Below are 42,070 nucleotides of genomic sequence, written 5' to 3' on the forward strand. Positions count from 1 at the left end.
TCCAGAAACAACTGGTTGCAGCTTAGCTTTACTGAGCTTCGTAGCCTATCAAGTATAAATAACCTGACGAAGGAGATAGAAAAACCGGATCAACTCATCACGGAGGCCTGCGAGGATCATCAGGAATATATCCGCTTATTGATGACGATCCCTGGAATCAGCAAAATAAGTGCCCGGAAACTAGTAGCTGAGTTTGGAACAGAGATGGATCAGTTCGGGAAGGCTTCGCGTGCTGCGAAATGGGCGGGTTTGGCACCTGGAAGTGATGAGTCAGCCGGAAAGATCCATTCACGTCATATCACAAAGGGTGGCAAATATCTGAAGCCTGTTCTGATAGAGGCTGCGTGGGCGGCTGTGAGATCAAAGAATCCATATTACCGCTGTAAATTTGAGGTCCTGAGTCTGCGTCTGGGAAAGAAGAGAGCCATTGTTGCGATCGGCAGAAAAATGATCGTGTCCATTTTCCACATGTTTTTGAACATGAAGGAATGGCACCCAAAAGACTGTGATGACTGTTTTGTACCGTGGGGACTTTCGGTTCAAAAGGAAACCAGAATTCTGAATAAGACAGTCAATACGCTGAAGGCGATGGGCATGACAGATCATCAGATTCTCAAAACAATAGCCCAGGGGTTTGAGGATTCAGAAATCAGTGATGAAGAAGGAAATACTTATGATCTGATCACAGGAGAATATATCGCAGCCTGAATTTTCTGTGTGATTTTGGTGGAAAGGGGGCACTATGCCTTTTAATGAAGTAAATTTCTGGAGGCTCTGGCAGTGGTGTGCTTCGACATCTAGGTTGTTTTCAAATTAAAACGCCTGGAACGGCTGACTTGCAAACGGAGTCAGGTTCCAGGCGTTTTTGCCTGTGCCTACCAGTATAAGCCTGTATGTGCCGGTTTTCTCAAGCCGGATTCTCTTCCAGCTGCTTCAGAATCGCCCGGGCCACATGCACACCGGAGGCGGAGGCATGGGACAGCGAGTGGGTGACACCGGAGCAGTCTCCAATGACATACAGTCCCGCACAGCAGGTTTCCAGAGCGCTGTTCACTTCCACTTCCATGTTGTAGAACTTCACTTCCACGCCATACAGCAGGGTGTCGTCGCTGGCGATGGAAGGGCAGACTTTGTCCAGAGCGTAAATCATCTCAATGATGTCATCCAGCTGCCGCTTGGGAATCACCAGGGACAGGTCCCCGGGCGTGGCCTGCAGCGTGGGCCTGACAAATCCGCTGTCAATGCGGTCCTTTGTGGACCGCTGCCCCCGGATCAGATCCCCGAACCGCTGGACGATTACACCGCCGCCCAGCATGTTGGACAGCCGGGCGATGGATTCACCGTACTGATTGGATTCATGGAACGGCTCGGTAAAGTGATTGGACACCAGCAGCGCGAAATTCGTGTTGTCTGTGTACAGCGCCGGATCCTCGTAGGAGTGGCCGTTCACTGTCACGATCCCGTTGGTGTTTTCGTTCACCACCACCCCATGGGGATTCATGCAGAACGTCCGGATCCGATCCTGGTATTTGGCGGAGCGGTAGACGATCTTGGATTCATACAGCGCATCCGTCATTTCACTGAAGGTTTCATAGGGAACCTCCACCCGCACCCCGATGTCGATCCGGCTGCTCTGAGTGGGGATGTTGAGACTGCCGCAGACAGACTCCATCCACTTGCTGCCGCTTCGTCCCGTGGACAGAATGCACCGGCGTCCCCGGAACACCTCACCGCTTTCCGTGGTCACCACATAGAGTCCATCCTCCCGGCGGACACTGGCTGCGGCGGTGTTGAAGAAGAAATCCACCCGGTCCTTCAGCAGCGCATAGAGGTTTTCCAGCACCACGTAATTCAGATCCGTACCCAGATGCCGTACACTGGCTTTCAGCAGATGCAGCCCGTTCTGCAGGCACTTCCGGTAAATCACCGGATCGTCATTGGCATAGAGTCTGGCGGAAGCGCCACCCATCCGGCAGTTGATTTCATCCACATATTCCATCAGTTCGATGGCTTCCTTCTCTCCCACATATTCATAGAGCGTGCCACCGAATTCATTGGTGATGTTGTATTTTCCATCGGAAAATGCCCCGGCTCCGCCAAAGCCGTTCATGATCGAACAGGATCGGCACCCGATGCAGGACTTGATGGTTTTGCCATCAATGGGACAATGCCGCCGGGTCAGGGAATTGCCTTTTTCCAGAACCGCGATGCGGAGGTCATTCCGGTTTTCCGTGAGTTCCAGTGCAGAGAAAATACCGCCTGGACCGGCGCCGATGATCAGTACGTCGTAAATCATTTCCTTTTCCATTTTCTGTTCTCCCTGCAGGCTCCCTGCGCCCGACTTGTTTTTTCCCACCGTTTCTGCGCCCCGGTTCTGTCTGCATTTCGCCTGCTGACAGACGCCGGAACCGCAAACCTTCATGATTTTACGGGAGCGGTCATACCCAGTCAACCATCTTTTCGCCGCTGTGGCAAAATCCGCCTCCATGAAACACCCTGACCAGCCCGGCACGCAGCGGTTGAACTGCCTGTCGGGCACGTCAGGTTTACCCGACATACTGTCAGAGACATCTGCCGGCGAAAGCAGCCGGTCATCCTGTGGCAACAGACAGTTGCTTGAGACTGTGCAGTGTTTCGCGGATACTGATGGAGAACAGAAACAAAAGGAGACAATTACTTATGAGCACAGGAAACATACTCAAATCGCTTCGGGAATCTGCCTGCATGACCCAGGCTCATCTGGCGGAAAAAGTCCACGTGACAAGACAGGCGGTATCCCGCTGGGAAAACGGAGAAACCACGCCCGGGCCGGATATTCTGGTGTCTTTGTCCATGATCTTCGGCGTTTCCGTGGATGCACTGCTGGAATCACCGGAGATCCGGTACTGCGAATGCTGCGGCATGCCCCTGGAAACCGGCATCATGGGCCACGACAAAGGTGGCAACCTGGATCCCCGATACTGCAAGTGGTGCATGGATCAGGGAGAATTCGCCTACACAGACCTGGACCAGATGCTGGATTTCCTGGTGACCCACATGCCGCAGGAAGGGCTCAGTGCCGATGAATGCCGCAGCTTTTACCGGAACCATCTGCTCCAGCTGCCCTACTGGAAGGAAAAAGAGGAAATGGCATCCAGTCAGGCAGAATAACTGCGTTCCACAGAACCTGCCAGTTCTGCCTTCCTGCGTCCCTGCGCCAGTCAGAATGTGGATTATTCAACTTGTCTGAATCGAATGACTGGAACAATTAACCTGAGTTATGGAATAATTCCATAGCCTGCCAGACTGCCCGTATTTTGCAGCATCCGGCACCTTAGGAGGTATCCATGAAACGATCACTGCCCGCTCTGTTGTCTGTCCTGCTCCTTGCAGGCTGTTCGTCATCCGCTCCGACTGCCGATGCCGGCGAAGGTGAATTCGAGTCTGTATACGGCACCAATTCCCCTGAGCAGGGAAGCAGACAGCCGGAACAGGAAACCGATAAACCCCTGCACGCCTGCACATGGAATGGCGATGAGGATTCCAGAGAAGACATCCGCATATTTGGTCCTTCCGAAGAGGAGCCCTTCACAAAAGTGGAGTTCATTCAGTACGTACCTTCAAAAATTGACTTTGCACATGAAAATGAGGAAGATGTACAGGCGTACCTGGAAAGACGTCAAGGAAGCGCTTGTTGAACAGGATGATACAGATCCTTCCATTCTTGATGTGACCTGGGAGAAAGGCTATGTCAAGCTGGTGTATACCTGCAGCAATCTGGAAGAGCTGCAGTCTGTTCACTCACAATATATGGATGATACGGTTTCCCATATCTATGAGACCTTCTCCGGCATGCAAGGTACTGCCACCTGTGATGGATAGCCTGTAAAGCGGCCGGAAGCGGACATCAGTGACTTCGACAAAGACATGAACACCATCCACGAATGGATTTCAGCCCATGCCGCCGACATGAGATCCTACATGGACGGCACCATGGATCCCGAGGCAGCTCTGAATCTCATGGACAGCACGCAGGAAATCGATGATCTGATTGAGAAATGGAAATACAACACCGATCTGCTCGATGACGGGCAGAAGCAGACATTCGAGGAGGCCAGAACCGCGTATGGGAACGCGCTGCTGGGCGTATGATGGGAAAAACCCGTTCCGGTGCCTGAGCGCATCCGCCAATTGCCCCCGGGGAATGTTTCCGGTGCAGCTTATCCGGGGCAGCATGGAATAATGGATGCAGAGGCCGGCAGCTGTGCATGTGCATGCCGCCGGCATCACGTTCAGGAGGTGTCCATGAACCGTTATTTCTCCTTGCTGCTGTGCGTGCTGCTTCTTGCAGGATGTGCTTCCACATCTGGCTCTGTGTCCGAAAACGGCCAGTCCAGTTCTGCACAGGACAGCAGCCAGTCAGCTGACCATACAACCGCATCCGGTAAAACCGCATCCGGTAAAACCGCATCCGGCAGTGGGAATTCACAGAGCACCGACAAACTCCTCCATGCCTGCAGCCTGACGGGAACAGATGCCACCAGGGAAGACATCCGCATATATGGTTCCTCTGAAGAGGCTCCGTTCACCAAAGTGGAACTGATTGAGTACTTGCCCTGTGACTTTGATTTCCAGAATGCAGACGAGGAAGATGCAAAGCACTATCTGGAGACAGTCAAGGACAACCAGGCGAGGGCTGACGGCATTGATCCGTCCATGCTGAAAGTGGGATGGGAAGACAATGACATCACGCTGACCTATATCTGCCGGGATCTGAAAGAGCTTCAGCACTTCCATCCGGAGTTTTCACAAGACACCGTGTTCTCAGTTTTCAAAACCGCTGCCGCCATGCAGGGGGTCACCGCCTGCGACCAAGAGCCGGTGGAGAACTGAATTTCCGCAACACTGCGCCTGCCCGGCGCTTTTCTTTTCCCACGCTGACCACAGATGACCAGACTTCTTCCGGTACAGCCGGAAGACCTGCCCTGGTGCGTTCCAGTTGGGCAAGAGTCCTGCGCCCCGTCCAAAACAGACCTGTCTTCAAAAAGGAGGATCCCCGTTTCCGGCAGATCCTCCTTCTTTTCTCTGTTTTCGTTCCCGGTTTATTCTTTCGGTCCGTACTGGCTGTAATAGGCATCGATCTGTGCCAGCTGCTCCGGCGACAGCTCGCCTTTGCCTGACAGATACTCCACGACTTCCGGCATGGAAACAATCGCATGAGCCGGAAAACCGTAGAGTTCGCTGATTTCCTTCAGCGCTGTCTGCGTTCCTTTGCCCCGTTCATGCCGGTCCAGGGACACCATCAGTCCCACGATTTTCGTATCCGCAGCCTGCCGCACCTTGGGTACGGTTTCCTCCATGGATTTTCCCGAAGTGGTCACATCTTCAATCATCACCACCCGGTCACCATCCTGCAGTTTTGTTCCCAGGAACCCGCCTTTGTCCGCACCATGGTCCTTGTCTTCCTTCCGGTCAGAGCAGTAGCGCACCTGCTTGCCGTAAAGTTCCTCAAAGGCAATCGCCGTGGCCACCGCAATGGGGATCCCCTTGTAAGCCGGCCCGAACAGGACATCAAACTCCAGTCCATAGACATCATGGATCGCCTTCGCATAGGCTTCCCCCAGCCGTTTGAGCTGCGCACCGGTCACATACCCGCCGGCGTTCATGAAAAACGGTGACTTCCGACCGGATTTCAGCGTGAAATCCCCGAATTTCAGCACGTCGCTGTCCTTCATGAAGTCGATGAATTCCTGCTTATACTGTTCCATTCAGTGTCTCCTCAATCTGTGTGAATACCGCCTTCGGCTCATCCGCCCTGGTAATGGAGCGGCCCACCACGATGTAATCGCAGCCTTCTTCCCGAGCCAGCGCCGGTGTTGCCACCCGCTTCTGATCATCTTTGCTGTCATCAGCCAGCCGGATGCCCGGAGTCACTGTCAGAAACCCGGGACCGCAGGCTTCATGAATCGCCCGGGCTTCATGCACACTGCATACCACACCGTCCAGTCCGGCGTCCTTCGCATTTTTCGCATACCGGATCACGCTGTCCATCACCTCGCCGGGAATGCCCTGTTCTTCATTCATGGCTTCCTTTGAGGTACTGGTCAGCTGCGTCACTGCAATGCACAGCGGGCGCTGCTTTCCATGCGGCGTGCCCTCTTCCAGACCGTCAATCGCCGCCGCCATCATGGCTTTGCCCCCGGCTGCATGAACATTCACGATATCCGCACCGCGCCGGGCCAGATTCTTCATGCCGCCTTTCACCGTGTTGGGAATGTCGTGGAGTTTCAGATCCAGAAATACATCATGTCCCATGGCCTTGATCTCATCCACGATGTCCAGACCCGCTGCATAGGTCAACTCCATGCCCACCTTCACCGTCACCGGCGAATCAAACTGTTTCAGAAAATCCAGCGCTTCGTCTCTTGAAGAAAAGTCCAGCGCCACAATGGTTCTGCTCATATCTGTCGGCTCCTTTCCCGCACAGCCTCCAGGCTGTCATATCCGTATTTTTGCAGCACGCCGGGCAGCTCTTCGATGATCTTCGGACACACCCAGGGATCTGTGAAATTGGCGCAGCCCACTTCCACCGCCGCCGCACCCGCCAGCAGGTACTCCAGTACATCTTCGGCACAGGTGATTCCCCCGCAGCCGATGATGGGAATGTTCACAGCCCTGGCGCACTGATACACACACCGGATGCCCACCGGCTTCACAGCCGGACCGGACAGGCCGCCGGTTTTGTTGGCCAGCAGCGGCTTTCCGCTTTTCAGATCCATCTGCATGCCTAGCAGGGTGTTGATCATCACCAGACCATCCGCTCCGGCAGCTTCCACCGCTCTGGCAATCGCGACGATATCCGTCACATTGGGGGACAGCTTCACATACACCGGTTTCCGGCTGACGGCTTTGCACATCTGCGTGATGTGCGCTGCCAGTTCCGGATCCGTTCCCAGTCCCATGCCACCATGTTTCACATTCGGACAGGAGATGTTCAGTTCGAACGCGTGCACCCGGGGATCATCGTTCAGCGCCTCAATGACCTTCACGTAGTCTTCTTCCGTGCTGCCTGCCACATTGCACAAAACCTTCGTGTCGTACTGAGCCAGAAACGGCAGTTCGTGCTCCATCACATAGTCCACGCCTTTGTTCTGCAAGCCGATGGCATTGAGCATCCCCATGGGGGTGTCTGCCACCCGGGGCGTGGGATTGCCCGCCCGGGGCGCTGCGGAGACCGACTTGATGGCAATGCCACCCAGCAGCGACAGATCATACAGCTGTGCATATTCCCGGCCATAGCCGAAGCAGCCGGATGCAGGAATCACCGGATTCTTCAGATCCAGACCCGGCAGCTTCACCGAAAGATCCATTGCGTTCATCACAGCACCACCTCACCGATCCGGAACACCGGACCATCCTTGCACACCCGCAGCTGCGAGCCATCCGGCGTTTTCACCACACAGCCCATGCAGGCACCCAGGCCGCAGGCCATGCGGCTTTCCAGAGATACATAGCCGTTTTCATACCGGGTACACACAGCCCGCAGCATTGGCAGCGGACCGCAGCTCATCACCACATCTGCATCCAGGCCGGCTGCATCAATGGCATCCAGCACCGTTCCCTTCGTGCCGACGGTTCCATCCATGGTGGCAATCACCGGTTCAATTCCCAGCCCGGCGAACAGATCCAGACCAAAGACATCCACTGCCGAGTTGAACCCCAGCACCGCCTGCACCCGGATTCCCTGCTCCTGGAGTTTCCGGGCAGTCATGACCAGCGGGGGCACACCCACACCGCCGCCAATCAGCAGCACCGATTCAGGCTGCTGTTCTTCATTTCCGACGGGCTGGGCAGAAATTCCCCGGGAACTGTCTGCCCGGCTGGTCGGAAACCCCGTTCCCAAAGGTCCGAACACATCCACCTTCTGTCCCTGTTCAAGACCGGACATCCAGTCCGTTCCCCTGCCCACGACTTTGTATATCAGTGTCAGCACACCATTCCGGGCTTCGCACACCGAAATCGGCCGCCGCAGAAACAGTCCGCCGCACTTCACTTCCACAAACTGCCCCGGCTCACAGGCCATATCTGTTTCCAGATCCAGCTTCCACACATCCCGGGCAATCGGGACATTGGACAGGACCCTCGCTTTCTCATCCTTCATATTCAACCATACTTGTCTTTCATTATTCCCCGTCTGCTCCTCGTCCGGAGAAGCGCCGGAATAACCCGGACTTCTCCGGACCAGGGCAGAACGAAGCTGTCATATTGCAGACTGGCACAACCAGCCCACTCACATCAGCGCGGCGTTCGGGACGGAACAATCACTCCCCCGTCTACAGGTTTATCAACTGCGCCGACAAACCCGCAGACCGGGTCCGTATTCGTCTGGCATCACAATACCAGCGCTGCCACCATCACCCGGCAAAGTCCTGGTCCCGGCGGAGAAATCACTTCTCCCAGCTGCATCATCAACCGCAACCGGCGTTCGGGACGGAACAATCACTCCCCGCTTTCCGACTCCATTCCGGCAATGACAGCATCACCCGGCAAAGCCCTGGTCCCGGCGGAGAAACTGCCTTGCAGTTTCCCGCCCGGACGAGGGCTTACCTGCCCATTTCGTTCATCGAAATCATCGAGAAGGACAGACTCTCCAGCACACCCGCCAGGGCATTGGCCGTATCCAGACTCGTCATGCAGGAAATGTTGTTCTCGGCAGATACACGCCGGATCAGGAAGCCGTCATTGCTGGCCTGGTTGTTGGCAGACAGCGTGTTGATCACGAAGTTGACCTGGCCCGTGCGGATGATATCCAGCACATTGTTCGTGTCGCCTTCCTCCACCTTGTCCGCCTCATGCACAAACAGCCCCGCTTCCCGCAGCAGCTTCGCCGTGCCCTTCGTGGCATACAGACCATATCCGATATCGGAGAACCGTCTGGCCAGCTTCAGCGCCTCTTCCTTGTCGCCATCCGCCACAGTGATCAGCACAGCCCCGTGCGTTGGAATCCGCACGCCGCTGGCCACCAGCGCCTTGTACAGCGCCTTTTCCAGACTCGTATCCGATCCCAGCGCCTCGCCCGTGGACTTCATCTCCGGACCCAGCACCGTATCCACACTGCGCAGTTTCGCGAAAGAGAACACCGGCGCCTTCACAAACACACGCTCTTTGTCTTCCGGATGATACCCGGGCACATATCCCTGCTCCGGAATGCTCTGGCCCAGAATCGCCCGGGTCGCCATGGCCGACATCGGCACGCCAGTGACCTTGGAAATGAACGGTACTGTCCGGCTGCTCCGGGGATTGACCTCCAGCACATACACCTTGTTCTGGCGGTCCACAATGAACTGAATGTTGTACAGTCCCTTGAAACGGAACCCCTTGCCGATCCGGATCGCATAGTCGATGATCGTGTCCTTGACCTCCTGGGAGATCGTCTGAGCGGGGTACACCGAGATGGAGTCACCGGAGTGCACACCGGCGCGTTCGATGTGCTCCATGACACCGGGGATGTAGACATTTTCCCCGTCGGCCACCGCATCGATCTCCAGCTCTTTGCCCACAACGTATTTGTCCACCAGGATCGGGGCATCGTGGCTGATTTCCTTCACCGCCGTGGCCATGTACTTGCGCAGGTCGTCGTCATTGTGGACGATTTCCATCGCGCGGCCGCCCAGCACATAACTGGGGCGCACGAGGACCGGATAGCCGATCCGTCCGGCGATCTCCAGGGCTTCTTCCACCGTCACCGCGGTTTCCCCCTGGGGCTGGGGAATGTCCAGCTTGTGCAGCATGGCTTCAAACTCATGCCGGTCTTCCGCCCGGTCGATGTCCTCCAGACTCGTGCCCAGGATCTTCACCCCGCGGCGCACCAGAGAATCCGCCAGGTTGATCGCGGTCTGCCCGCCGAACTGCACGATCACACCCTCCGGCTGTTCCAGATCCACCACCGTCATCACATCCTCGGTGGTCAGCGGCTCGAAGTACAGCTTGTCGGAGATCGAGAAATCCGTGGAGACTGTCTCCGGGTTGTTGTTGATGATGATTGCCTCATAGCCTTCCTGCCGCAGGGTTTCCACGCAGTGCACCGTGGCATAGTCGAATTCCACACCCTGGCCGATCCGGATGGGGCCGGAGCCCAGCACCACGATCTTGCGGCGGTCCGAGACTTCGCTTTCGTTTTCCTGTTCGTAGCTGGAATAGAAGTACGGCGTTTCCGAGGTGAATTCCCCGGCGCAGGTGTCCACCATCTTGAACACCGGCACGATTCCCAGCTCCCTGCGCCGGGCGCTGAGTTCCTCTTCGCTCATGCCCCAGCACCGGGCGATCCAGGCATCGGAGAAACCGTTGCGCTTCAGTCTGCGCAGCAGTTCGGCGTCGTCCTTCGCACCGGGAACCTGCGCCTGTTTCTCCAGGTCCAGGATCACCAGCAGGTGGTCGATGAAGAACGGATCCATGTGGGTCTCGGCTTCAATCCGCCGGGGATCCCCGCCGTTTCGGAGATACTGGGCAATGGCGAAGATCCGCTCGTCATCCCGCTCGTGGATCCGGGACAGCAGCTCGCCCTGGGACATATCCATCATGTCCTTCTGCTCCAGATGATCGGTTTTGGTCTCCAGAGACCGGACCGCTTTCAGGAAGGACTCCTCGAAGCTCCGGCCAATGGACATCACCTCGCCGGTGGCTTTCATCTGGGTGCCCAGCTGCCGGTCCGCCCCAGGGAACTTGTCGAAGGGGAACCGGGGGAATTTCGTCACTACGTAATCCAGCGCCGGTTCAAAGCAGGCATAGCTTGTGCCGGTCACCGGGTTCAGGATCTCATCCAGCGTCAGGCCCACGGCCAGCTTCGCGGAGATCTTCGCAATGGGATAGCCCGTGGCTTTGGAGGCCAGGGCAGAGGACCGGGATACCCGGGGATTGACCTCGATGACGTAGTATTTGAAACTTGCCGGGTCCAGCGCCAGCTGCACGTTGCAGCCGCCGCAGATCTTCAGCGCCCGGATGATTTTCAGACTGGCGCTGCGCAGCATCTGGTTTTCCTGATCCGTCAGTGTCTGCACCGGCGCCACCACAATCGAGTCACCGGTGTGAATGCCCACCGGATCCACGTTTTCCATGTTGCAGACCACGATCGCATTGTCGTTGGCATCACGCATCACTTCGTACTCGATCTCCTTGTACCCCGCAATGGAGCGCTCGATCAGACACTGGTGCACCGGAGAAATCTTCAGACCTGCCTCGGTGATCCGCCGCAGCTCCTCTTCATTGTGGGCAAACCCGCCCCCGGTGCCGCCCAGCGTGTACGCCGGACGGACCACCACCGGATAGCCCAGACCCGCGCAGAAATCCACCGCTTCCTGCACCGTGTGCACGATCATGCTCTCCGGCACCGGCTCTCCTATTTCCTGCATCAGATCCCGGAACAGCTCCCGGTCCTCCGCCCGGTTGATTGCCTGCAGGTCCGTGCCCAGGATCTCCACCCCGTAGTCCTCCAGGATGCCGTCCTGTGCCAGCTCCACCACCAGATTCAGACCGGTCTGGCCGCCCAGGGACCCCAGGATCGCATCCGGGCGTTCCTTGCAGATCACCCGCTTGGCAAACTCCAGGGACAGCGGCTCGATGTAGACCCGGTCCGCAATGGAGGAATCTGTCATGATTGTCGCGGGATTCGAGTTGATGAGCACCACCTCGTACCCTTCTTCCCGCAGCGAAGTGCAGGCCTGGGAACCCGCATAGTCGAATTCCGCCGCCTGACCAATCACGATCGGTCCGGAACCGATCACCAGGATCTTCCTGATATCCTTGCGTTTAGGCATGCCGTCCCTCCTTGTCCATCATGGCCACAAACTTGTCAAACAGATACGCCGTATCCTCCGGACCGGCACTTGCCTCCGGGTGAAACTGCACCGAGAACACCGGCAGGTTTTTGTGCCGGACCCCTTCGCAGGACCCGTCGTTCAGCGCCCGGTGCGTCAGCTCCAGATCCGTATCCGCCAGAGAGTCGATATCCACCGCGAACCCGTGGTTCTGGGACGTGATATCCACCCTGCCGGTCTCCAGATCCACCACCGGATGATTGCCCCCCCGGTGACCGAACTTCAGCTTGTAGGTCTTCGCTCCCGACGCCAGGGAAATCAGCTGGTGGCCCAGACAGATCCCGAAAATCACCGTTTTGCCCATCAGCTGCCGTATCGTCTCAATGGCCTGTGGCACATCTTCCGGATCCCCCGGGCCATTGGACAGCATCACCCCATCGGGGTGGTAGCTCAGAATCGTCTGGGCATCCGTGTCCCAGGGCACCACGATCAGATCGCAGCCCCGGCGGGAGAGCTCCCGGACGATTCCCAGCTTCGCCCCGAAATCCATCAGCACCACTTTGTGCCCCCGGTTGGGAATCGGAAAGATCTTCCCCGACGACACCCGCGCCACCTGATCATGCAGCCAGGGCGTGTTCTGAAGCTGCGCCACCGCCTGTTCGATATCCGTATCCGGCTTTGCCAGCATCGCACGCATCGTGCCGCTGTTGCGCAGTTTCCGGGTGATCGCCCGGGTATCCACGCCGTAAATCCCCGGAATGCTGTGGGATTTCAGGAAAGAATCCAGTGTTTCCTGACTCCGCCAGTTACTCGGCGCCTCGCACAGATCCCGCACCACGAACCCGAACACCGCCGGTTCAATGGACTCATAGTCATCCCGGTTGATGCCGTAGTTTCCAATCAAAGGGTATGTCATCATGACAATCTGTCCGCAGTAGGAGTTGTCCGTGAGGATCTCCTGGTATCCCGTCATTGAGGTGTTGAACACCAGTTCCCCCGTCCGGAGTTCATCCGAACCGAAAGCCTGGCCGCGGTATACGCTTCCGTCCTCCAGAATCAGCAGTCGTTCCATGATTCAGCTTCCTTTCTTCTCTGTCCCTGTATCCTTCCACACCGTGCGTCCCCGGGAAACCGTTTCCAGGATCGTGCAGGCTGTGGGCCATGTATCAAAAGGGGTGTTGCTTCCCCTGGATAGAAATGTCCGTTTGTCGATGACGCCCGGGCGCGCTTCGTCAATGAGCACCAGATCCGCCCGGTATCCCGGCCGGATGTCCCCGGTGCCTTCCAGGCCGAAGCGTCCGGCAGGGGCGGTGCTCATCCAGTTCACCAGCTGCTCCAGACTCCAGCGGCCGCTGGCGACAAACTCTGTGTACAGAAGCGGAAAGGCCGTTTCCAGAGACACGATGCCAAAGGGCGCCTTGTCCATGGGCTGGCATTTCTCTTCTTCCGTGTGCGGCGCATGGTCGCTGGCAATGAAGTCCAGCGCGCCGGATTCCAGACCTTCGATCAGCGCCATGCGGTCTTCGTGAGCGCGCAGCGGCGGGTTCATTTTCCACATCGGGCCCCGGACATCCCGGTCCTCCAGCAGCAGATGATGCGCTGTGACCTCTCCGGTGGCATCCAGTCCGGCAGCTTTGGCCTGCCGCAGCGCTTCCACGCTTTCTTTCGCGCTGACATGACAGGTGTGATAGTGCCCGCCGGTTTCCTTCAGCAGGTCCAGATCCCGGATCAGCTGGGCGCTTTCGCAGGCGGAAGGGATGCCCAGCCAGCCCCTGGATGTGACAGCCGGGGAATCGTGAACCGAGGCGCCGGGCCGGCGGTAGGCCATGTCTTCCGTGTGGCAGGCAAAGAGAACATCCGCTTTCCGGGCCTGTTCCAGTGCCCGGCGCATGACCTCTTTGCTGGCGACCCCCACGCCGTCATCCGAGAACCACCGGATGCCCAGTTCCTTCATGGCTTTGTAATCTGTGGGTGTTTTTCCGGCTTCATCGAGAGTGATCGTGCCGTAGGGCAGCACCCGCACCAGACCCTTTTCTTCCAGCAGCTCCTGGTATGGGCCGGCGGTTTCCGGCTTGCTGGGAAAAGGCAGCACATTGGGCATGGCGAAAATGGTGGTGAAGCCGCCATGAGCCGCGGCTGCGGTGCCGGTGGCTATGGTTTCCTTGGCTTCGCGTCCCGGTTCCCGCAGATGAACGTGCACATCCACCAGACCGGGGATCAGAGTCAGCCCCTGTGCATCTGTGACGATGGTGTCTTTGTCCGCGGGCAGATCCTGCCCCACAGCCAGGATAGTGTCGTCAAAGAGGACATCGGTCTGGATGCGTCTGCCTTCCGATATCACCGACGCGTTTTTTATCAGTCGCTTTCGTGTCATTCTTTCCCCTTCTTTCCTGTCATTTCTTCTGCTCCCGGGCAGCCTTGTGCCCGTCGCAGCCGGTTTCGCTCTCCTTGAACGGCGGATAGCCGAAGGCCCGTTTCAGGACCGCTTTCCGGATCAGGACACCGTTGGACATCTGCCGGAAAATGCGGCTCTGGGGCGCTTCCACCAGGCGGGAGTCAATTTCCACATCCCGGTTCACCGGTGCCGGATGCATGATGATGGCACCGGGTTTCATCCGGGCAGCCCGTTCCATGGTCAGACCGTACCGGGTGAGATATTCCCGGTTGGGCATGTCGGCCATGGCACCGCGTTCCTTCTGGATCCGCAGCATCATGACCACATCCGCCCATTCCACTGCCTGGTCGAAATCCATCACCGGATACCCGGGGCGGCGCCACTGCTCCGGTCCGGCGAAACGGACATCCGCCCCCAGCCGGTCCAGAGCTTCTTTGTTGCTGGCAGCGACCCGGGAGTGCTGAATGTCTCCGCAGATCACCACTTTGAGGCCCTCAAAAGAGCCGAATTCCTCCCACATGGTGTACAGATCCAGCAAACACTGGGTGGGGTGATCCCCGGCTCCGTCTCCGGCGTTGAGAATGGGAATGGAGATATCCCGGAGCCGTTCGTAGTACCGGTCGTCCGGATGGCGGATCACCAGCACTTTGTAGCCGATGGCTTCGAAGGTCCGGGCTGTGTCATACAGGGATTCTCCCTTGGTGACGCTGGAGCTGGAGGCGGAAAAGTCCGAGACTTTGCACCCCAGCTGAAATTCGGCGCTTTCGAAGGAGAAGTGGGTCCGGGTGGAAGGCTCAAAAAAAAGATTAGCCACCAGCGCGTTGACGGCTGGCAAATGCCAATCTTTTTGGGAACTATTAAAAATTCTTGCCTCCTGGAGGATTTGCAGGATTTCGTGTACGGACAGGTCCCGCACAGACAACAGTGAAAGTTTGTTCATCTTGTACCTCTCTGCTTCTCTGGATTACAGGCGTGAATCTGTATGCTTCTTTATCCGGATTATTGTATAGAGAAAGATTTCCGGTTGCAAGACTTGATTTTTGTACGGGATGCAGTTCAGGTGATTTCAGCCAGTTGCCTGAGCAGCCGCAGACTGTTCAGGGAACACGCTGAGTCTTTTCGTTTGTGCCGATATCCTATATTTTTCCAGAAATTGTATTTTTTCATGAAACTCATTCATTACAATAAGATGAATTGCACATATTTGGATAATTCGCAGAACTTGTCTGTTATGGTCTATCTGATTTTGTTATAATTTAACCGCAGTCATCAATACGCTGATGTGCCTGTTTCTTCCTGATTCGAGGAATCCTTTCCGATCGGTCCGTGAATGCAGACTGGGAAGGAGGATGCATGGATTTTTATACGATTGTTCAGCTGCTGGCCAATCTCTGTGTCATCGCAGATTTTCTCTGGCAGCATAACCGGATCCTTGGAGCCGGTCGAACCGCTATAACGATTCAGATCTCGATCATCCGGGAAACGAAAAAGCACGATCAGTGTAGCCGCACCGACCGTGCTTCGGATGATCGTTAGATCATCATAACTTCTTAAGCAGCACATCGGTTGATGACCGCTGTCTGTATCTTCATTATATCGGTTTACTGATATCTTGCAAGAGACAGACCAGGCCGCAGGATTCTTCGAATCAGAGGCCTAGCCTGGGACCTGCCAGTCATGGCAGGTCCTTTTTACTGCTGTTCGTGGAATACTCTCTTTCAACTCTTGTAGACGCACTGTTTGCTTTTGCAGCGTGCAGGATGAACAGCTTTGTCTGTCCATCCTGCTGGCTGTAAAAAAGCACGATCAGTGTAGCAGCACCGACCGTGCTTCGGATGATCGTTAGATCTCAGCCAGTTACCCGAACAACCGCAGGTTGTTCAGGCAACACGCTGAGATGTTTCGCTTACAGCCTGCAAACCAGAGATCTCACCGGAATCTGTCAGCTATGGCGGATTCCATTTTTCAGTTTTGTCAGACCCGGATTTGTCCGTCACGCTGCAGCATGCCCCGGTCAGCGGGCAGAATGTCCAGCCGCCGGCTGTTCATTCCGCTGGGTGACCGGCTGAGTCAGATATTCTTCCACATTCTGATACAGGATTCCGTCTTCTTCACAAGTCTCACCCCGGTAGAGGACCGTTCTTCGGGTGATGGGACCGAATCTGAATTCCGTTTTTCGGCAGTTCTCCGGGTCTGTCAGATGTCTGGCCTGATTTCTGACATGGATTTTGCTGTGCTTGATTTCAAACACTTCACACTGGAGTTTTTCCGGATCGAAAATGACCATGTCAAATTCTCCCAGTGCAAACTGAAGCACGAACACTTCTTTCTCCGGCCAGCGGGCCATCGTATCCAGAAGAACAATGTCTTCCAGCATCCGTCCCTGAATCTCGCTGAGGATGCGCTCTTTCAGAGATTCCCGGTCATGGAGGTCAAGAGCGTCTATGATGGGATCTTCAGACAAAGCCTGTATCAAAGCCGAAGCCTGCGCATATCTGAGTCCTGGCTGCGTAATGAGCGTTCGATACCGTTTCCGGGAAGACTGCGGGATGGAGCGGACTTCCACTTCCCGGATCAGATCCAGCACCTCCAGGTATTCATGAATTTCCTGAACATGCACCTGTTCGATTCCCACAGTCATCTCCTCTTCTTCTGCAATTTTCAGCCACTCCTTCAGCCGGTCTGTCACAGCTCTTTCATCAATGTGGTCCAGAATATCGTCCGGATGTGTGCGGTCCTGCCTCAGATTGCGGGCAGATACCGCCAGATCATGAGAGCGGAATGTCCTGGTCAGGACTTCTATCGTGAATCGGTGATTGACGTCTTCTATGATCCGGTTCACGGCCCCGGTCAGTTCCCCCTGTTCGTGGAGATCCTGGAGATTCCGGAAATGAGTCCCATCCTGCCAGCAGGAAAGAGAATGCTGAATGTTGTCTGCAATGGCGGTATTGACATATTCATCCACTGTGCGAAGAGAGCGGAAAGCAGAATTCTGCGGATTATAATGGGTGCCTGACATCGTCATGGTTCCCCCATACCGTATATACGTGTCCACGTCCCTGATTCCCAGTACCCTGGCAAACTCGCCGAATGGAATCCAGGTGGTATGGATCATCCGGCAGCGGTCATACAGCTGACCGGATTTTGCGAGCATGAAGGACAGGGAGTTTGTACCTGACAGCACAATATGCATGCCACTGGCTGCAAATATATCCGGAAGCAGAGCAGAACCATCTATAAAATCCGAAAGCAGTGTCACTTCATCAATCAGAACTGTGTCTATTCCCAGCCGCTGCATGCGCTTCAGATCCTGATTCAGATCTGCCAGCGTCTGCCGGACAGACAGCTGCACATAGGCGGTCCTGTCTCTTTCTTTTTCATTCATGGCGGCAATCAGCTGACGCAGCAAAGTGGTTTTTCCCGTCCTTCGCAGTCCACACAGTATCAGCACTTTGTCCTGCGGCGCCCCCGAAACGAATTCCTGCAGAGCAGTGAAACACGTCCGTTTCTTCCAGCCTGCCACCGGAGCCGCAAAAGGAATCAGTGCGGACCCGGAAAGAACTGTACAGCGCCATTCATCCGGACTCTGTTTCCCGCTTTCCCGGACCGTCAGCCCGCGTAGCTGCTTCTCCAGTCTTCTTCGCTCCCGGATTCCTTCTTCCAAAGCAGGAACTTCAGTTTCCGGTACGTACTGCTCCCGCCGTTTGCCATTCTCGCTGATCCGGTGATAGTGATAGATCCTGCCGCACACTTTCTTGGTGGACAGGCTCCCCCGGGGAAGCTGGCTGATCCTGGCTTTCAGTTCTTCTGCTTCAGTCATGCGATGGCCTCCTGCTGCAATGCAGTCTCTCTTTTTGTATTATACCCTCTTATACCCTTTGAATAAAAAAGGGTATAAGAGAAGGTCTGAACAGCAGCGATACTCCACTGAATCAGCCAGTTCCATGACCAACCTCAGGTTGGTCATGGAACTGGCTGACTATGAACAATACTGGAAATTTCGTTTAACCAGCATCCGGATCAGTTTTTTGCAGCGGGTTCGACGCCTGGCATTTGCCCAGACATCGAGCTGGCCGAAGGCTGTCCAGGCAACACGCTGAGAGTCTTCACATACAGCCTGCAGATCAGAGCAATCCGGCACATGGCAAATGAATCTCTTCATCCCGGGACTTCTGCACTGCAGCATCACCCCAGTCAGCGGGCAGAATGATCAGCCTCTGCTGTCATTCTGCTGGCTGACTGGCTGTACGTGATCATCGTCGGCCGTCCCGTCCAGGGATCCGGCTCGATCAGCGCATCCAGAGAGAACACCTCTTTCAGCATCTTTGGCGTCATCACATCCCGGGCACTGCCCTCCTGCAGAATGTGCCCGTCCCGCATTGCAATCAGCCAGTGGGCAAACCGCGCCGCCAGATTCAGGTCATGAATCACCAGGGCAATGGTCTTTCCCTCTTCCCGGTTCAGTTTCGCCAGCAGCTCCAGAACCTCCAGCTGATGCGCCATATCCAGATACGTCGTGGGCTCATCCAGCAGAATCAGCGGTGTATTCTGCGCCAGACACATGGCGATCCACACCCGCTGCCGCTGACCGCCGGACAATTCATCCACCGCTCTGTCCCGCAGTGCCCATGTTCCGGTCTGCTCCATGGCCTCCTGCACCAGCCGGCGGTCCTGTTCCGTCATCCGGCCAAATCCCTTCAGCCAGGGATACCGGCCATAGCTCACCAGCTCCTGTACCCGCAGCCCCGCAGGCGCCTGGGGCCCCTGGGGCAGCAGCGCCATCTCCCTGGCAATTTCATCCGCCTTCAGACCCGCCATGTTCCTGCCCTGCAGCAGAACCGTTCCCTGTTCGTGAGGAATCACCCGGCCCAGGGCTTTGAGAAGCGTGGATTTGCCACAGCCATTGGGACCAATGATCGCCGTGATTTTTCCTTCCGGAATCCGCACATCCATCCCCGGGATCACCGTTTTTCCCTCGTATCCCACCTTCAGTCTTTCAGCCTCCAGCGCAAATCTGCCCTTATCTGCCATATCCGCTCCTCCTTGTTTCCTCATCATGATTCACCGTTTCTTCACCAGCAGATACAGGAAATACGGTGCGCCGATCACCGCCGACACAATTCCCACGGGAATCTCCGCCGGCAGCAGCAGAGTCCGGGAAATGATGTCTGCATACACCAGCAGCACCCCGCCCAGCAGACAGGCTGCCGGCAGCATCCGACGGTGATTCCAGCCCGCCAGGCGTCTTGCCAGATGAGGACAGATCAGTCCCACAAACGCCAGACCCCCTCCTGCGGCGCAGGCCAGAGCCGACAGCGCACAGGCAGCAATCAGAAACCGGCGGTAGACCCGCTGCACATCCACACCCAGTCCCCGGGCCGCTTCTTCTCCCAGCCCCAGCACATTCAGCGTCCAGGAACAGAAAACCGCATAGCCGCCAAACACCAGGATCCCCAGCGCCAGCAATCCGGCATTCTGCCAGTCCGCCCCCCAGAGCGATCCCGCGATCCAGTTCTGCACAAAGGCATACTGGGAATCCGGCAGCCGCAGCATCACCATCGTGGACAATGCATTCAGCGCCATGGACACAGCCACACCAATCAGCAGCAGCCGTCCGGGCTTCACCCGCTGCCCCGCCATGGACAGCCGCGTCGTGATCCAGCCCGTTGCCAGTGCCCCGAACAGAGCCGCCGCCGGCAGCATGAGACCATAGGAAGCAAACAGCCCGCCAGCCCCCAGAATCACCAGGGCAATCGCCAGTCCGCTGCCGGCATTCAGGCCCAGGATCCCGGGATCTGCCATGTCATTGTGGGTGATCCCCTGCAGCAGGGCTCCGGACAACGCCAGGGCCATTCCCGCCAGCATGCTCGTGATCACCCGGGGCAGCCGCAGTTCCAGCAGTGTATACCGCTGCGCCTGGACTCCGCCCCCGCCAAGAATCTCCAGAATATCCCGCAGCGGAATCTGAGAATATCCCGCGTTCACATCCAGAAACAGGCCAAGCCCCAGCAGTGCCAGCAGCACCAGGAAAAGGATCAATGATTTACGCACCCCCGGCACCTCCCTTCCTGGCAATCCAGATAAACAGCGGCACACCCAGCACCGCAAAAATCAGCCCCACCGGCGTCTCCGCCGGAGCATTGATTGTCCGGGCCAGCAGATCCGCCAGCAGCATGAACAGCGCCCCTGCAATCATGGAACCGGGAATCACCGTGCCATAATCCGATCCCGCAAGAAAGCGCACAAAATACGGCACCAGCAGTCCCGCAAAAGCAATCGGACCCGCCAGAGCCACCGCTGTTCCTGCCAGCACCATCACCGTCAGCAAACACTGCAGCTGGGCTTTTTCCACATTCACACCCAGACCCGCTGCCGCCTCCTCCCCCAGGGACAGCACACTGACTTTCTTCGACAACCACACCGCTGCCACCAGCCCCAGGATCATCACCGGGGCACAGATCCGGATCTGCTCCATGCGAATCGCGGCAGTGCCACCCGCCGTCCAGAACGTGAGATCCTGCCCGATCCCGAAGAAAATCGCAATGCCCTGGGACAGGGAACTCAGCAAAATCGACACCGCACTTCCAGCCAGCACCAGCCGCACGGGATCGGCTTTCCGTCCCCCGGCCCGCAGCAGCCCGTACACCACCAGACCCGCTGCCGCCGCGCCAATGAACGAAAACAGCACCGTCACGCCAAAGGTGATATTGGACAGAAATGCCATGCACAGCGCCAGGGCAAAGCTGCCCCCGGCATTGATCCCCAGCAGACCGGGATCCGCCAGCGGGTTCCGGGTCACGCCCTGGAGAATCGCCCCGCTGGCCGCCAGACCGGCTCCCACCAGAATATCCCCGTACATCCGCGGCAGCCGCAGCTCCAGCACCGCCAGCTGTTCATGACTGGCCATGTCCGGATTCGTCAGCGCCTGCACCACGGACTCCAGCGGGATATCCGTGCTGCCCAGCACAACGGAAAAGACCGCAGCGGCCACCACCCCTGCGATCCCCGCCGCCATGAACACTCCGGGCCTGATCCTGCCCATTTTCATTCCTGACGGTCCCTGATTCCCTGGAAAAAGTCGATGAAGGACTGCAGCTGGGCATTCAGCGTGATCGGATCCCGGTGCATCCAGCCCACCTGTTCATAAGACATCGTGCGGCCTTCCTTCACCGCATCCAGATTCTGCCAGATCTTCGAGCCCTCCACAAAACTGGGATCTGTCCCATTCAGCACCCCGTAGAAAATGAAGTCACCGGTATAGTCCGGCAGCGCCTCCAGAGACACCACCTGATAGGTTTCGTCTCCGTCCACCATATCCTTCTGCACAGCCTCGGGCGCCTTCAGATCCCACATGTCATACAGAATGGACCCGCCTCTGGCAAAGTGAGACCCCATGGAATAGATCTCCTGCGGCCATATCTCCACAATGGACACCGTTTTGTCTCCCACGACCTGCTGCACCATGGGCTTTGCCTCTTCCGCTTTTTTGTTGAACTCCGCAATATAGGCATCCGCTTCATCGGATTTGTTCACCAGATCCGCGATATACCGGAACAGTTCTTCGTCCGTCCTCTTGCCATCCTGGATATACACCGTCGGGGCAATCTTCGAGTACTTCTCATAGTCTGCCTCGGTGATCGTCACGATCAGATCCGGCTGCGCCTCGGCAATCATTTCCAGATTCGTCTCCGCACTGGTGATGTTCATCGGTTTGATCCCCTCTGTCATTCCCGCCAGAAACGGGTTGTCCAGGGCGTATGGCGAAGCAATCACCGGCTTCACATCCACCGCCAGAAACTCACCCAGGTAGTAATCCGAGACGATTTTCTTCGGATCCTTCGGAATCTGAACCGGGCCTTTGTCCGTTTCCACCGTCCGCATCCCGGAATCATCCGCCGTATCCCCGGTTTGCGCCGGCGCCGCGCAGGCAGTCAGCAGGCAGGCTGTGATCATCAGAACCGCTGCATTCCGGAACCATTTCCATATCTTCATGTGCAATCCTCCTTTTCAGTGTCTGTCCTCCGGTTAGCTTTAACTAACAACGATGAGATTATAGGGTCTTCCCTTTGTTCAGTCAATGTGGTTATACACGATTCTGCCGGGAAATCCGTTTGTGACACTCTGCATGGGAGGCTTTCGGTGAATTCCTTACCTTAATATATATGAATATATATGGAATGCCGATGAAGGCCGGGGCCGGCAATGGAAAAGGGGCGCTTCAGGCTTTCCGTTCACTCTGGAGTTTCTGCACTTCACTCATGCTCAGACTGGTAGCCTGTGCAATCTGCTGCAGGGTAAGCAGTCCCATCTGCAGCAGTTCACGGGCTGTCTTCCTGTTGGCCTGCAGTTCGCCTTTCCCGATACCTTCCTCAAGCCCTTCCCTGCGGCCTTCCCTGCGACCGTCTCTGAATATTTCTCTTGATACTTCACACATAGTCCGTTCTCCTTTCTCTGTATTCTTGATCCGTCTCAGCAGCTTTTTCAGGAATCCGTTTCTCATCTTCTCCGGATCTGTCTGCCTGAAATCATGAGCAAGATCTCCTGCCGCATCCACCCCTTCATACCGCAGATTAAACAGCCGGATTTCCATTTTGCTTTCGATGGCCCTCCCTGTGAAACTGTCCACTGGCTGGATGTTCACCACCGGCTTTCCCGGCAGGAACAGCGGATCGTCCAGGCCAGGCAGATGTCTGGCATCTGTCATGATCATCATATGTCCTTTTGTCAGAGATGAATACTCTTCTCCCTCCGGCATCCTGTCCAGCACCAGATGGGAGCTGTAGACATCCAGTCTTCCTTCCTCAATTTCATCATTCTGCATACCAACACTCCAGGATTCCTCCTTTTCGTCATAGCCAAACAAGTCCGGCATTACCGATTTTGCTCCGGATACGGTCTTGAGATCTTTCTGGCTTTCCACGTCATGAAACGGACCTGTTTTTCGCTGACAGACGGCTTGTGTAAGCAGCTGCATGTATTCCGCTTTTTCCTCCGGTGTGCAAAGTTTCACACTGGTACGAAAACATACATCGCTTTTCAAAGACAGCTTCTTCAGCTTTTCCAGATATCTTCTGTCAAGTTCTTCGTTTTTTGTCACAGACATTCCCCTTTCTGTACTTCCCGTACTTGTTATATTCGCCAGTTCTGCCGTTTTTTGCGGAAACTTGTCCGGCAGGCGGCAGGAATGTGACAAATGTTTCGCTTTGGCTCCCTTCGGCATCCATGTAACCGCTCAGGCAAAGACAGAAGGTGGTTTCCCCTGCTCACCCGGGAAAACCGCCTTCTTTTGCTATATCATCCGGACCTGGCTGTACCCGGAAAGGAAAACAGGTACAACAGCGGTTCCGGACTCATGAATGCTACTGAATCAGTGAGTGCGCCGTCTGCGCTCTTCAATTACAAACGCCGAAGCCGCGAGAATACCCAGTCCTGTGACCGTCATTCCCCGAATGCCGGACTGGCCAGTGGAGAGCATCTCTGTCGGTTCCTGCCAGATGTTGGTGAAGACCAGGTCTTCCGCCTTTTTATCTGCGGTTACCAGCAGCGTGCCGTCTCCATTGTCCCTGACAGTGACCGTGACCGTGTATTCTGTCTGATCGTAGGCCACGTTGTCCAGTTTCGGATCTTTCTTCTCCCGGACAATATAGGTGTGTGTGCCTGCATCCGCCAGCGTGTAGCTGATGGAATCAAAGAGAATTTCACCGGCGGCATTGTTGGAAACCGTCTGAATCACCGTTTCCTGACCGTCTTTTTTCTCCAGCAGTTCAAAAGAGAACTGACCGTCCTTCAGTTCGCCGTCCTGCAGAACCTTTCTGGCCCGCAGATCCAGCTTGCCGGCGGCACTGTATTCATAGGTGTTTTCGAATACAGCATTCTCCGGATAGGTGATTTCAAATTCCATGTGGCCTTTGCCGTCATCCTTGACCAGGACTGAGATTTCCAGTGTTTTTCCATCATAGGCGATGAAACTCTGGCTGTCATTGACCTCGGATACTGTGTATTTCAGCGTTTTGCCAATGGAATCCGCAGACACCGGAATCGGTGCGAAGGCAACTTTGCCTGTGGCGTCATTTTTCGCTTCCTGAATCACAGTTCCATTTTCATCCTTCAGCTGGAAGGTGAACTGGCCCTCTGCGAGATCCGCACCGGTCAGCGTCTTGGAGACTTCCAGAAGCAGCGGCTCTTCACTGACACGGTAGGTGTTGGTGAAAGATACCTTTGCTTCTGTATTGCCCTGAATCGTGCCGGCTGTGTTTTCCGACAATGTCAGTTCAAAGCCTTCCACCGGAATCTCCTCAAAGGAATACTGTGTTCCAGCCGGAAGATCCGCAATGGTGATGGTTTCTCCGGCTTTCAGCACCAGAGTGCCGCCATCTTCAATGGTTCCGGATTTTTCCTCAGTGCTGGAAGTCCAGTTCCATGAGCCGGACAGCGGATCACCGGACTGATCTTTCAGGGAAAGAGTAAAGGTGAATTCCGCATCCTTCACGTAATCGGTGCCCTTTTCCACTGTTTTGATAATGGACAGGGAACCTGGCAGTACCTGATTGAGGAAGACCGGACGCTGACCATCTTCGTATTCCACGCTGGCAGTAATCTGGCCGTTGCCCGGGTCTGTGACGTGCACCGTCACAGGACTGGAAGTTTCATCATACTGGACATCTGTCAGATCACCCCGGATTTCCCGGATGGTGTAGTGATACTCGCCAGGAGCATCGAATGTCAGCTCATCAAAGAGCACAGCACCATCCGTTGTGTTGTCCGCAGTGGATACCACTGAGCCATCTGCATCCAGCAGTTCAAAGGTGAAGCGATACTTCTCCTCCGACAGGTCACCGCCGGACAGTGTCTTTTCCGCCTGGAGCAGGACGGATACCGGCTTGGAATTGTAGGTGTTCTCAAATGCGGCTACCGCATTCTCACCCTTGTGAATCGTACCGGAGAAGGTATCCTGCGTGACGGTATATCCATCAGGAATGTCGATCTCTGTAACGGAATAGGACACTCCGTCGGGAACGGTGAACAGGACGGCCCCGCCGGCTTTCAGCTGGAAAGTATCCCCATACTTCAGACTTTGCAGCCTGTCACCAAAGGCCCCCTGAACAGACTCCGTATAGACCGTGCCATCCGCATTGGTCAGATGCAGCTGGAAGGTGAAGTCCTGGTCAGCGACTGTCGTACCCTCCACTGTCTTGGATACGGTCAGACTGCCCTCATGGACAATTGTTGTGTTGTGGAAGACCACACCACCTTCCGGATAGGTCACAGCCGCTTCCAGCTTGCCTTCCGCATTTTTGGTCACATTCACAGTCACGGTATACGATTCGCTGTTGGCTTCATACACATCCCCATCCAGACCCGTTTCCCGGATCGTATAGGTGTGAGAGCCTTCCTGAACATAGGAAATCTGTTTGAACAGAATGGTGCCATCTGCCGAGCTGGAAACTGTGTCTATAACTTCTCCATTCTCCAGCAGTTCAAACTGGAAGGCTTCTCCTTCCGGGGACTTGCCATTGAGCAGTTTGGAAGCAGTCAGCTGCACGTTCACCGAATCCGGCGCTGCCTTGTTTTTGAATGCGGCAATGGCTTCCTCGTTGGGTTTGACAGTTCCCTGTTCTCCCGAAGATTCCACCAGTACCCAGCCATCCGGTGTCTGTTCATACACAGAATAGGGGCTTTCGGTGGGCAGGTTTTTGAAGACTGCTTCTTCATCTCCTTTCAGAGTGAATTCGTACCAGCCATCCTCCGGTGTGGCTTTGTTGTCGTTTTTCTTCCACTGAGCATAGAGGGTGATGGTTTCATTAGGCTCAGCTTTATACTTCACTTCATCTCCTGGCTGAAGCAACCCGGATGAACCATCTGCTGTCTCTGACCATCCCATAAATTCATGATTGAAAAGGTAAAATCCAGATTCAGGCAAACGAACTGAGGAATCCCAGTTACTGGTCGGGATAGAGGCTGTATCTCCCAATCCTCCATTGGCATCAAATGAGATTACGAAGTCTTTTCTTACTTCCTGCCAAACCCAGGTTCCTGCCATTTCTTCAGAACCGTCATAGGCAGTAATCAATTCCTGAGCAGTATAAGCTGTAGCAGGGTCTTTGGTATTACACCATTTCCCTGTATACCCGTCCTTGCTTGGTGGTGAAGGAAAGGAAAGAGTATAGCTACTCGTAGGTGAGTGATGCCATCCAAGAAAACTATAATCAGGACCGATAATTATTTTCTTGAGTTTCCCGCAATTATCGAATATCCGACCATAATCGACCTTCTTCGTATTCCAATTAGATAAATCTATTGATTCTAGATTAACACAACTTAGAAATGCACAATCCATGTTAAATACGTTGGATACATTCCAGTTAGCCAGGCTATTCAGATGTACTGCACCAAGATGCTGAAATGCCAATACCATATTCCTGACATTGCTTACATCCCAGTTGCTTAAACCATCTAAATCAACCAACGATTGATCATTACTGAAACACCAGCCTAGGTGCGTGACTTTGCTAACATCCCAGTTTTTCAAACCGTCGATATTCTTTAGACTCCCACAACTCGGAAACGTTTGATTCAAGCTGGTTACATTAGAAGTATTCCATTTTGATAACTCATCCACATCTTCAATAAGGGTGCAGCCTGCAAATGTGTTCAAAAGGCTGGTCACTTTATGAGTATCGAAATTCTCCAACCCCTTTAAGCTAATAAGACTCTGGCAGTAATAGAATGCTCCTCCTAAATCCTTAACTTCTGATGTGTTCCATTCATTCAACTCCTCTATTGATTTCAGATTCTTACAATTGGCGAATAGATTTCGAAGTGAGGTTACATTTTGAACATCGAAATTCTCAAATGTTAATGTATTTTCTATTTTTGTATATGCAAACCAATTTGCCATACTAATAGGTTGGATTGTTTTCTGTACCTCCACATTTGTGATTTGTTCCCTAACTGAATACCATGGTACATCGGTATATTGCACATACTCTTTTTCTTCAATGCCCGAATAAACTGTTAAGAATTCATCACTTTCTGGAATGACTTCTCCCTCCCCTGTTCTGGAGAAGACTAACACACCCGTATTCTCATTAAAAACTGCATATGCTTCACCAGCCAAAGATTCCGTTCCTTCCGCCTCTTCCGCACTGACCGGGACTGCCAGGAACATCAGGATCATGGTCATGGCTGCCAATATCTGCTTCAACAGTTTCATGTCAGTTTCCCTCCTTGTTCTCTTCCTGGCTGGGGTTCAGCTGTCTTCTCTCGAATTCCAGATCTTCCGGCAGTTCACTGCCTTCAGGCGGTGTGATCTTCACCCGGAATGTGTATTCCTGGTTGGGATCCTTTTCTCCCTCAATGGTTTTCTGTACCCGCAGCGTTCCTTTCTTCAGGTCGTTATAGAAGACCGGAACAACAGTTTCTCCATCTGCATCCGTCACGTCCTGCTGCATGGACAGAGTGCCGTCTTTGTTGTCGGATACAGTAACCCTGTAGGTGTAAATGGCTGTGGAGTAATTGACTGTTTCGTCCTCTCCTGCCTTTTCTTCCACGGTATAGGTGAAGGTTTTTCCAATATCCTGTTCCGTGTATTTCAATGGTTCAAACTTCACATTGCCGTTGATGTCGCTGGGGACAGTCTGAAGTTCCTTTCCGTCCTGATCTTTCAGGACAAACTGGAACTCGCCATCCTTCAGTTTACGGCCTGTCAGCTGTTTCCATGCTGCCAGGGATGTCTCGCCCTTCGCTTTATAGATATTGGTGAATACCGCCTGACCTGTCTGTTCTGTTTCATCGTTTTTGAAGTACACGATTTCCGGCGTCATCGTACCGTCTCCATTGTCCCTGGGTGTGATTTCTACCTTATATACATCAGTGGACAGGATATAGCCCGGTCTGGGATTCTGTTCTTCCTGGATGTAATAGGTAAATATCTTTCCGGCATCTTCCAGTCCGTAGGACAGTGCTCCAAATGTGATGGTTCCGTCAGGTTTCGCGTAGGCTGTACGCAGTACATTTCCATCCTCATCTTTCAGATCAAAGAGGAATGCCCCGGCAGGCAGGCTGCCATCCTGTACCTGTTTGACAGCACTGACAATAGCCCGTCCTCTGGTGTCATAGGTGTTGGTGAACTCGGCTTCTTTGAGTTTTCCGGCCTGGATTTCTCCTTTGTCATTGACCGTTCCGGTCAGCGCAAAGCCAGATGTTCTCGTTTCTGTGATCACATATCTCGTTTCACTGGGGATGTGACGAATCACAATCTGCTCACCGCCTTTGAGCGTGAAGGTATCCCCCGGCGAAATTTTGCCGGTTTTGTTGTCGCTGGTTTCGTAGTCGAAGGTTCCCGCTTCCGGGGTGGTGCCATCTGCCCTGAATAACTCGAACCGGAAGGTGAATTCACCCTTTTCAGCCGCTGCATCGGTGGCATTGACCAGTTCCTTGGATACTTTCAGGTCCCCATAGGGATGCCAGGTATTGATTACATCCGTTCCGTTCACGTCACTCACATAACCGGGTACGTACTCTTCCTGGATTTCCCATTGGATTTCCTGTCCGTTCTCGTACTTGAACAGATCAAAACTGTAATGCCAGTTGTCTGCGGCGGTGACGTACTTGATCTGGTCAGGCTTGCCGTTTTTCAGCAGCGTGATTTTGATTCGTTCCGGCCTTGTGCCTTCACTGTCATTCACCCACTTCTTGTCCCCTTCCAGACGAATCTTTTCCGGCTCATGGGTGTTGTTCAGCACGAACTTCACACCTTTGGTTTCTGTTTCAGCTCCCGCGGATCCGGCTTCATCAATGTTTTGTCTGGTTATGGACAGGGAATATCCATCAATGGCTTTACCTTCCCCGGTGCTTTCTTCAAAGGTCCAGATTTTGGGCGTTCCATCTTTGTTGAAGGGAACCAGTTTCTCAATCACATGTTTCCAGCTGTTTGCGTCGTTCAGGTCAAACTGCGCAACTTCCCGGTTTCCTTCTTTCATGGAAATGTGGATGCTCTCCGGGCGTTTTCCATCCCGGTTATCATCATCCTCCCAGACTTTTTCCACTTCGCAGTTGAACGGAATCAGCCCGACTTTGGTGTATCCGGTAAATACGACATAATTCGGTTCTGTCTCACCTGTGGCAGTCTGGCTCATGCGCACCGAAGCTGCATTGTAGGCGTGCGTACCACCGTAGAATCCAGCTTCTTCCCCTTCGGTTTTTCCTTCTTCCAGGAACGTGTCATATTCCCGGCCGTCTTCGTATCTGGATTCCGGCGCCTGCATCTCCATATACATGGATATGGCTGCATTCGGTTCCAGAACAAACTCCCCGCCATCTGTGGCTTTGCGGCAGTCAAAAGCAATGCACCGTACAGCGGTCAGCTCCGTCCGATCGGTGAGCTTCTGCCATTTGGAGGTGTCTGCCAGATCCAGATCGTCTGTGTTCTGTGAATCATTCAGTTCCAGATCCTGGGTGGAAACATAGACCACCGGATCCACACCGGCATCCCGCAGGGGACTGGTATCCACACTGAGCAGCGTTCCCTTCCAGGTTTCATCCCCGATATCCCGGTCTTCCAGCTTTGTCCAGTTTTCCAGGTTGTCATAAATCACAATGTTGCGGGAAGTGGTCACATCATCATTGGCCAGCCGCAGCCGGTAGGTATAGAATCCGTTCTCATAGACATTTTTCGGATAGTTATTATCCAGCCCTGATCCAAACAGCCCGTCATGGTTCACGGAAACCGACTTTGTGAGCCCTGTGGCGGCGGAGACATCGGAATGAATATTGGATGCAGCCCGGCAGAATACAAAGGCAGGATCATCATTATCAGAGTTCAGATCTTTCATGACCTCTTCTACCCCTGCCAGGGCACTGCGGCTGGTTCCGTTGCGTCCTGCGGTGGGGTCATTGCCGTATTCTCCCTGGAAGCCCTCCATGGTTCCCAGTCCACCATTGCAGGATTCAAAGCCGGCCACATTGATGATGTCCCGTCCATGAACCGTCATGTCTTCCCAGGAATACACCGCATCAAATGTCATCTGCAGGGTATCGCAATAACCTTCCAGACCTGCAGCTGTCGCCGGTGAGGAATATTTGCTGCGATACCGGGGCTGCGGTGTCAGCTTTGCTTCCACCATCAGCAGCGTTCTCCCGGACCCTTTGTAGTCCCTGATCTGGGAAATCTTTGTAATGGTGTCTCCCTTGCGCAGCTGAATCGAGGAAGTATCCGCCTCCACGCCTTTGGGCAGCAGATCGTAGAACACACCCTCGGTCCGTCTGGCAATGAGCCCCAGTCCAATGGCTTTGTTGTACTGATCCATGGTGGTCAGATTGCTCTGTTCATCCACCGTCACTTTATACTTCAGATGGGTGACCTGATTGGCTGTGTCATTGGCCTGACTCTCCAGCGTCTTCTGCGGGCGGACAGCCAGGGCAGCGGCATTGATCGTATCCACACCGGTGGTCGTATTGTCTTCCCTGCGAATTGTCAGGAGATGGCCGTCCATCCCGGTATCCACATCCTTCATCTCGGTATCCACATCCAGACCCGCCACATTGGACAGCGTGGTCTTCGGCGTCACTTCGCTGTCATACAGACTTTCCAGCTGTGACTTCACCTTTTCTGTAGGATGGAGCGTGATCATCGGATGCATATTCCAGATCGTTGCGTCCACTGTTGTGGTGGTCCGGGCTTCATATCCCACAACTCCTTCGGGGAATGTAACGGTGGTTCCGCTGAGTGTGGCCCCGTTCATGGCGTGGGAGGAAGAGGGGTCTTTCCAGGAAATCAGTGCATACTGTACCAGTTCCCCGTCCATCTCTGTTTTTCCCCAGATTTCCATATTCGCCACATCCTGGTCATTGGTATAGGGAAAATAGCCATAGTCGCCGGCACTGATTGCTCCCCAGACTACATCCTGAAAGCCGCTGGAACTGCTCTCTTTATACCCCCAGGTATTGGAGGCGGCTTCACGATAATCAAAGATCTGCGGCTTGTTCACCTTCAGACTCTTGAATTCATAATCCTCGCTGGAAGTCAGCCTTGCCTGTTCGGAATAGACACCATTGATCTTTTCGTTGAAGAACACCCGGTCATCGCTGGTGGTCATGGTATAGGATTTGTGACCATAGTTGTCCGGATTGGTCAATTCACCGCTGTCCAGAGAATCTCTCGTCCAGGGCATGCCAAAGCCAATGGAATCCACCGAGTACTCCAGATCCACATCGGTATCCTGGAGCAGTTCGTTGATTGCGAAGCTGTAGGGATTTCCCACTCCAGATTTGTTCACATCAAAGTGACCACCGGGAACCGGGAACGGCCTGACGATAAACACATCCTGTGCTGATGCGGAAGCTGTTGTCGTTTCCCTGTCATCCACAGACTCCAGGGAGTAGGTCACTGTGTTGTTGACGGGATAGGTTCCTGTTTCACGGAAATTCTCTTTGGGATAGGCCATAAAGAAATGGCAGTAGTATCCATATCCGTTTTCCTGGAAGGTATCCGCCTGAATCAAAACGCCTTTGTCTTCTGCAGACGGAGCACCTTTTGTGACTTTGGATCCCACCTGATATCCCAGGAAAACCGTATTGTAGGGATCGTCTTCCGGAATCACATCTTTGATATAGATGTCATAGCGCTGGTTGGCAGAGACGCTGGCATAGGTGTACCAGTCCACATAGAAGTAATCCTCTTCATGTTCCGGTTTCAGTTCCGCCGGCCAGCTGCTTACCCATGTCTTGGAGGCGTTGTTAGAACGCTTCACCGCATGGGTGACCCTGGCTTTTGAATCCATATCCGCCTGGATTCTGTTGGAACTCATGCCCAGAACCGTTCCTTCATCGGTAATGACAGTCATGTCTCCGAAAAACTCATCGGTTTTGTATCCGGTGGCCAGGTCTTTGATCTGGCTGGGAGTCAGATCCTGAACGGTGAATTCAAAGTAGAACGAACAGGCAGCAGGCAGCTTTTTCGTGTTGGTCAGAATATAGCTGTCTTCTGTTTCCGTATAGGAGAAGGTGGCTCTGGTGTCCGGCGCTTCCGGTACAGACAGCGTCATGGTTCCGGTGGGATTTCCCTCCCGGTCACGCCATACCACTTTCGGAATGGCAATGGAAATCTGCCCGGGTTCATAAGGGTGAGTACCGGACAAGGAAGCACTCAGACGCATCCGGACTTTGAACTCATCGTTGTTGCCCGGTGTAATGATCATCAGGTCCGTCGTGTCTTGCGGAGAGATCCAGCGCACATTGATGCTTTCAATTTTGGTTCCATCTGCTTCCGTGGGCAGACTCTCGGTATCCTGCTGTTCCAGCATCTCCACGGAGCGCGCCTGGTGAAGCGTGTCGAATTCTTCCTGTGTGATCTCCTCTGCTTCTGTCAGTTCAGCATCCTTCAGTTCTTCTGCCGAGATTGTCTCTTCTGTTTCTTCCGGTTCGGCTGGTGACTCTTCTTCCGCTGGATCTGCTTCAGGCTCCGTATCTTCCGCCATAACCTCCGAGAACCTGGCAGAAATTTCCATTCTGTCCTCCCCCATGGTCAGATCCAGTCCATCTTCCTGCATGGAGGCCACATCCTGACTGGTTCCGTTGACCAGAACTTCGGACAGTTCAGCTCCTTCTTCCGGTATAAACCGCAGACCGATCTCTGTTCCGGCTTCCAGAGTCAGATCTTCACCGGCTGTGATTTCTCTGGACTCTTCCTGATTCAGGAGAATGATGGAACCTGGTCCTTCCGCCGTCAGCGACAGATTGGATTCATCTGCGAAAACCGGTGTGATGTTCACCTGGGAGAGAATCATCAGAAACCCGGCAAGCAGACAGGACAGTTTTCTGAACAATGATTTCTTCATAGTTCCTGTTTCCTTTCCCTTTCAAGAAATGGTCAGAACGGGTGCACATGATTTATGCACACCCGGATCCTGACTTATTCAGACTCTTTCTTTTTCCGGAGAATTCCGTAAGCGGACAGAGCGATGACGATGCCGCCAGCTGCCACGCCGGTCCAGATGCCCGCCTGTCCGGTCAGCGGCATGCTGGGTCCTTCAATGTTGACGACCGTTCCCTCGACATCCACAGTCGTAATGTGGAAAGTATTATTTGTTTCGGTCTTGTCTCCTGTCACTGTCAGTGCTTTGGAAGGATCACTGACAATCACAATATCCACCGAGTCCAGCTTCTTGTTTTCCTCCTGGGTATAGTTCGGAACGAGCTTGAAGGTAATGGGCTCGATTTTCTTGTAGCCATCCGGCGCCTTGATTTCTGTCAGTGTGTATACCTTGTCACTGTCCAGACCGGTGAAAACAAAATTGCCGTTCTGATCGGTGGTGATGAGATTACCGACAATGTTTCCTAGTTCATCCGTCAGCTGGAACTCGGCACCGGAAAGCGCATTCTTGCTGTCATCTGTCTTGTGCAGTTCCAGGTTGAAGCTGTAATAGTTGACCTCATCATCCGGTGTCTTGTCTTTGGAATCTTCCTTTCTGGGGTTGTTGGAGAATTCCACGTAGGCAGTGTTGGTGAAAGGATCACTGATTTCCGCCTGAGCTTTATACAGTTCCTGGATCTGTGCATCGGTCAGGTGCACCTCATATTCCACTGTGATCACAATGTCTGAAGCATGCTCGTAGGAATAGTCAATTCTGCAGGCATCCAGAACTGTTTTGAGATCGCTCCAGGACCAGGTGACGGTACTGAGTTCTTCGCTGTTTTTACTTACAACCGGTGTGGGCATGTTGGCACCCTGCAGCGTGAGGGGTCCAACCGGTTCACCAGCGGCACTTTTGCCGGAAATCTGAATGGTGGTTATCCAGTCAGAGGGGAATGTTCCATTCAGATCAATTCCCGCCGGCAGTGTATCCACAAACTTGTAGGAGTAGGTCTCATAGTCGGCAATGTCTTTGGCTACAGTGCCTGTCAGCCGGAATTTCACCGGTGTGATTTCAAAATCGCCTGTATCGTCTTTTTTGATCACACCCACAGTACCGGCAGAATTCCAGTCTTTTTTATCCCCTTCCTTGATTTCCTTTTCCAGGGTAGGTTTGCTGGTTTTGGAATGAATGGTCACATCACCATCCACTGGCAGCATAATGGCGGAGGTATGAGTTTTCTCTGTATCAGCGGCATCCTGCGGTTCAGTGGAAGTAATGAGGTAGTACCCGGAATCCAGATCATTGAAGACAACCGTTTCCCCATCGGCAGTCTTTGTTGTGCAGACTGCTTTTTCCAGGGCTTTGGCCAGATAGTTGGAGAACTTCGTGGTCTGCAGAGCCGGTGTCTCCGCAATTTTCAAAGCCACGTCATAAGCAGATGCATTGGACGCAACGAAGTCATCATCATTCATATAAGAATTGATGGCGCCAATCAGTGTGGCTCCGTTTTCGCCGGCGGCTGACCCGAACTCCACATTGCCCAGCTTATTCATGCCAGGTACGCTGCCTGTCTGAGCTGTTCCGTCAACGAGACTTCCAGGAATTTCCACACTGCCCTCTTTGAAGTCACCTTTGAACAGCTGGTAAATGGAATAGTTCATTCCCTGTGTGGCAGCGGTCACTGTCACGCTGCCTTTGTCTGCGGCTACTTCCGCAGGAGCACCTGGCTCTTCTGCCAGAACAGGCGCAGCCTGACCAAGAAGCATGGCTGTTCCAAGAGCAGCAGCATATACGTTCCTTCTGAGTTTTCTCATAATGCAGTTTTCTTTCCTTTCCTTCTTTTCTTTCTGTTTCGCACGACTGTCACGATTACAAGGAGGACCACGATTGCAGTTCCCAGGACAAAAGGCCAGATTCGTGGACTTTTGAGTACCACCACCGGATCGGCTTTGGCATCAAAATATCCTTCCGGCACTTCAGTCCGGATTCCGTGAACCAGCAGCCGGTGATCGTTGATGCCATAAGGGGTACAGGTGATCAGGGTCACCATGTCTTTTCCTTCCTGTATCTCCAGTGCATCCATTTCATCCGGCAGCACCACTTCCACCGATTCCACCTTGTATGCATATGTCATTCCCAGAATGCGGATACCGAAGATGTCTCCGGATTTCATCTGATCCAGTTCATCAAATCCCCGCATATTCTGCATGCCTGTATGAGCGCTGACAGATGCATGCGTGTCTTCTCCCCCTACGGGAAGTGAAGTCCCTTTCAAATGACCCGTACCTGCCATGAGCACAGTTTCCGAGGTGCCATGGTAGATGGGCATGTTCAGTCCCAGTTTCGGAATCACGATCATGCCGAATGCCTGGTCCCCTTTTCTGACCATCAGCTGGTCTTCATAGGGCAGGATCTGTTCTTCCGGTATTTCCGGCTCTTTTCCTGCCAGCCTGTCATTGTAGGCATGAGCCTGCTGCAGCAGCTGGCGAATCACCGAATCATCCTGTTCCTGAACCTGTGTCTCCAGCTGACTGCCAATCTGCGATCTTCTCCATGCGTCCATGGCTTCCGTAGCCGGATACCACGCCACGATGAGAAGACCGGTGAGCAGTCCCAGCCAGGGAAGCCAGTCCCGGAATTTACTTTTCTTCTTTTTCATTCCGTCCCAGCAAAACCAGGCCAAACAACCCACTCAAAGCCAGTCCCGCCAGAATCGTGAGTCCCTTGACACCAAAATCAGCTGATGTATTTGGTTTCGCCGGGGTTTTCGGCTTCTCCGGACTATCGGCTTCCGGCTGGTTGACATAACTGATTTCAAATCTGGCATAGCCGTCTGACGGAGACAGTTTCAGACCATCGGCAAAAACACCCTGTTCGCTGAATTCCACTTTGACTGTCTGATCAGACAGTCTGTAACCGTCAGGAGCTTTGGTTTCTTTGATGTACAGCGTCTGATACCGGTCAAAGATGCAGCTCACCTGGCCTTTTGTCAGCTCTGCAGGCAGAGACTTGACCTTGTCCTGACAGTCAGCATCCGAAAAAATGCCAAAGGCAAACGGTTTGTTCGTAATGGAATTGCCCTGTTCATCTGTCTTCTGTATCACGATTGTCGGCAGAAAGCGTTTTACTGCCATATTCAGATCCGTGTTTTGTTCCACCTGGATCAGGACCGGCTCATAGGGTCTGTAATTACCGGGCTGTCCTTCAGATACCAGATAGATTCCCGGCTCCACTCCCTGGAAAACCACAGTTTCCTGTGTTGTTTGCGAGGGCCTGATTTCCGGATTGCCATCCTGGTTTTCAAACCAGGCTGCATCCAGCTGCCGGGCCTGCGCTGCTGCAGCCTCGGCACTCTGTTCCAGGATAATGTCCGAATCCATGGGAATCAGGCGGAAATCACGATTTGCTTCCGGCAGCTGATCCGTCCCTGTCAGATGCAGTGTCACCGTAGCTGAAGCCGTTTGTGAAAAACGCTGTTCCTGCGCCTGAACAGGCAGCCGGAACACAATGGACAGAACCAGCACCACAAGCAGCAGTCCTGCCTTCTTCCATGTCATTGTTCGCACCCTCTCTCTTTCTTTCCTGTTGCTTTCGATTCGTCATTTTTCAGCCAGCGCAGAAACGTCGGAACGGATACGTTCAGCTGCAAGGCAGCCTGCCGTGCAGTGATTGTTCCTGCTTTGTACTGTTTCTGCAAAAGTCCAAAACTGCGGGGAATTTCCAGAGGCTTGCGACCCCGGTGCTTCCCGTTCTTCTTTGCCCGTTCATACCCGGCTTGCTGGTTCAGCTTCAGACGGGTCTGAATGGTTTCACTGGCATAGTTGAAAACACGCCCCAGACTTGCGGTACTGAGTTGTGAGATCCCGTCAGGAAAATCAAGAATCTGGATAGTTGCACCCTTGTTTTCCACTTCATTCCACTTCTCACAGACCTTTGCAAGACTGGATCCGAAAACGGACAGAGATGGAATCACGAGACTGTCGCCAGGTTTGAGAACTTTCACGAGATACTCGAATGCAGGCTGCTGGGGACCGTTGCTGCATTCAGTAAATATCCCTCCGGCGCAGGTGACGGGATCGGCCGCAGGCCAGGCAGATATGGTATATCCATATTCCATACATCCCTCCCTCAGGAAACTGTTTTTTGTCCTCGAAAGTATACTTTGGAATACTTTCTGGAATTGAAAGTTCCCTTACGTAAACACATGATAGCACTTGGAACAAACGTGTTGCCATGTCATTTATTACATTTTTATCCAAATTAACTGCAATGTTCCGAAGTATGCTTTGGAATACTGGAATTTATATCAATATTCCATACACATAAATACGGCGCCTTGAATAGACTGATTCAAAGCGCCTGTTTTGCGGATAAAGATACAACTATTGGTCTGAGGTCTCTGAATCCCAGTGAACCCGAATTGGATATGAACTGTGGAATTGCTCTGTATGCCCTCTTTGCATCGTTCGATTTATCATGAATTATGAATGATACCGTTTTTTGACTTATCCTCTCTGATTTACATGTTTAATTAATCGTCTGCAATTCCTGCACCGACTTATCTATTTTCTGATTCCAACCCTTTGCGACAATTTCACACAGACTGGATACAATAAGGCGACAACCATTGCCTACAATGGAAAGTGTTTTAAGGGGGTGTCTCTTTTGGGACAGAATCTGTTCTTTTTCCTGACGAACAAAAAGCAGATCAACTTTCTGTATGAGAATCTCAGTCTCAGAGACGGAATGTATCTGATGCGCCAGCATGGGTTTACTGCTGTGCCGGTGGTTTCCTCCAACGGTGAGTATGTAGGGTCCGTGACCGAGGGCGACTTCCTGTATTATCTGACGGATCATCCCACAACCAATCTGGATGAAGTGTTCATCCGGGAAATCATCCGGCCCGGTTTCATCAAAGCGGTTCCCTTCAATGTCAGCATGGGAGAACTGCTGGCGGCAAGTCTGGAGCAGAACTTCGTTCCCGTGGTGGACGACCGGAATATCTTCATCGGGATCGTGACGCGGAAGAACATTCTTTCGTACCTGATGCGTGACAGAACTGTGAAGAACGAAGACAACTGAATCATAAAGGAGGAGGCTGATGCCTCCTTTTATACTGGATTACCGCCGGATGGCGGTAATTTGGCGGTAAAATGGCGGTAATCAGAGAGGAGCATTTTTCATGACTGCAGAATTCCGAAACGTTGACTATGAACCTGCATTTCAGATGAATGACAGAATTATTCAACTCTCCATGCGCATCGCTGATCTGGGTGGATTTTATTCCGGAAGAGTGTATCACCAGCAATCTCTTCACCTGAGAAAAGACAGCCGGATCAATACGATTTATTCTTCTCTGGCTATTGAGAATAATCAGCTGAGCAAAGAGCAGGTAACAGCTCTGATCAATGGGAAACGGGTGCTGGGACCGGAAAGAGATATCCGGGAAGTGAAAAATGCAGATGCTGTATACAAGCTGCTACCTGTACTTGATCCGTTTTCAGAGTCAGATTTTCTCCGGGCTCACGGAATCCTGACCAGTGATCTTGTGTCCAGCCCTGGACGGTACAGAAACAGGCAGGTTGGGGTCTTTGAGGGAGAGAAGCTGATCCATGCAGGAATACCTGCCTGGCTGGTCTCGGAAACAATGGGACAGCTGTTTGAATGGCTTCGGAAGTCACCTGTCAATCTGGTGGTGAAATCCTGTATTTTCCATTATGAAATGGTGTTTATCCATCCTTTTGAAGATGGAAACGGGCGGATGGCACGTCTTTGGCAGTCACTCATTTTGAGTCAGTGGAATTCCATTTTTTCCTGGCTGCCGGTAGAGACTCTGGTTTTTGAGAATCAGGACAGCTATTACCAGGCCATTCAGATATCCGACAGAACCGGTACTTCAGTGCCTTTTGTGGAATTCATGCTGGAATGCATTCTGAAAGCGCTGGAAGAGGCGGTGGAAGCCATCAATGGTTCGGTGACTGAAAACAATCTGCCTGCTGAGCCGGCTGCAGATCTGGATGACGGGATTCTGGATATTCTTTCCCGTCATCCATCCATGACTGTAGCTTCTCTGGCTGAAGCTCTGAACCTGCCCAAGAGGAGAATCGAACGTCATATCGCCCAACTGAAAAAGCAGAACCGTCTGCATAGAGAAGGTTCTGCCCGAAGCGGCAGGTGGGTGGTGATATAAGAGCTTATATAGGCAATACCTCAGAAGAGGTTGGAAGTGCCTGACTATCAAGTGGACTGTATTTGGCAGAAAGCTTGCTGCCGCCTTCATTTTCCAGCAGCCTTGTCAGTTCCCTGGCTCTGTTCTGAATCCATTTCTCCAGAAATGCCAGCCGTTTCTCTGAAAGGTTGTATTTCTTATGCCTTCGAAACTGGAAGTTGTACAGTTTCCGCAGCTTTTTCACATCCTCTTTGGTGGCATTCCATCGGACCAGATCGTTGTGCAGACCACCTGCCAGAGAAAAAGCTGTATCTTCCAGATATTCCTGAAATGCCGCATCATCAAAGAGTTTATCGTCAGTCAGTCTGGAAAACAGAGACAGTCCATGGTCAAAGCATGGGGCCAGAGTGAGAATCTCTCCGGTTTCTGTATCCTGCAAAAAGCCAAAATTGCCGAAATGCCGGTCTTCATTCCAGATCACCGCATCCAGCAGGACCATATCCGAAAATTTCTGACTGCTGCCTGTTTTTTCCATCAGGTCATGGAGCTCATCCAGATTTGAGGTCTTCAGCAGTTTTCCTGCCGGAATGTAAGCCCGGTCCTCTGAGGTAAAATTCCGGCAGGTGGATGCAAGAATCCCTTTGAACTGCCTTAAATCATAAGATACATGCTCGATTCCCATAGCTTCGGCTACCTGCGCAGCATAGTACTCGCTGTATGGCTCCCGTCCCCCATTTGTATACAGCGCCGGATCTGTTGCCCCCTTGTACAGAATCAGCTGCTCTCCTTCACGACGCCAGGTCTTGGGCAGTTGTCCGTTTGTGGTCATTTCCGGGCTTGGAGATGGTTCCGGAATCTTTGCCTGAGAGCATCCTGTGAAGGCAACCAGAGACAATGGCTCTGAAAAACTGTTTCGGTATAGACTGCAGTCCTTCCATTTCAGTTCTGCATTCTGCGGAACAATCCAATAGGTGTCATTGACAGACAACCCCAGAGAAACAGTCAGCTGGCCAATCAAATCCCCCTGGCGCAGTCCCTGACTTCGAAGAATCTCTCTGGCAAAGGCACGATTTCCGGGAATGGTTCGTGATTCAAGCCAGTTCATCAGGGAACAATTCGTTCCATCAAAAGAAACCGGGAGAAGACAGTCATCCTCAATAATCCAGTCAACAGACAAACTGTATCCACCACGGGTTCCTGGTGCCAGTTCGAAACGGGCCACGTCTCTATCTTTGGACTTCAGTACATAGCTGGTCATGAACTCTCCTTCCTGAATGAAGTGCATATAACACCATTTTACTGTGTTTGCATCGCTCCCAGCTGTAGAAAAGGACCCGGCATCAATCCGGATCCCTGTTTCACATATACTGCTTTATGCAGCCTTCCTGCCCTTCATCAGCACAAAGGTCACCGCTGCGGCTACCACGAAGGCGATGGCTGCAGCTATGATTTCATTGACGAGATTCATGGGCGAAGCGCCGGTGTAGCTGAGAAATACCAGAAAGCTGGCGACTGGTACCAGGTTAGTGCAGACCACACCGGTAATCCCCGCATACAGTGCCCCGCAGAAGCCGCCGGCCATCATGCCCGCCAGCGGTGTTTTGTACTGGAATCCTACACCATACAGTCCGGGTTCCGTCACGCCGCCTACCATCTGCGCCACGATGCAGCTCATGGCTTTGGCTTTGTCTTCGCTGTTCCGCAGGGCGAGAAAAGCGCCCAGGCACATACCGCCTATAGAGAAGGAACTGGCGGTGCAGGCAGGAAAAATCAGCGCATCCACTTCGCCTGTTGCCAGGATGGTAATGATAGTGGTAATGAAAATCCAGTGCATGCCGGACATGACAATGTACTGCCAGAAAGCGCCAATCAGGGCCATGGAGAGCACAGTTCCCAGGCCACCAATGCTGCCCAGGCTGATGACAGCGTCACAAATGAACTGGCCGGCCCAGGTGCCCAGTGGTGCGATGAGGCACAGGGATATGGGAAGCATGACGAGAATGGTGAGAAACGGCACAAACACATCCTGCAGAACCTTCGGGATGATTTTTTCCATGCCCCTGCTGACGTAACTCATGATCCAGCAGGAGAGCAGAATGGGGAGAATGGTGCCGGAGTAAGCGAGACTGGGGACTGTCAGACCGAAAACCACGAGGTTCTTATCCAGGGCTGCAAAGGTGGGGTGAATCAGAATGGCGCCCAGGAAGGCACCGAGCAGTCCGTTGATTTTGAAGTAGGAAGCGGAGGTATAGCCGGCGTAGATGGGCAGGAAGTAGAAGCCTGCGTCTGCCACGAAGCTGAGAAGTATATAGATGTCGCTGTCTGCGGGCATCCAGCCAAGAACATCGGGACCGAATATGGCAATGAGTGTCTTGAACATGGCGGCGCCGATGAGCACCGGGATCAAGGGGACCAGAGACCCGGACAGGGCGTTGAGCACTGCGGTTCCTGCAGACTTCAGTTTCTTCATAACCTTCCCTCCTGCCGCAGTTCCAGTAAAACTGCAGCTGTTTCTGACCCCATATTAGCATAATGATAGGACATTCAAGACGATTCTTTGCAGATCATCCTATAAAGTTTAGATTGTGTCCGTGTATGGTAAAATCTAAATGTCATACCAAAACCTTCGCAAAATTCCTGATTTTTTGAGAATATCTCCGAAACCTTCGCAAAAACTGTGAAGGTTTGGCCCATCTTCGCAAAAATCTGGTTTTTTGCGAAGATCCATATCGCAACAGCCCGCCGCTGGACACTCTCAGCGACGGGCTGTTGTACGTATTTCCCGGATTCAGAGTCCTGTTTATATTGGCGCTCTAAACTTTGGTGAGGTTCCGACTCTCACATCCTGTACACTTGGATG

The 42,070-nt window shown here is 53.5% G+C and carries 32 protein-coding genes and 1 pseudogene; 9 read left to right on the forward strand and 24 right to left on the reverse strand.

Annotated elements, in window-relative coordinates; genetic code table 11:
- On the forward strand, positions 1-708 hold a 708-nt coding region (locus QZ305_RS06940; RefSeq protein ID WP_294730996.1), incomplete at its 5' end, for a transposase.
- Between the two features lie 199 nt (positions 709-907).
- Here QZ305_RS06940 and QZ305_RS06945 read toward each other — a convergent pair.
- Complete coding sequence (locus tag QZ305_RS06945) at positions 908-2,296, reverse strand: NAD(P)/FAD-dependent oxidoreductase (RefSeq protein ID WP_294731025.1); 1,389 nt, start codon at positions 2,294-2,296, stop codon at positions 908-910.
- 383 nt (positions 2,297-2,679) lie between these two features.
- Between QZ305_RS06945 and QZ305_RS06950 the strand changes: the two genes are divergently transcribed.
- The 5 genes from QZ305_RS06950 to QZ305_RS06970 all read left to right on the forward strand — a co-directional run bounded on the left by QZ305_RS06950 (position 2,680) and on the right by QZ305_RS06970 (position 4,872).
- Entirely contained in the window at positions 2,680-3,150 is a 471-nt protein-coding gene (locus tag QZ305_RS06950) for a zinc ribbon domain-containing protein (RefSeq protein ID WP_294730997.1), read from the forward strand.
- A 176-nt stretch (positions 3,151-3,326) separates the two neighbouring features.
- Positions 3,327-3,677, forward strand: a complete 351-nt coding sequence (locus QZ305_RS06955) for a lipoprotein (protein ID WP_294730998.1) — start codon at positions 3,327-3,329, stop codon at positions 3,675-3,677.
- Complete coding sequence (locus tag QZ305_RS06960; RefSeq protein WP_294730999.1) at positions 3,634-3,861, forward strand: hypothetical protein; 228 nt, start codon at positions 3,634-3,636, stop codon at positions 3,859-3,861. Before QZ305_RS06955 ends, QZ305_RS06960 begins: the two co-directional genes overlap by 44 nt.
- A 45-nt stretch (positions 3,862-3,906) precedes the next feature.
- The gene (locus tag QZ305_RS06965) at positions 3,907-4,131 is read left to right on the forward strand and encodes a hypothetical protein (RefSeq protein WP_294731000.1); all 225 of its coding nucleotides are present in this window, start codon (positions 3,907-3,909) and stop codon (positions 4,129-4,131) included.
- A 153-nt stretch (positions 4,132-4,284) separates the two neighbouring features.
- On the forward strand, positions 4,285-4,872 hold the full coding sequence (locus tag QZ305_RS06970; protein WP_294731001.1) for a hypothetical protein: 588 nt from the start codon (positions 4,285-4,287) through the stop codon (positions 4,870-4,872).
- Between the two features lie 209 nt (positions 4,873-5,081).
- On the opposite strand, the gene pyrE is transcribed toward QZ305_RS06970, so the two are convergent.
- From pyrE to QZ305_RS07010, 8 genes are all read right to left on the reverse strand, one after another.
- Positions 5,082-5,747, reverse strand: a complete 666-nt coding sequence (pyrE, locus tag QZ305_RS06975) for an orotate phosphoribosyltransferase (protein ID WP_294731002.1) — start codon at positions 5,745-5,747, stop codon at positions 5,082-5,084.
- The gene (gene pyrF / locus QZ305_RS06980) at positions 5,734-6,441 is read right to left on the reverse strand and encodes an orotidine-5'-phosphate decarboxylase (RefSeq protein ID WP_294731003.1); all 708 of its coding nucleotides are present in this window, start codon (positions 6,439-6,441) and stop codon (positions 5,734-5,736) included. Before pyrF ends, pyrE begins: the two co-directional genes overlap by 14 nt.
- The gene (locus tag QZ305_RS06985) at positions 6,438-7,349 is read right to left on the reverse strand and encodes a dihydroorotate dehydrogenase (protein WP_294731026.1); all 912 of its coding nucleotides are present in this window, start codon (positions 7,347-7,349) and stop codon (positions 6,438-6,440) included. Before QZ305_RS06985 ends, pyrF begins: the two co-directional genes overlap by 4 nt.
- An 8-nt stretch (positions 7,350-7,357) precedes the next feature.
- Positions 7,358-8,140: a dihydroorotate dehydrogenase electron transfer subunit gene (locus tag QZ305_RS06990; protein WP_294731004.1), complete on the reverse strand. Its 783-nt coding sequence runs from the start codon at positions 8,138-8,140 to the stop codon at positions 7,358-7,360.
- Positions 8,141-8,582: 442 nt separating this feature from the next.
- On the reverse strand, positions 8,583-11,792 hold the full coding sequence (gene carB / locus QZ305_RS06995; protein ID WP_294731005.1) for a carbamoyl-phosphate synthase large subunit: 3,210 nt from the start codon (positions 11,790-11,792) through the stop codon (positions 8,583-8,585).
- Positions 11,785-12,867: a glutamine-hydrolyzing carbamoyl-phosphate synthase small subunit gene (gene carA / locus QZ305_RS07000; protein ID WP_294731027.1), complete on the reverse strand. Its 1,083-nt coding sequence runs from the start codon at positions 12,865-12,867 to the stop codon at positions 11,785-11,787. Before carA ends, carB begins: the two co-directional genes overlap by 8 nt.
- Entirely contained in the window at positions 12,868-14,166 is a 1,299-nt protein-coding gene (locus tag QZ305_RS07005; protein ID WP_294731006.1) for a dihydroorotase, read from the reverse strand.
- A 19-nt stretch (positions 14,167-14,185) separates the two neighbouring features.
- Positions 14,186-15,127 carry an aspartate carbamoyltransferase catalytic subunit gene (locus QZ305_RS07010; RefSeq protein WP_294731007.1) on the reverse strand — a complete coding sequence of 314 codons (942 nt, stop codon included), beginning with the start codon at positions 15,125-15,127 and terminating at the stop codon, positions 14,186-14,188.
- A gap of 413 nt (positions 15,128-15,540) precedes the next feature.
- Between QZ305_RS07010 and QZ305_RS07015 the strand changes: the two genes are divergently transcribed.
- Positions 15,541-15,723 carry a hypothetical protein gene (locus QZ305_RS07015; protein ID WP_294731008.1) on the forward strand — a complete coding sequence of 61 codons (183 nt, stop codon included), beginning with the start codon at positions 15,541-15,543 and terminating at the stop codon, positions 15,721-15,723.
- A gap of 478 nt (positions 15,724-16,201) precedes the next feature.
- Here the strand turns inward: QZ305_RS07015 and QZ305_RS07020 are convergent, their stop codons facing one another.
- The 13 genes and pseudogenes from QZ305_RS07020 to QZ305_RS07075 all read right to left on the reverse strand — a co-directional run bounded on the left by QZ305_RS07020 (position 16,202) and on the right by QZ305_RS07075 (position 37,158).
- Positions 16,202-18,007 carry an AAA family ATPase gene (locus QZ305_RS07020; RefSeq protein WP_294731009.1) on the reverse strand — a complete coding sequence of 602 codons (1,806 nt, stop codon included), beginning with the start codon at positions 18,005-18,007 and terminating at the stop codon, positions 16,202-16,204.
- Between the two features lie 374 nt (positions 18,008-18,381).
- Complete coding sequence (locus QZ305_RS07025; RefSeq protein WP_294731010.1) at positions 18,382-19,218, reverse strand: ABC transporter ATP-binding protein; 837 nt, start codon at positions 19,216-19,218, stop codon at positions 18,382-18,384.
- A gap of 30 nt (positions 19,219-19,248) precedes the next feature.
- Positions 19,249-20,238 carry an iron ABC transporter permease gene (locus QZ305_RS07030; protein WP_294731011.1) on the reverse strand — a complete coding sequence of 330 codons (990 nt, stop codon included), beginning with the start codon at positions 20,236-20,238 and terminating at the stop codon, positions 19,249-19,251.
- The gene (locus tag QZ305_RS07035; RefSeq protein ID WP_294731012.1) at positions 20,231-21,229 is read right to left on the reverse strand and encodes an iron ABC transporter permease; all 999 of its coding nucleotides are present in this window, start codon (positions 21,227-21,229) and stop codon (positions 20,231-20,233) included. The genes QZ305_RS07030 and QZ305_RS07035 overlap by 8 nt, the downstream gene beginning before the upstream one ends.
- 2 nt (positions 21,230-21,231) lie before the next feature.
- Positions 21,232-22,179, reverse strand: coding sequence for an ABC transporter substrate-binding protein (locus QZ305_RS07040; RefSeq protein ID WP_294731013.1), 948 nt, complete (start codon positions 22,177-22,179; stop codon positions 21,232-21,234).
- Positions 22,180-22,405: 226 nt separating this feature from the next.
- Positions 22,406-23,290, reverse strand: a complete 885-nt coding sequence (locus tag QZ305_RS07045) for a hypothetical protein (RefSeq protein ID WP_294731014.1) — start codon at positions 23,288-23,290, stop codon at positions 22,406-22,408.
- A gap of 264 nt (positions 23,291-23,554) precedes the next feature.
- Positions 23,555-26,011, reverse strand: coding sequence for a Spy0128 family protein (locus tag QZ305_RS07050; RefSeq protein WP_294731015.1), 2,457 nt, complete (start codon positions 26,009-26,011; stop codon positions 23,555-23,557).
- Between the two features lie 414 nt (positions 26,012-26,425).
- Positions 26,426-27,400: pseudogene (locus QZ305_RS11795) on the reverse strand (BspA family leucine-rich repeat surface protein); the annotation flags it as partial.
- 1 nt (position 27,401) lies between these two features.
- Positions 27,402-33,023 (reverse strand): Cna B-type domain-containing protein, encoded by a 5,622-nt coding sequence (locus QZ305_RS07055; RefSeq protein WP_294731016.1) that lies wholly within the window; start codon positions 33,021-33,023, stop codon positions 27,402-27,404.
- A 74-nt stretch (positions 33,024-33,097) separates the two neighbouring features.
- Positions 33,098-34,855 carry a SpaA isopeptide-forming pilin-related protein gene (locus QZ305_RS07060; protein WP_294731017.1) on the reverse strand — a complete coding sequence of 586 codons (1,758 nt, stop codon included), beginning with the start codon at positions 34,853-34,855 and terminating at the stop codon, positions 33,098-33,100.
- Positions 34,852-35,700: a class C sortase gene (locus QZ305_RS07065; protein ID WP_294731018.1), complete on the reverse strand. Its 849-nt coding sequence runs from the start codon at positions 35,698-35,700 to the stop codon at positions 34,852-34,854. The genes QZ305_RS07060 and QZ305_RS07065 overlap by 4 nt, the downstream gene beginning before the upstream one ends.
- Positions 35,681-36,598, reverse strand: coding sequence for a prealbumin-like fold domain-containing protein (locus tag QZ305_RS07070; protein WP_294731019.1), 918 nt, complete (start codon positions 36,596-36,598; stop codon positions 35,681-35,683). The genes QZ305_RS07065 and QZ305_RS07070 overlap by 20 nt, the downstream gene beginning before the upstream one ends.
- Positions 36,595-37,158, reverse strand: a complete 564-nt coding sequence (locus tag QZ305_RS07075; RefSeq protein ID WP_294731020.1) for a recombinase family protein — start codon at positions 37,156-37,158, stop codon at positions 36,595-36,597. The genes QZ305_RS07070 and QZ305_RS07075 overlap by 4 nt, the downstream gene beginning before the upstream one ends.
- A gap of 548 nt (positions 37,159-37,706) precedes the next feature.
- Here QZ305_RS07075 and QZ305_RS07080 point away from each other — a divergent pair.
- Complete coding sequence (locus QZ305_RS07080) at positions 37,707-38,123, forward strand: CBS domain-containing protein (protein ID WP_294731021.1); 417 nt, start codon at positions 37,707-37,709, stop codon at positions 38,121-38,123.
- Positions 38,124-38,223: 100 nt separating this feature from the next.
- Positions 38,224-39,231, forward strand: a complete 1,008-nt coding sequence (locus QZ305_RS07085; protein WP_294731022.1) for a Fic family protein — start codon at positions 38,224-38,226, stop codon at positions 39,229-39,231.
- Between the two features lie 4 nt (positions 39,232-39,235).
- Here the strand turns inward: QZ305_RS07085 and QZ305_RS07090 are convergent, their stop codons facing one another.
- The gene (locus QZ305_RS07090; RefSeq protein WP_294731023.1) at positions 39,236-40,495 is read right to left on the reverse strand and encodes an XRE family transcriptional regulator; all 1,260 of its coding nucleotides are present in this window, start codon (positions 40,493-40,495) and stop codon (positions 39,236-39,238) included.
- 87 nt (positions 40,496-40,582) lie between these two features.
- Positions 40,583-41,680, reverse strand: a complete 1,098-nt coding sequence (locus tag QZ305_RS07095) for a PTS transporter subunit EIIC (protein ID WP_294731024.1) — start codon at positions 41,678-41,680, stop codon at positions 40,583-40,585.
- Positions 41,681-42,070: the final 390 nt, after the last annotated feature.

Origin of the sequence: uncultured Faecalibaculum sp., assembly GCF_910588395.1 — a bacterium.
Taxonomy (GTDB): domain Bacteria; phylum Bacillota_I; class Bacilli_A; order Erysipelotrichales; family Erysipelotrichaceae; genus Faecalibaculum.

What these genes read in the sequence shown, in the direction of transcription:
- QZ305_RS06945 (WP_294731025.1), bottom strand. Translation starts at nt 2,296, where the DNA reads ATGATTTACGACGTACTGATCATCGGCGCCGGTCCAGGCGGTATTTTC.
- QZ305_RS06950 (WP_294730997.1), top strand. Translation starts at nt 2,680, where the DNA reads ATGAGCACAGGAAACATACTCAAATCGCTTCGGGAATCTGCCTGCATG.
- QZ305_RS06955 (WP_294730998.1), top strand. Translation starts at nt 3,327, where the DNA reads ATGAAACGATCACTGCCCGCTCTGTTGTCTGTCCTGCTCCTTGCAGGC.
- QZ305_RS06960 (WP_294730999.1), top strand. Translation starts at nt 3,634, where the DNA reads ATGTACAGGCGTACCTGGAAAGACGTCAAGGAAGCGCTTGTTGAACAG.
- QZ305_RS06965 (WP_294731000.1), top strand. Translation starts at nt 3,907, where the DNA reads ATGAACACCATCCACGAATGGATTTCAGCCCATGCCGCCGACATGAGA.
- QZ305_RS06970 (WP_294731001.1), top strand. Translation starts at nt 4,285, where the DNA reads ATGAACCGTTATTTCTCCTTGCTGCTGTGCGTGCTGCTTCTTGCAGGA.
- pyrE (WP_294731002.1), bottom strand. Translation starts at nt 5,747, where the DNA reads ATGGAACAGTATAAGCAGGAATTCATCGACTTCATGAAGGACAGCGAC.
- pyrF (WP_294731003.1), bottom strand. Translation starts at nt 6,441, where the DNA reads ATGAGCAGAACCATTGTGGCGCTGGACTTTTCTTCAAGAGACGAAGCG.
- QZ305_RS06985 (WP_294731026.1), bottom strand. Translation starts at nt 7,349, where the DNA reads ATGGATCTTTCGGTGAAGCTGCCGGGTCTGGATCTGAAGAATCCGGTG.
- QZ305_RS06990 (WP_294731004.1), bottom strand. Translation starts at nt 8,140, where the DNA reads ATGAAGGATGAGAAAGCGAGGGTCCTGTCCAATGTCCCGATTGCCCGG.
- carB (WP_294731005.1), bottom strand. Translation starts at nt 11,792, where the DNA reads ATGCCTAAACGCAAGGATATCAGGAAGATCCTGGTGATCGGTTCCGGA.
- QZ305_RS07005 (WP_294731006.1), bottom strand. Translation starts at nt 14,166, where the DNA reads ATGACACGAAAGCGACTGATAAAAAACGCGTCGGTGATATCGGAAGGC.
- QZ305_RS07010 (WP_294731007.1), bottom strand. Translation starts at nt 15,127, where the DNA reads ATGAACAAACTTTCACTGTTGTCTGTGCGGGACCTGTCCGTACACGAA.
- QZ305_RS07015 (WP_294731008.1), top strand. Translation starts at nt 15,541, where the DNA reads ATGGATTTTTATACGATTGTTCAGCTGCTGGCCAATCTCTGTGTCATC.
- QZ305_RS07020 (WP_294731009.1), bottom strand. Translation starts at nt 18,007, where the DNA reads ATGACTGAAGCAGAAGAACTGAAAGCCAGGATCAGCCAGCTTCCCCGG.
- QZ305_RS07025 (WP_294731010.1), bottom strand. Translation starts at nt 19,218, where the DNA reads ATGGCAGATAAGGGCAGATTTGCGCTGGAGGCTGAAAGACTGAAGGTG.
- QZ305_RS07035 (WP_294731012.1), bottom strand. Translation starts at nt 21,229, where the DNA reads ATGGGCAGGATCAGGCCCGGAGTGTTCATGGCGGCGGGGATCGCAGGG.
- QZ305_RS07040 (WP_294731013.1), bottom strand. Translation starts at nt 22,179, where the DNA reads ATGAAGATATGGAAATGGTTCCGGAATGCAGCGGTTCTGATGATCACA.
- QZ305_RS07045 (WP_294731014.1), bottom strand. Translation starts at nt 23,290, where the DNA reads ATGTCTGTGACAAAAAACGAAGAACTTGACAGAAGATATCTGGAAAAG.
- QZ305_RS07055 (WP_294731016.1), bottom strand. Translation starts at nt 33,023, where the DNA reads ATGAAGAAATCATTGTTCAGAAAACTGTCCTGTCTGCTTGCCGGGTTT.
- QZ305_RS07060 (WP_294731017.1), bottom strand. Translation starts at nt 34,855, where the DNA reads ATGAGAAAACTCAGAAGGAACGTATATGCTGCTGCTCTTGGAACAGCC.
- QZ305_RS07065 (WP_294731018.1), bottom strand. Translation starts at nt 35,700, where the DNA reads ATGAAAAAGAAGAAAAGTAAATTCCGGGACTGGCTTCCCTGGCTGGGA.
- QZ305_RS07070 (WP_294731019.1), bottom strand. Translation starts at nt 36,598, where the DNA reads ATGACATGGAAGAAGGCAGGACTGCTGCTTGTGGTGCTGGTTCTGTCC.
- QZ305_RS07075 (WP_294731020.1), bottom strand. Translation starts at nt 37,158, where the DNA reads ATGGAATATGGATATACCATATCTGCCTGGCCTGCGGCCGATCCCGTC.
- QZ305_RS07085 (WP_294731022.1), top strand. Translation starts at nt 38,224, where the DNA reads ATGACTGCAGAATTCCGAAACGTTGACTATGAACCTGCATTTCAGATG.
- QZ305_RS07090 (WP_294731023.1), bottom strand. Translation starts at nt 40,495, where the DNA reads ATGCACTTCATTCAGGAAGGAGAGTTCATGACCAGCTATGTACTGAAG.
- QZ305_RS07095 (WP_294731024.1), bottom strand. Translation starts at nt 41,680, where the DNA reads ATGAAGAAACTGAAGTCTGCAGGAACCGCAGTGCTCAACGCCCTGTCC.